The following is a 57,671-nucleotide window of genomic DNA, read 5'->3' on the forward strand; positions in this document are numbered from 1 at the left end:
CGCACGGCCCCGAACACGTTGGTGTCGAGGACCGTGCGGACGACGTCGAGGTCCAGCGTCGTCGGGTCCTGCGCACCCTCGTCGACCCGGCCCGCGATACCGGCGTTGTTGACGAGCACGTCGAGCCGCCCCGCCACCTGCTCGACGACCTTCGCCGCCGCGGCGACGCTCTCGTCGGAGGTGACGTCGAGCGCGACCCCGACCGCGTCGACGCCCTCGGCGCGCAGGCGCTCGACGGCCGCCTCCCTCCTGCCCTCGTCCCGCGCTCCCACCGCGACCGCGAAGCCGACCGCCCCGAGCCCGCGGGCGATGGCGAGACCGATTCCCTTGTTGGCGCCGGTGACCAGCGCGATCCTCTTGTCGTTCACCCGACCGATCGTCGGCTCGCCGGGCACGGGTGTCCAAGACTGATCGAGTGCGACGTGATACCCGGCGGGTATCAGCCACGCCCCGCCGTCGCCGAGGAGCCGACCTTCGGACGCGCGGCCGCGGTCACACCCGGCGGGGCGACCTGACCAGTCGGATCCACGCTCGTGCCGTGGTTTCCTTGTTCGCGACCTCTGCCTGCCGGTACGACCTGGAACAGCTGCCTTCGCTGTGCCGGACCACCTCCTCGAAGAACCAGGCCGAGCTGATGATCGCGAGGACCGCGGAGGACTCGGTCAGCGCGCTCTTGAGCACGTCGGCGTCGACGAGCCGGAACGTGTGGGTTATCGACGAGCCCGTCACACCGTGCTGGTCGTAGTTGACTTCCCCCGCGTGCAGGGCGAGCTTGAGGCGAATCCGCTCCGCGGGGGGATGGCTCTTGTTGTGCCGGGTCAACTCGTCGACGAGGACGATCGGCAGGTCGTCGACGAACAGGGCCTTGGACACCTCGGCGGAGGCGAGGACGAGCACGCCGTCTCCCCGGTCCTCCCGCCGGCAGGAGTGCCACGGGATGCCGACGGCCTCGAACGCCTGCTGCATCGCCCGGTACATGCCGTGCCGGATCCGCACCTGATTGGTGTTGTTCCGGCTGTGCCGACCGAATCCCTCGATGTCCGCGGCGATGATCGTGCGGTGCACCGTGGTCAGGGTGATGGCGTCCGGATCCGCGGCGTCGGTTCGACGCTTGCCGCGCTGCGCGGTGGCGGGCTTCGTGCTTTGCCCGTTCGTCGAACGTGAGGGCTGCGGTAATCCTTTTTGGTGAACTCTTCTGTTCGGGTCGCGCGGTTTCGGTACGGGATTGAGCCCCTTCCAGTTCGCGGTCGACACCATCGTTCCTCCCCGGTGGCATGCAGGTCTTGCCCTTGCCAGGCGGCGAGCCAGCAACCGGGTTCCAACGGACGGCGAACTGTGACGCGGGCTGCGGGGTTCGATTCAAGACCAGGTTTCAGAGCAGCACGCGTTCCGTTGACTGGCTAGTCACGTGTTAACCGAAGGGTACCCTGTACCACTACAGCTACGGTTCAACCGTTTGGTTACAGTAACCGTGCACGTGCAGGTTCTTGTGCTTTTCCGGGGTAGTGGCCGTGGAAGGGGAAGTCGTGGCGTTGCCGATGTCACCCGTGGTCGCGGCGTGGGAACTCGCTCTCCGGCTGCGCCAGCGGCGTGACCACATGGGCGTCGAGGTCAAGACCATCACGCAAGCGCTGGGCTTCTCCCGCAACTACTGGTCCGCGGTGGAGAACGAGCGCAAGATCCTGTCCGAGGAGAGCTTGATCAAGCTCCTGGAGTTGTTCGAGTTCGACCAGGAAGAGCGGAACGAACTCCTCGAACTCCGCAGGTTCGCCAAGGAGCACGGTTGGTGGACGCGCTACGCGGCGCTGCTCGACGGCGAACTCCAGCGCTTGATGGGTTTGGAGTACGGGGCGCAGAGCGTTCGCGACTACGAAAGCCTCCTGGTCCCCGGCCTGCTCCAAACGGCGGACTACGCCAGGGCGATCATGACCCCCGACGTCACCATGCGCCAGGTCGAGGTCGACCAGCGGGTCGAGGTCCGCCTGCGGAGGCAGAGCCGGCTCACCGATGACGATCCTCTGCAGATGACGGCCATCATCAGCGAAGCGGTGTTGCGGCAGGAACTCGGCGGCCCCGCCGTGCTGAAGCGGCAGCTGGCTCACATCGTGAACATGGTCGAGGAGCACCCGGACACCATCGAGGTGCGGGTGCTCCCGTTCACGGTCACGGCGTGCGGGCTGTTCGGCGCCGCGACCGTTCACCTGATCGATTTCGAGAGTCCCAGGCTGCCGACCGTCTTCTGGCAGGAAACGGTCACGACCTGGGGTGTTGTCGATGATCCCGTGCAGGTGCGGGACATCGTCATGACGTACCGGGAGGCGCTCGGGCGTGCTCTCAGTACCAGTGATTCCGTGAAGATGATCCACCGGCGCATCAAGGAGATTAGTTGACCAGCAAGGTAGTGCCACCGTCGCCGCGTGACCAGGGTGGGTGGTTCACGAGCAGCTACTCCAACGCCGGAGGGAGCTGCGTCGAAGTCAGGTTCTCCCAGCGCGCTGTGTCGGTGCGTGACAGCAAGGCTCGCGATGACCGTCACTCGGTCATCCAGGTCTCAGCGGCCGGGTGGAGTTCTTTCCTGAACTTCGTCGTCGACTGATCACCCCCCGGCTCGGCGCGGGTCGCGATCCGCGCCGAGCCGGGGGAGCGCGGGCCGTCAGGCGGCGAACACCTGCGAGTCGTCGGCGAAGGCCTTGAACTCCAGGGCGTTGCCCGCCGGGTCGAGCAGGAACATGGTCCACTGCTCGCCGGTCTGCCCCTCGAAGCGGACGTACGGCTCGATGACGAACCGGGTGCCCGCCGCGCGCAGCCGGTCGGCGAGCGCCTGGAACGCCGGGACCGTCAGGACCAGGCCGAAGTGCGGCACCGGGACGTCGTGGCCGTCGACCGGGTTGTGGAACTGCGGCGTGCGACCGGCCGCCAGGTGCGTGACGAACTGGTGGCCGTGCAGGTTCCAGTCCACCCAGGTGTCCGCGCTGCGGCCCTGTTCCAGACCGAGCACCTCGCCGTAGAAGCGGCGGGCGGCGGCCAGGTCGTCGACCGGCACGGCCAGGTGGAACCTCGGGATCGGCGAATCGAGAACGGTCATGGCTCGGACCCTCCTGGGTGGTCATCAGGCAATGTCAACATTCCTACAACAGAGGCAATGTTAACATGACGACAACCAGTGGAGGGTGGTGTCATGGACGACCGGGGCAGGGTGGCCCCCGCCCGTCGGCGGGGCTTGGCCGAGGAGGTCGCGGACCGCATCCGGGAGGCGGTCTTCAGCGGCGCCTACGCGCCGGGCGCGCAGCTGCGGGAGGTGGAGCTGTCCGAGGCGCTGGAGGTCAGCCGGGGTCCGGTGCGCGAAGCGCTGCTGCACCTGGAGCGCGAGGGCCTGGTCCGCAGCGCGTGGCACCGCGGCGCCACGGTCACGACGCTGTCACCCGAGGACGTCGCCGAACTCGTCAGCCTGCGCGGCGCGCTGGAAGGGCTTGCCGTGCGGGAGGTGGTCGCCCACGCCTCGGACGAGGACATCGCGGCCTTGGAGAAGGCGGCCGACCTGATGGAGCGCGCCACGGACGTGCACGAGATGGTGCGCTCCGACATCGACTTCCACGACGCCGTGTTCGCCGCCGCCCGCCACCGGCGCCTGTACGAGGCGTGGAGCGGCATCCGCCGCCAGGTGCACCTGTTCCTGCTGATCAGGATCGGCCGCAGCACGGAGGGCTACCTCACCCGCATCCCCAGCGAGCACCGCGAACTCGTCGCCGCCCTGCGGGCACGTGACGCCGAGACCGCTCTCGACCTGTTCGCCGCGCACCGCCGCCTCGCCGTCGACGTCATCGCGGGCACCCCCGACCCCGACTGACCCGCTGGAGCGCTGCCCGCCCGCGTGCGGGAGGTCGCCACCCCCACCACCGGTTCGCGGCACGCGGCGGCGCGTCCCCACCGCCCGCACCGGACTCGACGCGCGGTGGACGTGCCCCGCGTCCACCGCGTCAGCCCGCGCTCCCGACACCGCGGCCGGGGGCGCTCATGTCGCCCGTTCGCGGAGTGCCGTCGGCGAGCCCGTAGTGCAGGTGGACGGCGCCCTTCGGACCGGCCGTAGGCGGTGCGAGGAGCGTGAGGTTCGTGGGCACCTCGCCACCGTCGAACACCTTCTTGCCGACACCGAGGACGACCGGGTGCACCCAGAGGTCGAGGCGGTCGAAGAGCTTCTCGCGCAGGAGCGTCCGCACCAGGTCCAGGCTGCCGACGACCTTCACGTGCTCGTGCCGGTCGCGGATCCCGCGCACCGCGCCCGCCAGGTCGGGGCCGAGCGCGGTGGACCCGGCCCACGGCAGGTCGGGCGTGCCGCGGGTGGCGACGTACTTCGGGACGGCGTTGAAGAGCCTGGCGATCCCGTCGTCCTCGCCGCCCTCCTGGTGCGGCCAGTGGGCGGCGAAGATGTCGTACGTCCGCCTGCCGAGCAGCAGCGCGTCCGTGCCCTCGTAGGCGGCGGTGATCCGAGCCCCGGTGGCCTCGTCCAGCAGGGGCGCCTGCCAGCCGCCGAACGGGAACCCCGCCGGGTCCTCGTCGGGGCCGCCGGGCGCCTGCCCGACGAGGTCGAGGGTCGTGAACAGTGCGATGTGGATGAGGCCCATGTCCGAACTCCCGGATGAGGTGCGGTGTGCCGAACGGGGGGTAGACCCGCGGGAGCCCGTGAACTCATCGCGACCCCTAGTATCAGGTGACTGATGGTGGGGGAGGCGTCGTGCGGGTGGTCGTGGTGGGCGCGGGGATCGGCGGGCTCGCGTGTGCGCAGGGGTTGGTGCGCGGCGGGTTCGACGTGGTGGTGGTGGAGCGCGACTCCGACCTGGCGCGGACGGCCGGGTACAAGCTGCACCTGGGGCCGCCCGCGGTGGCGGCGCTGCGCGCCCTGCTGCCCGCCGACCTGGTCGAGGTGCTGCACGCCTCGGCGGTCGGGACGCGCGGGTTCAGCCTCGCCGTGCGCGACCACCGGGGCCGGGTGCTCGTGCGGGTGGTGGAACCGTCGGCCGAGCTGTCCCTCGACGTCGACCGGGTGACGCTGCGGGCCGTGCTGGCCGAAGGGCTCGGCGACCGCCTGCGGCTCGGCACGACCTGCGGCGGCTGGCGCCGCGAGGGCGACACCGTCGTGGCCGAGCTCGACGACGGGCGGGAGGAGGCGGGCGACCTCCTGGTCATCGCCGACGGGGCCGGTTCCGCACTGGCCGAGCGGCTGGCGGGCCTGCCGACCTCGGTGCCCTCGGGGTTGGTCGGCGTGGCCGGGCGCGTCCACTGGGACGCGGTGCCGGGCGCCGCCCGCGCGCTCCTGGCCGAGCCGCTGCTCGCCGTGGGACCCGGTGGCACCGGGCTGTTCGCGACCGCGCACGACCCGGCGGGCGGGGCGGCGGTGCGTTCGGAGCGGAGCCTGACGGCCACCGCGGGCGCGTCGGCGATCTGGGGCCTCGTCGCCGTCGAGGACGCCCTCCCGCCGCGCCCGCCCCCGGCGCACGAGGACCTGGTGGACCTGGTCGTCGGGCTGCTCGGCCGCGAGCGGTGGGCGACCCCGCTGGTGGACCTGGTCCGGGCGGACGGCCCGCGGACGGCCGCGGCCTTCCGGCTGCGCGCGTCCGACCCGGACCACCTCGCGCCGTGGCCGTCGAGCCGGGTCACGGCACTGGGTGACGCGGTCCACGCGATGCCGCCGACCGGGGGCAAGGGGGCCGCCACCGCGATCCTCGACGCCGAGGCGCTGGTGGACCGGCTGCGCGGCGCGCGGCGGGGAGAGGTCACCGCGGTCATGGCCGTCAGCGACTACGAGACCGCCCTGCGCCGCCACGCCGCTCCGGCCGTCCGGGAATCCCTCCAGCCGCTGAGCTGGATCCGGGCCACCGCGACCCCGCAGGGCGCGCTGCTCGCCCGAGGTGTCCTGCCGGTGGTCGCCGCGGGCTCCGCCGCCGTCCGCGCGCTGGCGGGGAGGCGCCGGTGAACCCGGCCACCGGTCCGGACGGGTCCCCGGAGGAGGACGCGCTCGTGCTGTGGGAGCTGGTCCAGACGGCCCACCTGGCCGACAGGGAGTTCCGCGCACTCTTCGCCACCGAGGGGCTCACGTCGACCCAGTTCGGCGTGCTGGCCTGCCTCGCCGACGGCGACGACTTCACGAAGGCCGAGCTGGCGCGAGCTCTTATGGTCCGGCCGCAGAGCATGGACCCCCTCATCGAGGCGCTGCTGGCCGCCGGGCTGGTCGAGCGGGACGGGCCGGCGCGCCGAGGTCGGGCCGCCGGGATCGGCATCACCGCCGCGGGCGTCGAGAAGCTCGCCCGCGTCCGCCCGGCCGTCGGCGAGCTCAACCGGCCGGACCGGCTCGGTGTCGAGCCGGACCAGGTGCCCCTGCTGGTCGCCCAGCTCCGCGCGATCCGCGCCAGGCTCGGAGGGTGACCGCCCGCTCGTCGGGGTCGCGCGCGCCGCACCGGGACGATCCGGTGCCGCCTGCTGGTTCGTCCGCGGCCAAGATCCTCCGCGGCACGGTCGGGCGTGCGTCGCACCGCCTCCTCCTCGTAGTGTTCACGTCGTGTGCGCGGTCGGTGCGGGACGAGGTTGGTAGATGAGCGACGCTCGGGGTTCGGGGCTGAGGCTTCGCGTGTTGGAGGCGGTCACGGACAGCACGCTGCGGGAACTCGACCTGGAGAAGCTGTTCGAGGCCCTGCTGCGGCGGGTGCACGAGTTGTTCGCCGTCGACACCGCCACCGTCCTGCTGGTCGACGCGAGCGGCAGGCAGTTGGTCGCCAAGGCGACCATCGGGCTGGAGGAGGAGGTCTTCCAGGGCGTCCGCATCCCCGTGGGCACCGGTTTCGCAGGCCGCGTGGCCCGCTTCCGGGAGCCGGTGCGGCTCGACCACGTGGACCGGTCGACGGTGGTCAACCCCCTGCTGTGGGAACGGGGCCTGAAGTCACTGGTCGGTGTGCCGATGGTGGCCCAGGGCGATCTGACCGGGGTGCTGCACGTCGGCACCACGACGGCCCGCCGGTTCACCGACGAGGAGGTCGACCTGCTCCGTTTCGTGGGCGACCGGCTCGCGACGGCGGCGCACGCGCACCGGTCGCGCTCCGCGCGGGCCGCCGCCGCCGTGCTCCAGGACAGCCTGCTGCCGGCGAGCCTGCCCACCAGCGACGACTGGGAACTCGCCGCCCGCTACGTCCCCGGCACCGACAGCGGTGTCGGCGGCGACTGGTACGACGTGTTCCACCTCCCCGGTGACCGGATCGGGCTCGTGATCGGCGACGTGGTCGGCAAGGGGCTGCCCGCCGCGATCGTCATGGGCCGACTGCGCAGCGCCCTGCGGGCCTACGCGCTGGAGTTCGCCGACCCCGCCGAGGTGCTGGGCAAGCTCGACCGCAAGGCCAGCCACTTCGAGAGCCAGACCATGGCCACGATCGCCTACGCGGTCGTCGACACCACGACCGGGGCCATGAGCGTCGCCCTGGCGGGGCACCTGCCGCCGGTGCTGGCCGTGCCGGGGCGGGAGACCGCGTTCGTCGACGCCCCGGTCGGCCCGCCCATCGGCTACCACCTCGCCGTCACCGGTCGGCGCGGCGCGCGGGTCGACCTGCCGCCCGGAACGCTGGTCGCCCTCTACACCGACGGACTCGTGGAGCGCCGCGACGAGGACCTGGACGGCAGGCTGGAGCTGCTGCGCCGGACCGTCCTCCCCGCGTCCGCCGAGAGCGCGTGCACCCGGATCATGGCCGCGCTGGTCGGCGACCGGCCCGCGACCGACGACATCGCCCTGCTCACCGTCCGGCACGGCCTGCGCGACCACTGACCGCGCCGGTCGTCAGGCCCGCCCGGCGAACACGTCGCGGACCCGGTCGCGGAGCCAGCGGTGGGGCCGGTCGCGGTCGTTGCGCGGGTGCCAGGCCATGCCGAGCGCCAGCGGCGGGAACGGGAACGGCAGGTCGAACGCCCGGAGGCCGAGCACGTCCAGCGTGCCGCGCCCGGTCGTGGCCGGGACGAGGCACACGACGTCGGTCTCCCGCGCGAGGAACAGCGAGGCCGCGTACGTCGGGACCACGGCGGTGACCCGCCGGTGCAGGCCGAGGTCGGCGAGCACCTCGTCGATCGGCCCGCGCGGACGTCCGCGGCGCGACACCGCGACGTGGTCGGCCGCGGCGAACGCGCGCGCGGTGACGGTGCGGGCGGACGCGAGGGGGTGCCCCGCCCGGACCACGCCGACGAGCGACTCGGTGAGCAGGGTCTCGCCGCGGATCTCGGGGTCGGCGCGGCCCAGGACGCCGACCTCCAGGTCGACCAGGCCCTCCCGCAGCGCGGGGGTGTCCTCCAGGGTGTCGGGGCGGAACCGCAGCGTGATCCCCGGAGCCTGCGCGCGCACGTCGTCGACCAGCCGCGCCATCACCGTCGTGGCGAACATGTCGGAGACCTGGAGGTCGAACGTCCGCACGATGGAGGCCGGGTCCGCGGCGGGTGCCGGGGCGAACAGCGCCCTGGCCCGTTCGGTGACGGCCCGCACCTCGCCGCGCAGCTCCAGCGCGCGCGGCGTCGGCACGAGGTCGCGGCCCGCCCGGACGAGCAGCGGGTCGTCGAGGATCCGCCGGAGCCTGGCCAGCGTCCGGCTCATCGTGGGGGCCGAGGTGTGCAGGCGTTCGGCGGCGGCCGTGACGCTGCTCTCGGTCAGCAGGGCGTCGAGCGCCACGACGAGGTTCATGTCCAGGGATTCCATTCCCCGATTATCACACGTGAAATAACATGATGTCGATATTGCACTGGTGATAGGCCACATTTTCTCCTAATGTCGAAATCAGATCCGACACCTCAGGAGGAAATTCCCATGCACAACTGCCGTTCTATTCACGGTGCCGATTTCCGCAGAGGGGGGAACCGCTGATGCGGGCGGTCGTGGTGGGCGCCGGGATCATCGGCCTGACCACCGGGCTGGCGCTGCGCGACGCCGGGTTCGAGGTCCTGGTCTGCGAGAGGGCGCCCGAGATCAGGGCCGCCGGGGCGTCGCTGGGCGTGTGGCGGAACGCGCTCGCGGTCTACGACCGCCTCGGGGTCGGTGACCGGATCGCCGCCATCGGCAAGCCGAGCGAGATGTGGTTCCACGACCCGACGGGTCGGCGCATCGAGACGCCCGGTTTCTCCGAGGCCGACCACCGCTACCTGCTGGTGCACCGCGCGAAGCTGAACGACCTGCTGGCCGACGCCGTGGGGCGCGACAACATCCGGTTGGGCGCGCGGTTCACCGGCTACGACGAGGGGCCGGACGGCGTCGTGGCGCACTTCGCCGACGGCAGCGCCGAACAGGCCGATCTCCTCGTCGGCGCCGACGGCACCTACTCGGTGGTGCGGTCGCAGCTCGTTCCCGGTGGCGAGGCCCGCGAGCACGTCGGCCACCACGCCTGGCGCGCGGTGGTCCCGGCGGGGGAGGCGCCGCTGGACTCGGACGTGCTGGTCGTCGGCCACCGCCGGGCACGGGGTGGCTACGCGCGCACCCACGACGGCGGCGCCTTCTGGCTGCTGGCGCAGTTCGACACTCCCGCGATGACCGGAACCGTGAAGGACCAGTGCCTGGAGGTCGCCCGGAACCTCGACGACGGCGGCTGGAACTCCACGCTGGCCCGGCTGATCGAGTCCACTCCGGACGACCGCATCCTGCACAACCAGGTCATGGTGGTGCCCCCGCCGCGGCGGTGGGTCTCGGCGCGGGTCGCGCTGGCGGGCGACGCCGCCCACGCCATGTCGCCGCACATCACCGCGGGCGCGACGCTCGGCGTCGAGGACGCCGCCGTCCTGGCCGGCCGCCTGACCGCCCACGGGGACGTGCCGACCGCGCTCGCCGACTACGAGGCCGAGCGCGTCCCGCACTACCGGGAGGTCGCACGCCTGTCCGCGGCCGTGGAGCACTCCGCGACACCGGACGAGTTCGCCGCGGCCTACGTCGGGTTCAGCCACTGGATGATGACGCGCGAGCGCTCCGCGTCCGGGGTGGGGGCTCGGCGGTGATCGTGACGATGGACGACGACGTGGCCGTGCCGATGCGCGACGGCGTGCGGCTCGCCACCACCGTCTGGCGGCCCGCGGGCACCGGCGCGTTCCCCGCGCTCCTGGTGCGGACGCCCTACGGCAAGGACGGCATCGGCCTGTACGGCAACTCCAAGGCGCCCGACGTGCTGGCGCTGCTCCGGGCCGGCTACGCGGTGGTGGCCCAGGACGTGCGCGGCACGTCCCGCTCGCCGGGCGTGCTCGTCCCGCACGCGGCGGAGGCGGACGACGGCGCCGACACGATCGCCTGGCTGGCGGCGCAACCGTGGTGCGACGGCAGGATCGGCACCTGGGGAGGCTCCTACCAGGGCATGGCCCAGTGGCACGCCGCCGCGGCGGCACCCCCGGCCCTGCTGGCGATGGCGCCGCTGATGGCGTCGGCCGACCCGTACCGGGCGCCGTGGTACTCGCCCGGCGGAGCCCTGTGCCTGGACACGTTCGTCACGTGGGCGAGCCGGGTCGCGCTCGCGGCGGTGCGCCGCGCCTCGCCCGCCGACGAGGGGACGGCCGCGAGGCTGACGAGCGCGCCGCTCGACCGGCTGCCCGTCGCCGACCGGCCCGACCTGCGCGACCACCTGCCGTGGGCCGCCGACGTGCTCGACCACCCGTCGCGCGACGAGTGGTGGCGGGCCGGGACGCCGGCCGAGCACTTCGGCGCGATCACCGCGCCCGCGCTCAACGTCGGCGGCTGGTACGACCCGTTCCTGGCCGGGACGATCGACTCCTACGTCGGGATGCGGCTCCACGGCGGCAGCCCTGACGCCCGTGACGGCCAGCGGCTGGTCATCGGGCCGTGGGGGCACGCCGACGGCGCGGACCTCGGCGAGTTCCCCGACCGGTCGTTCGGCCGCGAGGGCGGCGTCCAGGCCGCGGACCTGACCGAGGCGCACCTGCGGTTCTTCGACCGGTGGGTGCGAGGCAGGCGCGACGCCCTCGACGACGCCGCACCCGTGCGGATCTTCGTGATGGGGATCGACCGCTGGCGGGACGAGGCCGACTGGCCGCTGCCGGGCACGCGCCACGTCGACTACTTCCTGACGAGCGGCGGGCGGGCGGGCACCACCGGCACGGACGGCGCGCTGCTCACCACCGTGCCGGAGGACGACGGCCGCGACTCGGTCGTGCACGACCCGCTCGACCCCGTGCCGACCCTCGGCGGTCCGGTGATCCCCGGACCCGGCGCCTGGGCGGGCCCGGCCGACCAGCGCCCCGTGCGCGACCGGCCCGACGTGCTCTGCTTCACCACACCCGCGCTCGACGCGGCCGTCGAGGTCACCGGTCACGTTCGGCTCGTGCTGCACGTGTCGTCGTCGGCCGTGGACACCGACCTCACCGGCAAGCTGGTCGACGTCCACCCCGACGGGCGGGCGATCCTGCTGTGCGAGGGGATCTCGCGGGCGCGGTACCGGTCCGGCCTGGACGAACCCGCGCCGCTGCGGCCGGACGAACTCGTCGAGCTGGTGGTCGACCTGAGCGCCACGTCGAACGTGTTCCTGCCCGGCCACCGGATCGGGCTGGAGGTGGCGAGCAGCAACTTCCCCCGCTACGACCGCAACACCGGCACCGGCCGCGCCGTCGCGTTCGACGGGGAGGACGACGTGGTGGTGGCGGTGAACACCGTCCACCACGGACCGTCGAGGCCGAGCCGCCTCGTGCTCCCGGTGGTGGACCGGTGAGCCCGGTCGAGGACCGGGTGGCCGTGGCGGACGTCGTCGCCCGCCTGGCCCACGCGCAGGACGACCGGGACTGGGCCGCGCTGCGGGAGCTGTTCGCCGACCGGGTGCGCCTGGACCTGTCCGGGCAGTCCGGTGCCGCACCGGTCGACCTCACGGCCGGGGAACTGGTCGCCGAGGCCCGCTCGGTGCTGGAGGGCTTCGACTGCGTGCACCACGCGCCCTCCGTCCCGCTCGTCGAGGTCGACGGGGAGCGGGCCACCTGCCGGGTGCACGTCGTGGCCTACCACCACGTTCCGACCGACGGCGTCGACTTCTGCACCATGCGCGGCCGGTGGGAGCTGGGACTGCGTCGCGACCGCGACCGCTGGCTCGTGCACCGGTGGGCCGTCGTGCGCACCGCCCCCTGGGAGGGCTCACCCGACGTGTACCGCGTCGCCGCCGCCCGCAGGACCACGTGAGGAGCCCGCTGTGCACTACGAGATGAGGCGCGAGCAGGCGAGGCCGGGGTGCCTCGACGACCTGGTCGCCCGCATGGACGAGCTGGTGGTCCCGCTGCACCGGGAGAAGGGCATGACCGTCGTGGGCACGTTCGTGGACGCCGAGGACGGCTTCGTGTGGCTGCGCCGGTTCGCCGACGACGCGGAGCGCGAGGCCGTGGTCGACGCCGTGCACCGCGACCCGCGCTGGCGGGACGGCGTCGGACCCGCGATCCGGGAGCTGCTCGCGGGCTCCACCACGACGACCCTGCTGCCCACCACCCGTTCCGACCTGCGCTGAACCCGAACCACCTACCCCTGAGGAGATCCCCCGTGACGACCCACCCGCGGCCCACGACGGCGGGCGGCGGCCCGTGATCGACTGGCTGGACCTCGCCGAATCGGTCATCACCTCCCCGTGGCTGTACGCGGTGCTCATCGCCGTGTCCCTCCTCGACTCCTTCCTCCCGCTGATCCCGAGCGAACCCGTCGTGATCATCGCGGGCGTCCACGCCGCCACCGGCCAGACGAACATCGTGCTGGTCGTCGCCGCCACCACGCTCGGCGCCTTCCTCGGCGACCTCGTCCCGTACACCGCGGGGCGACTGCTGGGCCCGCGGGCGCTGAAGCGGCTGCCACCCGGCGGCAAGCGGCGGGCGGCGCACGACTGGTTCACCCGCGAACTCGACTCCCGAGGCGGCTTCATCCTCGTGACCACGCGGTTCATCCCGGTGGGGCGCTACCTGGCCACCCTGTCCACCGGGATCGTCGGCTACCCGCTCGGCCGGTACCTGCTGTTCATCGCGTTCGCCACCAGCACCTGGAGCGCCTACACCGCGCTCACCGGGTACCTCGGCGGCGTCGTGTTCCAGGGGAACGCGCTGCTCGGGATCTCCGTCGGCGTCGGGCTCGCGCTCGTCGTGACCGCCGCCCTCGAAGGGGCGCGCCACCTCCGGGCGCGCCGGAGGGCCGAGAGCGCGTGAGCCCGAAGCGCCGGCTCGTGATCCGCACCGCCCGGCCCGTGATCGCTGCCAGACTCGGGCGCTGGTCGAGACCTTCACGAGCAGAGGAGAACCCCCGTGCCACACCGGAAGATGAGACGCCTGCTCACCGCCTTCGTGCTCGGCACGGCGCTGGTGGTGCCCCAGGCGGGTCAGGCCGCCGCGGCGGCCTGCACGTGGCAGAAGACCGTGTGGGACCTGCCGGAGGGGGCCGCGGTCGGGCAGGTCGCGGGCTACGACGGCGGCCGGTACGCGGTGGGCGTCACCGGACGGAGCCCGGTCTCGGGCGGGGGGATCGTCAGCCCCAGGGGAACGCTGTGGGACGGCGGCAAGGTCGTGCTGCGGGTCGCGGGCGAGGTACCCCACTTGCGCGACGTGAACGCCGCGGGCCTGGTGGTCGGTGACACGGTCGTCGACGACCGGTTCGTGGCGGTCACCGTCGGCCACGACGGCCGGACCACCGCACTGCCCGCGAACCCCGCGTGGACCGGCTACTCGGCCTGGGAGGTCAACAACGCCGGGGACGTCGTCGGGTGGGCCTCCGTCGGCACGAGGACGATCCTCGTGGTGTGGCCAGGCAACGCGCCGGGCACGTACCGCGAGCTGCCCACCCCGTCGTTCTCGGCGAACTTCCTCACCGACGTCGACGAGCAGGGGCGGATCATCGTCCAGACCAGTCCGGGCGGCGGCTACGTGGTCAGCCCCTCCGGCCAGTGGAACGTGCTGGCCGCGCCCGGTGCGGGCGCTTCCGGAACGCCGTGGGACATCCGTGACGGCCGCGTCGTCGGCGGCATCAGCGGCAACGGCTACGCGGCGGCCGAGTGGGACGCGCAGGGCAGGCTCGCGCGCACCACCGGCGGCGGTGCCGTCGAAGGGCGGTCGATCGGTGGCAGCGGCACGGTCGCGGGCTACGCGTTCGCGGGTTCGGTGCAGCGCGTGGTGCTGTGGCGCGACGGGGTGGTCGTGGACACACCCATCCCGTCCCAGTTCGCACTGGCCGGGTTCAGCGACGACGAGCGCACGATCGTCGGTGTCGAACTGAGACGACCCGCGCACTACCGCTGCTCCTGACCGCCTTCCGCGCCCGCTGCTCCCCCTTCTGCCCGGTTCTGCTGATCGCGGTGCCTCACCGGCGGTGGCGACCACCGTCGGTGAGGTCGGGCGCGCCCGTCCCACCTGAGTGGGCCTGACAGGTCTCCTGTCCACTGAGGACAGTCGATGGCCTGCGGGGCGGCCCCCGGCCGCGCGGAGGGGAAGGCGGCGACCGGGGACTGGTTCACGAGGTCGGTGCGGCGGTCGCCTCTCGGCGAGTGGCTCGACGCGGCTCCAGCCGAACGGTGTTCCGCGAAGGCTCGTGGGTGAGGCCCGGGGGACACGGACCGCACCGACCGTCCTCTGCGACGGCACGGGCTGCCCCGGTGTTCCCGGCGGGAAGTGGTCTCGCCCTCATCGCGGCCCGGTGGGGAGAGGCCCTCCGCCACCTGCGTGGATGAGCTTCTCGCCAGGCGCGCGGTCGAGGCCGACGTGGCGGCCACTCGGATCCGACGGCGCGACACGGCAAACCCTACAGGCTATTCATCCGCGGTCCTCGGAACAATGACACCGCGAGTATTCTAGGTGTAAAATCATGCTGTCACGGACAATGCCCTTGACGCCCTCGGCAGGCTCTACCCAGGCTTTGCAGCCAGTTGAACTGGGGATGACCTTCCGGAACGTCGAAGATGAACAACCTTCGTTCCGGGCTGCCAGGGGGAATCATGGAGCATGATCTTTCACCTGATGCTTTCAACGCGTCACGAATCCCGCTTTCCGGTGCCTTGGGCGACTTTCTCGGCGCCGGTTCCACCGCGCCGGAAGACGCACGCCGCGAATTGATGGCGCTGGTCGACGAACACGTCGACGCCGGTTCCGGGGTGCTCGTCGGGTTCTCGCGGCTGCTGGGCGAGATGTTGCCGCAGGACAACGAGGGTACGCAGGTCAGAGTGGTGCGCGACCGGGGCACGGCCATCGGCGAGGGCGCGCGGGCCCGGTACTCCGACTCGCGGTTCGGCGGCAACCTGCACACCGACGGCGCGGAAGCGCCGTTGCCCGCGCCGGAGCTGTTCACCCTGCTGTGCACCCGCCAAGCCGACGTGGGCGGGGCGTTGGAACTCATCCACCTCAGGGACATCGTCGCCGCGCTTTCCGACCAACCGGACGTGCTCGACACCCTGCGCGCGCACTTCCACTTCGACCGCCGCGGAGATCAACCGGAAGGCGAATCGCCGACCGTGCGGAAGCCCGTGATCTTCGAACAGGGTGGGCGGGCGGCCATCACCCATCTCCGCAGCTACATCGAAAAGGGACATGCACACCCTCCGGTCCCCGACCTGTCGGCTGCGCAACTGCACGCGCTGGACACCCTGGACGCCGTGATCGCCTCTGACGAACACCCGAGGACGGGAAAATTGCGCCCCGGCGAACTCGCTCTGTTCGACAACCTGTCCCTGCTGCACGGCCGCACCGAATTCCAGGACGAACCGGACCGCTCACGGCTGCTGCTGCTGCTGCGCACGTGGATCCGCCGGAGCGGCTGAGCCGTGGTGATGCCCGCACCCGCGCCCGCGCCCGTCGCGGTGGCCCGGAACCCTGGACGTGCTGGCCGCAGGCGTCGGCGGGCGCTTCCGGCAGTTCGCCGCCACCGATGCGGTCGGCAGGCGACGTCCGACCTCGTGGCTCGCGCTGGACGACACGACCGCGGCTGTGGAGACCGCCGCGGTCGCGGGCGGGCTGGTGCTGTTCCGCGCCTACCTCCAGGCCGAGACCCCCGACGAGTACGCGGGGCGGGTGCTGGCGACCTCGCAACTGGCCGTGTCGGCCCTGTGGCTGGTCGTCTCGGCGGGGTGGGCGCCCTGACCCTGGTGGTGGCGGTCCGCACGGTGATCTTCTGCTGGGGGGCGGTGATCGTGTTGTCGGCGCTGGCCTGCCAGGTGGTGCTGCGCCGTGCCGATCAGCAGCGTCCCCAGTTCGCCCGCGGAGAGGCGTGAACCTGTGCCGGAAGAGCAGGTCGGCCCGCTTCGGTACGTGTTTCGGCAAATCTGCGGATTGTTCGTCCTTCTGCCGTTCACCTGGTCAACCGAAGCCCGAGAAATGCGGCTGGCCGCACCGGTGGATTGATCGTCACCTGTTAGGCGGCGTGTGCGGATTCGTCTCGTTGCGGACTTGTGGTGACAACAGCGGCCTCTAAAGTCGTGTTCGACGATCCGATTGTGGTGAGAAGCAGGGTGTGCCCGTCGTGCCTGTTGCCGGCCTCGGGGGTTCGCATTCGACTTATCCGCAGCAGACCGGCAGGAGGGCGCGTCCCTTCAGGGTTCGACGCCCTGTGCTTCTCATTCTCCTGGTTGAGGAGGAACGTGTGGCGCAGATCGAAGCGGGCCGAATCCACCGGCTCAGGAACAGGGCGCTCGGGCGCTATCTGAACCTGGACCCGTGGCAGGACACGGCCGAACTCAAGTGGTTCGTGCTGTCACCGGTCAACACCCGTAACCCCGGGGTGCAGCAGTGGCACGTCTTCCCCGTGGACGGGCAGGGCTACCTGCTGGTCAACGCCCAGCGAGGGTGGGCGGCCGCCAACATGGAGGACGACCACAACACTCCGATCCTGGTGGCCCGGCCGCACCGCCACGACGGCCGTGACCTGGCCGAGCACCTGGTCTGGACGCTGACCACCGCCGAGCAAGGACTGACGCGCATCCAGCACCGCGGCTGCGGGGCCTTTCTCGAAGGTCTGATGACGCCTCAGCCCAACAGCACCGCGGTGGCGGCCGAATACCCCCGCAAAGAGGACGACAGCCAGGTGTGGACGCTGGAACAGGTGCGGGAGGATCCGCGGGTGACGGGCCTGTCGGTGATCGACCGGCAGGCCGACGACATCGGTGAGGTGACGCACCTGACCGGGTTCGAGCGGCCACCGACGGAGACGGCGCCGGTGCTGATCGGCCAGATCGCGGTCCCGTTCCCGCTGGTCGTGTCGCCGCTGACCAACGCCGAGGCCTCGGCGCGCTCACCGTACTTCCTGCTCAAGCGGTACGGGTTCTGGGAGCAGACCGACTTCCACGATGATCTGGGAGACACCGCGCGGACCCGTCAGGTGCAGACCGCGGTAGGACTGGTCAGCCCTGATCCCGCGCAGGTGCTCGACCGCGCCGGGTGGAGCGTCACCGCCGACGGCGAAGCGGTCTTCGGGCAGGCAGGCGTCCTGGCCGAGGGCATCTGCCAGGCGCTCAAGCTGACCCGCGCCCCCGACGGCACCCAGCCGGGCAGCAAGCCGGCGACCGTGCGTGAGATCTCCTACCCCGGCGACCAGCGCCGCCGTGCGGACGTGGTGTGGTCGCGCGCCGACCGGTACGTCCTGGAGTACCTGGACGGCACCCCCTTCTACGAATGGACCACCCGCGGCCCCGAGCACGTCCACGAGCAGTACGTCGAGCCGCTGCTGCCCGAGCACGTGTGGATCACCGCCAGGCACTCCGGCAAGCGGTTGCAGGTCGAGGCGGGCAAAACCGACAACGGCACCGCGATCGTCCAGCAGCCGTCCACCGACGACGACGCGCAGAAGTTCACCCTGACCTGGGCCGGTGGCGGCTCCTACCGCATCACTCCCAAGGTCTCGGGCAAGGCGCTGGACGTCAAGGACGGCAAGACCGAGAACGGCCAGCAGGTCATCCAGTGGGACTGGGCTGGCGGCCCCAACCAGCGCTACCGGATCGAGCCGTTCGGCGAGGGCGACCACGTCTTCACCGCCGCGCACTCGGGCCAGGTCCTCGACATCCGCGACGGCAGGACCGACGACGGCCAGCCGCTCATCCAATGGCCCCTGCACGGCGGCCCCAACCAGCGCTTCGGCATCGACCCGATCAGCGACGCCGACTGGTGACCGACGTGTCCCCGCCAGGGCGCGGCCCTTCTGCGTCGAGGAGCGCCGCGCCCCCGTCACCCGTTCTCACGGCCGAACACGACCTGCGCCAGGCTCGACCGGTGCCACCACGTTGATCATTTCGTGAGGGCCGGTCAGTGCTTCCGGTAGACCAGGCGGATGTTCTGCGGGCCCGCCGAGGTGCGGCGGCGTTCGAAGAGTTCGTCCAGCAGGGCGATGACCGGACGGCGGCGGTGGCGGGTGAACACCGGGCGCCAGAGGAACAGGACGAGTTCTCCGCCTGGTCGGAGCACCCGGTGCGCCTCGCGGATGGCCGTCAGCGGATCCGGCATCTCCTCGAGGCTGTAACCGTAGAACAGGGTGTCGGCGTGGTCGTCCGCCAACGGCAGCTTGCAGCCGTCTCCGGCCACGTAGGACATTCGGGCGCCGGGCCTGCCGTCCAGCTGGTGCTTCAGCGAGTGCATGGCCGACGGTGACGGGTCGAGCGCGATCAGGTCGTTCTCGCTGCCCAGGTGGGTCTTGAGCGCCGCGGTGTAGAAGCCGCCCCCGCTCCCGACCTCCAGGCTGACGCTGCCCGTGCGGCGGCTGATCACGCGCAGGTCGCGCCGGGGGAGATCCCACCCGAGGATCATGCGCAGCAGCGGACTGCTGATCAGCCGGTACAGGCGGTCGGGTGTGCGCCAGCCGCCGCGGACACCCGGCGGGGCCGGGTGCGTCGTGCTGGTCTTGAGGTCAAGGTCGGTCATCGTCGTGTGATTCCTTTGTTTTGGGCAGCGCGCGTGCGGCGGCGATCACGGCGAGGGCGAACAGGACGGCGCCGACCACCAGCGCGCCCCGCAGGCCGGTCACGAAGGCGGCGCGAGCCGCTTCGAGCAACCGGGAGCCTGCTTCGGGTGGGAGTTCGGCGGCGGCGATCGTCGCCTCGGTGAGGCCGTCTCGGGCCTGTGTCGCCGCACCGGGAAGGCTGGTCGTGTAGATCAGGGTGGCGATGCTGCCCAGCACCGTGACGCCGAGTCCGGCGCCGAGTTCGTAGGCGGTCTCCTCGACGGCGGCAGCCGCGCCCGCCTGTTCGGCCGGGGCCGCGGCGAGCAGGGCGTCGGAGGCGGCGGTGAGCGAGATCGAGACGCCGAACCCGGTCGCGGTCAGGACCGGCCCGAGCAGCCACAGGTTCTCGGTCGCCGTCAGACCCGCGGCGCAGATCGCCAGGGCCACCGCGCTGACCGCGAAACCGGCGACGGTCGTCAGGCGGTTCCCGAACCGCTGCAACAACGGCCCGGCGATGACGCTGCCGATGACCGCCGAGGCCATGACGAACAGCAGTCGCAACGCGGCAGGCATCGGCTCCAGCGCGAGCACCAGTTGGAGGTACTGGGCGAACAGCAGACCCAGGCCGACCAAGGACGTCAGGACCAGCAGGACACTGCTGACCGCGACGCTGAACGCCCGGTCGTGGAACAGCGTGACGTCCAGCAGCGGGACGGGAAGCCTTCGTTGCCGTCGGACGAAGGCGACGAGCAACAGGCATCCGAGCAGTCCGGCGACCGGGCCGAGGAGGAACATCGTGCCGCCGTGCGGGGTCTGCTTGATCGCGAAGGCGATGCCGATGACGCCCGAAGCGGCCAGTAGTGCGCTGAGCACGTCCCACGGTCCGTCCGGCGGGTCTGCGGACTCCGGGATCAGCCAGTAGGTCAACGGGATGGCCACGACCATCACCGGCACGTTGATCAGGAACGCGGCGTGCCACGAGAAGGTCTCCACCAGGAAACCGCCGAGCAACGGCCCGAGCACCGCGCCCGAGCCCGCCACCCCGCTCCAGATGCCGATGGCCTTCTGGCGTTCGGCGCGATCGGGAAACGCCTGGCGCAACAGCGACAGCGTGGCAGGCATGATCATCGCGCCGCCGACGCCGAGCGCGGCCCGCGCGGCGAGCAGCACCGCGACGTTGGGTGCCCACGCGCAGGCGAGGGAGGCCAGTCCGAACACGACGTACCCGAGCACCAGGATCCGGCGCCGACCATAACGATCGCCCAGCGTGCCGAACGCGAGCAGCAGGGGCGCCGCGACCAGCGAGTAGATCGCGATGATCCACAGCTGACCACCCGCGGTGGGCCGCAAGTCCTCCGCCAACGCGGGCAACGCCATGTGGAGCACGGTCGCGTCCACGGACACCAGCAGCAGACTGGCGCACAAGATCGCCAGCACGAGCCAGCGCCTGCTCACCAGCACCCTGGGAGGGGGGATCGTCACAACGGGTTGGCCTCACGTAAGCGCGGATGCGGACATCCATTGTGGCTGATCTCGGTCTGCGGCACCTCATACTTCGGGTGTTCGCGGATCATCCTGTGGTCGTAGGGTTCATGACCACCTGGCTGAACCGTGTCGGGCCAGGGGGCTGGAGTCGGTTGTCGACGGTGTCGCTCGACCAGCGGTCGTCGCCGGGACCACACCGCACATCGAGGCGCCGGACGCCCACCGGCACGGGCAACGATCACGACGCTCGTGGTGCGGCTTGCGAGAGAACTCCCGGTGTGGACACCACCGTACCCGCGGCGAACCGGCCAGGCTCGCCACCGCGCCGCCCCTTCGACGGTCCGGCAGCCAGGTCGGGCCACCGCGGCGTGGTGCCGGGTCGATGCCCGCGACGCGCGGGATCTGCAAGACCAGTGGCTGAAAAATTTCGCGATCTTCCCATTCCTGGCGTAGCTCGGCCGCCAATTCTCCTGTCGAGATCAGGTGCACGGTCGACGGCAACACGCTCTTGAGGAGGCGTTCCGCTCCTGCTCCGAGGTGCTTGACCGGGTGGCCCGCGATGTGGATCCCCGAGCTGCTCGAACCATCCTGGACAGGAGCGGGTGAGTTCACGGCGAGACCGTCACGGCGTCCTGCCGTCCTGCACCTGACGGCGGATGTCCAGGAGGTGGTGGCGCACCTCGTGCACGGTGTGCACCGCGACCCACCGCAAGGACCGTTCGACCGGTTCGGGGAAGGGGTACACGAGCACGCGCGACCAGCCGGGGGGATCGACCTGGTCGAGCACGTTGGTGAACAGCCGCGCGGCGTCGGTGAGCTGGCGAGCGACGTCGACGGGGTCCTGCTTCGCGTAGCCGTCGTGCTCGACCCGCTCGTCCCTGCCCATCGGCGCGCAGACGGGCCGATCGGCCCACCGCGCGGTCAGGACCCGCTCGCGCTGCACGAGCAGCACGTCGCGCAGGTGGCAGGCGTACTCCAGGGGTGACCACGTGTCCGGTCGCCGCCGCTTCGCGAGGTCGTCAGGAGCGTGGCCGCGCAGGATCTCGTCGACGGCGGCGGCCCCCTGCGTGATCGCCGGACCGGCCGCGGGGGCGTCATCGGGGTCGTAGGTGAAACCGCACTCCAAGCACTGGTCCATCGCTCGACGATAACGCGGTGCCCCGGCGGCGTTCAGGTGGTGTGCGCGCCGAGTGTCGCGGTGCTGTCGACGTCGTCGGGCACGCGATGGCGGAACACCCGGACGCAGCGCCTCGTCCGGGTCCCGGCTCAGCCCATCACCGTGCCCGAGTTCGCGCCGTTCCGGTTGCGCCTGCGGGAGAACGCGCCGAGGTCGATCTCCACACCGGTGCGCGGGGCCCGGAACCGGACGGGCGACGCGTCGTGGTCGGCGCCGCTCTCCACCCGGTTGATCAGTTCCGCCATCAGCTGCCCCACGACCGGCGCGTTCTTGAACTGGTTGCCGCTCGTTCCGATCGCGAGGTAGTAGCCGTCGAGCTCGCTGCGGTCGTAGATCGGAGTCCAATCGTCGGCGACGTCGTAGACACCCACCACACCGCGCGCCCGGTTGGGCACCGCCAGGTCGGGCAACCGCCGCGCGGCCCGCGTGACCTGAGCGTCGAAGACCGCGGCCGTCGGACGGATGTCGACGGCGTCCGGGTCGTCGGTCCACTGCATCGGATCACACTCCGGTTCGGTTCCGCCGATGAGCAGACCGCCTCCCACGTCACCGCGGAAGTAGGTGCCCAGGTCCATGTCCGCCACCACGGGCCCCACGTAGCCCGCCGGGACCGGCACGTGCGCCACTTCCTGCCTCATCGGGCGCACGCCGACCGTGAAGTCGGACCCCACGCCGGCCAACCGGTTCACCGCGCCCGACCACGGACCGGCCGCGTTGACCACGACGGCGCAGGGAATCCGGGTGCCGTCCGACAGCCGCACCGACCTCACGCGCCCCCCGGCCCTCTCCACCGCTGTCACCGTGCTGCGGAAGCGGAACTCCGCCCCGCGCGCCGAGGCCGCGGCGGCGAGGTTCACGGCGGCGAGGCTCGGGTCTGGGACGTAACCGGCGTCCGGGGTGTACACGCCGCCGAGCGAGTGCCTCGCATCCTCCCAGAACCGCTCGTCGTCGAGCCGCTTCGGCGGCCAGTAGCGGCCGGTGTCGATGCCGGGAACGCGCTCGGCCACCGTCCCGCTGTCCCACTCCTCGTAGGGAACGCCGATCTCGTCGAACAGCGGGAGCCACGACGTGCGCGGAGCCGCCTCGACGTCCAGCATGACCAGCCCGCTCCTGCGGAACACCGCGAGGTCGCCGACGTCGTGCCCGAGGTGGTCCGCCCAGTCGAGCCAGCCGGAATGTGCTTCCCACGCCGTCGCCACCCCCGCGGTGGTGGAGAAGTTGAACCGGACGATCGCACTCGATGCCGAGGTCGACCCCTGTCCGGCCCCTGGGGCCCGATCGAGCACGACCACCCGGTGCCCCGCCCGCGCGAGCTCGAGGGCGATCGACGAGCCGATCACCCCCGCCCCGACCACGACCACATCGGTGCCCACACGTCGCCCTCTGCTCTCAGAGGGCACGGCAGGTCCTGAGGTAGCTGAGGAACGAGGCCTGCAGGCCGGTCAGGTGCGTCTCGCGCAACACCTCGCTGGTGACGTTCGCGCCGGAGGCGGTGAGGCGGTGCAGGACGGTGGCCGCGTTCTTCGCGAGGTTCTGGTAGACGGGCAGGTCTCCGAGCAGCTCTCGGTCGTTGACGGTCAGGTGGATCTGGGCGGAGGGCAGGCTGTCGCCCATCTTGTCCAGCTGGGCGAAAACCTGGCTGTCCTCACCGACGACGCCGGGGCTGCCCGCTCCGACGCTCTCGAAGAGCGCGGTGCCGGTGAGCCAGGCGTAGAGGCTGAAGAGTCCGCCGTAGGAGTAGCCGAAGAGGCCGTGGCCGCTCGTGGCCGTGCCGTGGTCGCGGTGGATCCGGGGGTGCAGTTCCGAGGTGAGGAAGCTCAGGAAAGCGTCACCCCGGGTGTCTCGCAGCTCGGCGGTGTAGGCGTCGGCTTGCTCACGGGTCGTCACGCCCGCCTGGACACCCGTCTCCACGGCGTCGAGGAACTCCTGGGCGACGGGCTCGCCGGGTGGCACGAGGTCCCTGTTGCGCAGCCTGGTCCAGTGCTCCGCCTCCTCGCCCGCGTAGCCCACGCTGACCTGGATGTACGGCTTGATCTTCTGCATGGGGTCCTGCTGGGTGACGATGAGCGGGGCCGTCAGGCCCACCGTCCAGTTGCCGTCGAGCACGTACACGACGGGTGCCGGCGCTGTGGTGGGGTCGTAGCCCGGCGGCGTGGTGACCCAGACGCCGTAGTCGCGCCCACCGCTGGAACGCAGCTCGAAGTAGTCGGTGTCGGCGAGGCAGCCGTGCCACATGGTGCTCATCGGAGGTCCTTCACAACACGTCCGTTCTGGACGACGAGTACGGCGTTGGCGGGGTCGGCGAAGATGTCCGGGTCGTCGAGCGGGTTGCCGTTCCAGAGCACGAGGTCCGCCTGCTTGCCGGGAGCGATGACGCCCACCTCGGCCAGACCGATGATCTCGGCGTTGGTCTTCGTGGCCGCCACGAGAGCGTCCATCGGCGTCTCGAGCCGTGCGCGCAACCGGAGTTCCTCGCCGCGGCGGTCCTGGGCGGGGCCGATGAGGTCGGAACCCAGCCCGATCCGCACCCCGGCCTCCTTGGCGACGGCGAGCGCTCCGGCCATCCTCTCCCGCGCCCCCGCGAGGCGATCGCGGACCGAGTCGTCCAGGCCGGCCGCGGCAGGATCGTGCAGCAGCCGCTCGACGACGGCGAACGTGGGCACCAGGGCAACCCCGTGGGCCGCCATCAGCGCGGCCGTGGGTTCGTCGAGGTCCGTGCCGTGCTCGACGCAGCGCGCCCCGGCCTCGACCGCGTTCCGGATGCCCTCGTTGTTGTGGGCGTGCACCGTCACGTAGGTGCCCCGCGCCGCGGCTTCCTGCACGGCGACGGCGATCTCCTCGACGGTGAACTGGGTGTCGGTCAGCCGGTCCTTGCCGCCCACCACCCCGCCGGTCACGCAGAGCTTCAGGAACGACGCCCCGCGCCGGAACGCCTCGCGCACGTTGCGCCGCAGCTCGTCCGCGTTGCCCGCCATCATGGACAGGGCGCACAGGCCGGGAACGTGGTGGCTGCTCCACAACTCGGTGGGCTCCCACTCGGCCCCGTAGTAGCCGTGGCCACCGGTCTGGCACTGAACAGGCCCGCACGACACCACGCGCGGCCCCCTGACCCTGCCCTTCGCGATCGCGGTGACGACACCCCCGTCGATCCCGCCGGTGTCCCGGACGGTCGTGAAGCCGGCGTCGAGCGTCGCGCCCGCCGCGGCGAAGATGTCCGCCGCGATCTCGGCGGCACTGATCTGGAACGAGAACTGCGGCTGGACCAGGCTCGACAGCCCGAGGTGCACGTGGGCGTCGATCAGGCCGGGCGTCATGGTCAGCCCACCGGCGTCGAGCCGCTCACCGTTCGCGCTGGAGCCACCGAGCTCGGAGAAGCGCCCGTCCTCGACCGTGACGGCGACATCGCACGGATCGCGACCCGACCCGTCCACGACCGTCGCGCCCACCACCTGGAAACGTCCCACGGACCCTCCGATCGGTTTTCCAATGGATAAATCTCTTCCAATGGATAAACTACGGACATGGCCCTGTCAAGCACGGCACGCACCGGCGACGCACGCGAGCGCCTCCTGGCGCGTCTCCTCGAGGTCTTCGACGACGGTCTTCCGCCGCCGGAGACCTCACTCCGCGAGATCGCGGCCCGGACCCGGACCAGCCACGCGCTCCTGCGGTACCACTTCGGGTCGCTCGCGGGGGTCCTGGCGGCCATGCTCGGGGCACAGCGGGCCCTCGACAACGAGGCGCTGTTCCGGGACGCCGGGCAGGGCACCTTCGACGACCTCGTCCTGGCGATCTGGCGGACCTACACCCGCCCGGAGCAGCTGTCGCGCGTCCGCGGGTTCTTCCACGTCGTGGGGCTGGCCGTGTACAGCCCGGACGACTTCCGCGAGTTCGTCTCCTCGCTGGACGACCTCACCAGGAGGCTCGCCACGTTGGCGGAGCGCGAAGGGCTCGACGCAGGCAAAGCCCTGACCAGGGCCACCGTCGCCGTCGCCGCGATCCGTGGCCTGCTGCTGCAGGAGGTTCTGACGCCGGGGGCGTGTTCGCGCGACGCGGTCGCGCTGATCCTGGGCATGAGCGAGGAGCGGTCCGGTCCACGGACACGCTCAGAGGAGTGAACTCGCACGCGCCCGGCCGGGAAGTCCAGGGCGCGGAGGTGACACGTCCGCACCAGCAGCCGACACCTCGGCAGGCACGGCGGTGCCGCCCTGCGAACCGTGCGGCACGACCGGGAACAGCGCGTCGCGGACGAGACGCCGCCCCCGGTCGGCCACCTCGCCGCCGTGACGACCGGCTAGGCCGGGGCGGTGTTGAAGACCAGGCCCTCGCTCTTGAGCGAGGTGCTGCCGGTCGTGTCGCGTGTCACGACCTTCACCCGGTACTGGCCGTCGGGGACGAGCCCGGTCAGGGTCACCTGTTTGTCCACTGGTGTGGCCACCACGGTGTCGTTGATGTAGACCTGGTAGTAGGCGGTCGGGAACCACCAGCTGTTGGCCTGCCACGTCAGCGTCGCCGTGGTCGCCGTGGCCGCGGTGACCGTCAGGTCGGTGGGCCGCAGCGGTCGGTCGGCGATCAGTCCGAACGACTGGATGGACCCCAGCAACACCGAGTCACCCGTGTTCGGGGTGCACTGGGCGTCGACCCTGGGCAGCGGCGAGCCGTCGGAGGCCTTGGGGCGCAACGACATCGACACGGTGCCGAGGCGGATCTGGTAGGTGCCGGTGGTGTTGAGGTACAGCGGGGCCAGCCCGCCTGCCGCGTGCAGCCACGGCGTGTCCTGCGTGGCCGCGAACCTCAGGTTGCCCTGGACCTGCTTCGTGGTCGGGCCGACGGCCGAGGCCTGGACCACCGCGGTGCTGTCGCCGTCGACCCGCCCGCTCACCAGGCTGGTGATGTCGAGGTCCAGGTCGACGTAGGAGTACTGCGAGTAGGACACGCCGTTGGTGCCGACGTCGTCGGGCAGGCCTCCGCCGAAGTGAACGCCGACCGGCACGCTCAGCCCGGTCGAGGTGACGCAGGTGTAGGAGCTGACCACGTCGACACCCGCGGCGGTCGCGGTACCCGCGGCGGCGCCGGACAGCGCCAACGTGGCGGCCACGATCAAAGCAGGACGAGCAGGAATCATCATCTGTTTCCCCTCCGGTTTCCCTTGCCGCGCTCCAGTGTGGCCGCGCCGGGTGGGGACGGGACACCGTCAACCGGCGTAAGGGTTCCCGAGGGCGCGGGTCGCGACGTGCACCGCGATCATCGCGGTGCTGGACGTGGCGAGCGGGTTCAAGGCCGGGAACGACGGGCCGTGCGGCCGAACCATCACGACCGTCGGGCCCATCGTCGAACTCGCGCGGCGGCTCATCACCGGTGGGTGACGTCCGGTCGGGCGGTGACTAGCGTGTGGTGGGTGGCTCGATCGGCGGCGTTCGAGGAGTTCCTGGCGGCGGTGAACGCGTCCGTCGAGCTGACGGGCGACTCGCTCGACGAGATCCCCGGCATCGGGGCGTTGTACGACCTGGTCGGCGAGGAACGGGTCGAGGCGGAGGACGTCCTCATCGCGAAGCTCGCCACGAACGACGGGCGGGTGGCCGCCGCGCTCGCCGACGCCGACTGCGTTCGAGCCATTCCGGCGCTCGTCGAGGCGACTTCCGAGAGGGCGGCGCCGACGATGCGGGTGTTCGCCGCGCGGGCGCTGCTCAGGTTGGGCGACCACTCGGGGTTGCCCGCCCTGGTTCGGCTGCTGCGCCGGCACGAGGGCAGTGGTTTCGACCGGGGCGCCGCGGCGCGGTCGCTGACCGAGTTCCCCGAGCCGGATCGGGAACTCCTGCTCGACGTGGCGTCCACCGACCCGGATGGGACGGCGCGGTCCGAGGCGGTCCAGGCGTTGCTGACCGCGGTCGGGCTGGACGACGACGAGGTGCTGTGGGGAGAGGTGCTGCTGAGCGTGAGCGGGCGGCTGCTGTCGTCGTTGTCGACCGTGAGGGCCGAGGCGCTGGCCGAGCTGCGGGAGATCCTGGCCAGGTGGGACGCGGGGGAGTCGGTCGAGGACCTGGGGCTGACCTGGCGGGCCGACCGGGAGGCCACGCCGTTGCGGCGGTTCGTCGAGAGCGTCGACAGCGACAGGGCGGACTTCTCCGTCGACGGGCTGGAGGCGTTGACCGGTCGTGAACGGACGCTCGTGGAGAACCTCGTCCTGTTGCGCCTGCACGCGGATCGTCGTGCGGTCCGGGCGGCGGGCAGGCTGGGGGTGAGCCGGGCGGTCGAGCCGCTGCGGGAACTGCGCGGGTCGGCGGAAGGGCACGCGCTGGCGGAGATCGAGTCCGTGGTGGAGGGCCTGACCTAGGCGAACGCCGTGGTGACGTCGTGGTGACGTCCCGGCCGCGCACCCGCTGACATCCTGGGGCGTCCGTACCTGGTCGGTGAAGGTGCTGAATGCCGGTGCCCGTGAAAGCCCGTGCTCCGCGGCCACCCGCGGTGGTGTCGCCCGTGGTGCTCCCGCGCGGTGGGGATGCCCGCGGTGCGGTGGACCCCGGACCCGCGGACCTGGTTCGTGCCCAGGCGCTGGTGGGCAACGCGGCCGTCTCCGCGGCCATGGGTGGCCTGCCGCGCGGGACCGAGCCGAAGCGGGAGTCGTGGACCGCGCGGATGTTGTTGGCCGGCCAGCGGATGGTCGGCAACCAGGCCGTCGCGATGGGAGCCCCGGCGGTGGCGCCGCGGGTGCCGCCGGTCGGTCGGCGGGCGACGCCCGCGCGGCCCGTCGAGTCGAAGGCGAAGCCACCCGCGGCCGACGTTCCCGACCGGAAGGACGCGCGGGACTCGTCCACTGCGGTGCGTACGGACAAGGTGCCGCCCAAGGAGAAGACCGGACCACGAACACCTGGCGCGGATCCGAAGTTCCAGGCGCTGACGAAGGACGTCACCACCAAGAAGAGGACCATCGGTTCGAGCCACCCGCCCGCGACGGCCGAGGCCGGTGCGGCGCAGGCGGCCGCGGTGGCGCCGTCCGACGACCAGGAGGCACGGGGCAAGGCGGCCCACGCCGAGGACATGGACGCCGCGCAGCCCAAGGAGTTCGACAAGAAGGCGTTCGTCGACGCGGTGAGGAAGGCGGTCGCCGACAGGGCCCCCAAGAACCTCGACGAGGCCGACAAGTTCGGTGGGTCAGGCAAGGCCGACGAGATCAAGACGGAGGTCCAGGGCGAGGTCGGGGCGGGCAAGGACGCGTCGGCCAAGGAGATCGCCGACACCACCGCCGCACCGCCGCGACCCGCGCCGGACGCCAAGCGGGTCGTGCCCCTGGCGTCGGACAAGGTGCCCGCCAAACCCGGAACCCCGAACCCGAACCTGGCCGCCCCCGACACGCTGCCGCCGTCCGCCACCGACATGTCGGAGGGCCCGCGGCAGGTCGACGAGCAGATGGCCGCGGCGAACGTCACCGAGAAGCAGCTGTCGTTCAAGAACTCCCGCGAGCCGGGGTTCGACAAGGCGGTGCGGGACAAGAAGACCGTGGAGGCGCACTCGTCGGCGGCACCGAAGAGGCTCCGCGCCGACGAGTCCCGCAGGATCGGCGAGGTGAAGGCCGGTGCGGCCGCTCGTGGTTCCGCGGCCATGGGCGGTCTCCACGCCACCCGCGTCGCCACCGGCCAGCAGGTCGGCACCGGCAAGGGCAGGACCAAGAAGACCGACGAGGACAAGCGGACGGAGGTCACCACCCTCCTTCAGGAGGTCTTCGACCAGACCAAGTGCGACGTCGAGAAGATCCTCACCGACCTGGACGGGAAGGTCGACGACGAGTTCACCACCAAGGAGAAGCGCGCACGGGACCGGTTCACCACCGAGCACGAAGACGGGATGCGCCGCTACAAGGACGAGCGGTACGGCGGCTGGGACGGCTGGATCAAGTGGGGCCGGGACCTGTTCGCGGGCCTGCCGGAGGAGGCCAACCGCATCTACGAGCGGGCGAAGGACCACTACCTGGCGGAGATGGACCGGATCATCTCCGACATCGCGGACCTGGTCGATCGGGAGCTGCGCCGCGCCAAGGACCGCATCGCCACCGGCCGCGGTGAACTCCAGGCCGCCGTGGACAAGCTGCCCGCGGACCTCAAGGCGATCGGTCGCGAGGCGGCCACGGAGTTCGCAGGCAGGTTCGACGAGCTGAAGGACACCGTCAACGACAAGGGCACCGAGCTCGTCGACACCCTCGCCACGAAGTACACCGACGCCGTCAAGGCGGTCGACGACGAGATCGCGGCGGAGAAGGAGAAGAACAAGGGCCTCGTCGCCAAGGCGGCCGAGGCGATCGGTGGCGCCATCAAGGCCGTCATCGAGCTGGGCCGCATGCTGATGGGGGTCCTCCGCAAGGCCGTCACCGCGATCGGCGCGATCCTGGAGGACCCGATCGGCTTCCTGGGAAACCTGGTCACGGGCGTCGGCGGCGGGCTGAAGCTGTTCATCCGCAACGCGGGCCGCCACCTGGAGCAGGGCGTCCTGGCCTGGCTGCTCGGCACCGCGGCCACGGCCGGTCTCCAGATCCCGACCACGTTCGACGTCGTCGGCATCCTGCTGATGATCGCCGGGCTGCTCGGCATCTCCTGGCTGAACATCCGGTCCCGCCTGGTCCGCAAGGTGCCGGAGAAGGCCGTCCTCGCGGCGGAGACCGCGGTGCCGGTGGTCGCCCAGGTCAAGCGGCAGGGCGTCCGCGGCATGGTCGACGACGTCGCACCCCGTGTCGGGGACCTGAAGAAGACCCTCGTCGAGGACCTCAAGTCCTACCTGCTGCCGACGATCGTCATCGCGGGCATCACCTGGATCCTGTCGCTGTTCAACCCGGCGTCGGCGTTCATCCGCGCCTGCAAGATGATCATCGACATCATCCGCTTCATCGTCACCAACGCCCGGCAGATCATCGACTTCGTCAACGCCGTGCTCGACGCGGTCATCGCGATCGCCCGCGGCGGCACGGGCGGTGTGCCCGCCCTGGTCGAACGCGCGCTGGCCCGCGCCATCCCCGTGCTCATCGGCGCCCTCGCGGCTCTGCTGGGCGTCGGTGGCATCGCGGGCAAGGTCCGCCAGATCTTCCAGAAGCTGTCCCGACCGGTCAACCGCGCCATCGACCTGGTGATCGACAAGATCGCCGGACTGGTCAAGAAGCTCTGGGCGAGGATCAAGCCGAAGCCGCCGCGCAGGAGGCCTGCGCGCCGTCCGGACGGCCGCGCACCGGTCGGGCCGCGCAGGACACGACCCGTCGACCGCCGCCGGCGCGACCCGCGCCGCCCGAAGGACGACGCCCGGCAGCGCCGGAAGCTCATGGCAGCGCTGCGCGAGGCAGGCAGGCTGGCCGACCGCGTCTCCGGCGACCAGGACGCCGTGCGGCGCGGGCTGCCCGCGATCAAGTCCCGCTACCGCTTGACGCTGTTGACCGCGGTCACGCGCCAGGGGACCGGTGACGCGGTGCTGTTCATCTTCGACGGGGCGATCAACCCGCGTGCCACGGTCGAGCACCTGGCGCACGACACCTACTTCGACGAGGCGAAGCGGGCCTACAAGAGGCCGGATCCCGCCGACAGCCTCGACTTCGCGATCGACGACATGCCGGGCCGGATGGGCGCCACCGTGCCGGGGCTGAAGAAGGTCATCCGGCTCGGCGAGACCCAGGCGCGCAGGTACGCCGAGAAGTGGGTCGCGGAAGGCAGGCTGACCAGGACGGTCACGGCTCGCGGCCGGGTCGTCTACAGCTTCGTGCACCTGACGGCCGACAGCCTCCGAGTGCCCTACGACCACCCCGAGCGCGACAGGTGGATGGCGGGCGCGGCGAGGATCCACCTGTCGTCCACGACGGCGGCCCGCCTCTGGTACCAGCTCATCGCGGGCATGCGCGACGGCAAGCCGGACAACTTCGAGATAGTCGCGGACACGCTGATGCGCGGGATGCGGGTCTCGCCGGGCAAGGGCGCGCTCTGGTCGAAGGGCGTCGACCTCAGCGACTACGCGGCGAGCCTCGGGTTCGTCACGCTGGAGAGGCAGGAGTTCTACAACGTCACCGAAGGCCTCGTGCTGCTCGACAACTGGTCCATCGTCCGTCCGGTGTGGCAGGCGTTCTCCGAGCGCTACGCGCGTCAGCTCCGCAGGGAGATCCACATCTTCGTGCGGCAGCTCGTGTCCGGCTCGGTGCTGGTCGACATCGAACTGCCCGCCGTGCGCAGGACCGTGCGGGCCCTGGGCAGGCCCATCGGGCTGAGGTTCCACGGCATGGACTGGGGCGACGACCCGACGAAGGTGCTGCGGGAACCGGTGCCGAGGTACTGGCGCGAACTGCTGGCCGACGGCACGCCGCTCGACCAGGGGCAGCAGCAGGTTCTCGACGAGAAGGGCGCCGGCTCCGCGACCGCGCAGGCGCGCAACCGGTTCCGGACGAGCCAGGCGTCGAAGCGGGCGGCGGGGACCAGGACGCCGTCGGGGGACGTCGAGCCGAACGCGTTGCGACGGTTGATGGAGTCGCTCCCGGTGGTGCCGCACGTGGAACCCGCGATGCGGCGGTTCGCCCGGATGTCCGTCAACGCGCCGGGGGACGTCCGGCTGGTGCCGGTCGGGGGCGGGTTCTCCGGCGCGCCGGTGCTGCGGATCGTCGACGCGACCACCAGGCTGCTCGGCGTGCTGAAGATCTTCCCGAGCCAGGAGCAGTTCGCGATGGAGCTGTCGGCACTGGCCCGGCTGGGACGCGTGAAGATCGTCGGCGGGCGGGCGGTGGCCGCTCTGGGCGTCGCGCGGACGTCCCGACGGCCGGGGGCGGCGGGCATGGTGGTCTCGACCGCGGCCCGCGGCAGCGACGTCGAGGGGATGATGAGGGACACCGGCGCCACGCCGACCGGTCCGGCCCGCGCGCGGATGTTCGGGCAGCTGAGCGCGGCCGTCGCGGGGATCGGGCGCACGCTCGCCCAGCTGCACACCACACCGAGGGGCTCGGGCGGCCCGGTCGCGTCCGCGTTCCTGCGACGGCACGTCGACGACATGGTCGACCGCCGGGACAGGCTGACCGGCTTCCGCGACGAGCTGGCCATCGCCGGCATCGACGTGACCGAGTTGCAGTCGCGGATCGACCGGCTGGTGGCCCGGTTCCGCGCCAACCCCGGCGGATCGGCCCTGGTGCACGGGGACTCGCACCCCGGCAACTACTTCTTCGACGCCGCCGCCGGGGTCACGATCATCGACACCACCACGCTGCACTTCTCGATCGACGCGCGCGGAACGCCCATCGGCGCGCCGTCCCGGGACGTGGCCAACTTCGCGCAGCAGCTGGCCCACTACAGCGTCACCCTGAAGCTGACCCGCGCCGAGGTGGCTACGCTCCAGTCCGTGTTCCGCGCCGCGTACGCCTCCGCCGGTGGCACCGGCACCACACCCGAGGCGGACGCGTTCTTCCGCGCCAGGGCGTCGCTCGGCTGGTTGATGCGGGCGATGAGCACCCTGCGCGCGACCGCACGTCCCGGCGTGCCGCCCGCGATCGACCCCGTGCAGCGGCGTCACATCAGGTTGGCGAAGGAGGCTTTCGGTCTGTGACATCACCATTCCCCTTGTCGGCCGGGGGACGCGTGCGGTGGCGGACCGCTCTGCCCGACCGCCACGTCATCGGGGTGTCGGTCGCCGCGGACGGGATGTGCTTCGTGGCGACGGGTAGCGGCGTGCTCGCGCTGGACGGACCCGAGCCGCGGTGGTCCGCCGACACCGCCGCGCACTGGGGCTGCCTGCTGTTCGGCGACGGCCTGCTGGTCACGGGCGGGGCCGACGGGTTCGTGGTGCGCGAGCAGCGGACGGGGGCGGTCGTCGGCGCGGTCGAGGCGACGCCCACGTCCGGGCCGGTGTCGCTGGGCGAGCTCCTGGTGTTCCTGGCGGGGCAGGCGCTCCGCGCGACCACGGTGACCGGGGAGGTGCGGTGGGAGGTCGACGTTCCCGCGCTGTACCCGCCGCTCGTGCGGCGCGACACCGTGGTCGTCGCCGAGGACACGGCGGTGCGCGCCCTCCGCGCGGACGGCGGTCCGCTGTGGAGGGTCGAGCTGTCGGGGGAGGTGGACGGATCGCTCGTCGGCCTGCCCGGCGGTCACGTGCTGGTGCCGGTCCGGGGCGACGACCACATCGGGTTCGTCGTGGTCGATCCGCACGGCGGGGTCCGCCCGGTGCCCGCACACCTGCCGCCCGGTGACCTGGTGGTGCCGGTTCCCGGGACCGGCCTGCTCGTGCTGCCCGGCTGGCCGGAGCCGGACGACCTCGGCGAGCCGCATGCGGTGGTGACCGTCGTCGACAGCGGCACGGGAGTCGTCGTGCGGCGACACCGCGTGCCCGCCGAGGCCCACGGCGCGGTGGCGGGCGCCAACGGACTGGTCGCCGTGGCCGGCAGTCCGGCCTGGGACTACTGGGCGAAGTACCACGGGTGGCCCGGCTACGACCTGGAGGACGACTGCTACGTGCTGTTCCTCGACGCGCACGGCGCGCGTGGCGAGTGGCTGGCGAACACGCCCATCACCGGCCCGCTCGCCGTCGCCGCGAACGGCGACCTGCTGGTACCCGTGTCGGGAGAACTCGTCAGCCTGGGCTGAGTTCCAGACCAGCGGCGGGGAGGCGCGGTGGACGGCCGCGGCGGTCTGGACGAACGAGCGGACCAGGGGGTTGGTGGTACTCGTTGGGGATACCGCCCAACCGTTGTCGTCGGCGGATGACCAAGTCGATGATCCGGACTCGGCCGGTGATCGGTGGTGGCAGCGCCTGCGACGGTCGTGCGTTGGCGATGCCTTGGCGGGGGCGATGCGAGTGGTAGAACTGCCCGTGCTCCCGCAGGGCGGGCGGCAGGTGCCGCTGGTTCCGGAGCAGGGTGCGGTTGAGGAGTTCGAGGTCCACGACGAGGTTCTTCGCGGCTTGGGTGACCCGGGCTGCGGTCGGGTGTGCCGCGGCGCCCAGGATCCTGATCCGGCGGCTGGTGCGTTCGACGACCGTGAACACGTACAGGCGGTGCCGTCGAACGGGGTGGGGATCAGTCAGCTCCAAACAGCGCCGATCATGGTGTTGTCCGACCAGTGCGGTGTTCCTGGTCGTCCGGGTTCCCCATTTTCCGGCTGTCGTAGCGAATGACCGTGATGACGGCGACAAGCACCAGCACACTGCCGGCGAGAGCGACCGGTGGTAGGCGCTCGCCGAGCAGCAGCCAGCCCAGGAGCAGGGCGATCACCGGGTTGACGTAGGCGTAGGTGGAGGCGATGGACATCGGGGCGTTCCTGAGCAGCCAGACCAGACACGCGAACGGCACCACCCCGCCCGGGATGGCGAGGTACAGCACCGCGAGCGAGGAGGCGGAGGAGGCGTCGCTGATGACACCGGTGTGAACCTCGCCGGTCACGAAGGACAGGACGAGCAGGGCCGTTCCGGCGGTGGACATCTGAATGGTCACCGTGACGAGCGGGTCGCTGGGCATTGCCAGTCGCGCGGTTCCGAACGTGCCTCCGGCCTCGCAGAGCGCAGCCGTCAACAGCGCGGCGATGCCGACCGCGGACACCCCAGCGGTGTCCAGGCCGGAGGACAGGCACAGGAGCGCGATGCCGACGAAACCGACCGCGACGCCGAGCAGCACCACTGGGCGAGCCCGGTCACCGCTGAGCGCCCGGTACAGGACTATCCACAGTGGAACAGTCGCTACGATCAGTGCGGCCAGGCCGGAACTGGTGAACTGCTGTCCGTAGGTCACCAACCCGCGCGCGGCGGCCAACGTGAACAGTCCGGCGACCGCGGCACTTCCCAGCCACGTCGACGGCATGCGGAATCGTTTCCACCCATGACCGGGTAGCAGGAATGCGCACAGGACGACTCCGGCGACCAAGAACCGCGAAGAGGTACCCAGCAGCGGTGGGATGGTTTCGAGCATGATCTCGTTCGCGGCGTAGGTGGAGCCCCAGAGCAGGTAGACCAGCAGTAAGGCCACCACCACCCGGCCGAGCTGAGGCTTCGTACGGCTGACCATGGCTCGGTACACTACATTTCGTCCCGCGTCGCCAGCCCTGACCGCCATACGGCGAACTCGGAGAAGCCGTGCAGAAGTGGAGCCTCGGCCTGCCGTTCCTGTTCCGCGATCCACACCACCTCGCCGATGAGGACCGTGGGGTCGCGCACCGTCATTGAGCTGTGCAGCACGCATTCCGCAGTACCGCGCACGTGGTCAGCGGGGCATTGGCAGGTGGTGACCATGGCTCGGGTGCCACGGCACGCCGTCGAACGGCCGGTCGTAGCCGGCGGCGAAGGTGCGAGCCAGGTGAGAGCCGTCCACCAATTCCGGTAGAGCAGTCCGCCTGGGCTTGGCGTGTCGAGATGCTCGCGCTGATCGCGGATGGCGACCGGCTCTTCCTTGCACACGTTGACACGGTAGTGCTCAGCAGTCGGTGATCTGAGACGATTTCCGCTGGTCAAGTGCTTGGGCGTAGTGGGAAAACCCAGGCCGAGTTGGAGGTTGTTCGTGGTGCGATCACGGATGGCGTTCAGGAACTCACCGGATCGGCGGTGACGAGCTCGGTGACGGGGTCGTGGGCCAGTCCGGTCGTGCCCGCCACGACGATCGTCGCGTTCCTCCAGGGCTGTTCGCGGAGCATGAACGGTAGTTCCTCGGCCAGCCAGGCCGTGACGTGCCGCCGTTGGGCGGCGGAATCACCGTCGCGCGCCACCAGGCGGCGCCCCTGCTCGTCGAGGTCGCCCTGGACCCAGATCGACGCGTCGGTCCACGGAGCGAGTTCCTCGCGAATGCTCCCGGTGCCCTCGACCCACACGACCTCCGCCCCGGCGGGCACCTCGATCACACCGGGCCGCTGGTGCTCCACCCAGGCCGACGGCCGGAACGCCACGGCCTCACCCCGGTGCAGGGGCCGCAGGACGTGCTCGATGATCAGCGCCGCCCAGTCGAAGCACGCGTGGTTCCAGGCGACGTCGTCGGTGTGCACGATGCCGGACGCGGGCACGACGCGCCGCAGCCGCTCGACGAGCGTCGACTTCCCAGCACCACCACGCCCGTCGACCGCGATGACCAGCGGACGTCCGGTCACGTCAGGCGCCGACTCACGCAGCCGCCGCACAACGTCGACCAACGCCTCAACCCGCCACCCCGTGCCGAGAACCTCACCCGGATGCAGGCGCATCCACGACCTCCTCGCATCCACGACCGCTCCGGTCACGGTGAAGCGGCGGTTGGGTGAGCGACCCTACCGGCACTACCCGGCCACCCCCGCTGCTTCCCCACGAGACCTACCCCTCCACTCGCCCGGCCGCCGGCGACCGCACCTCACCCGCACCCCGCCAACCCGCTGATCACCTCCCGCGACCCCGCCACGTCGAGCGCCACGGCCGAGATCCCCTCCAGCGCCGCCCGGTACCCGGCGACGTGTTCGGGGTTCTCCAGGAACACGTCGGCCACCATGCTCTCCAGGTGCACCACCGATCGCCCGCCAGCCGCGTCGAGCAGCGCGAACGGCCCCGGCACCCCCGCGTGCCCACCCGCGCCGGTCGGCACGACCCGCACCACGGCGGGCACCAGCAGCAGGTGCATCAGCTGGTCGTGCATCACCGCGGGCCCGCCGACAGGTCTGCGCAGAGCCTGCTCCTCCAGGTAGAACACGGCTCCCGCCCGACCAGGCACCTCGCCGCACCGGAGCGCCCGCGCGTAGTCCGGTGTCCGAAGTGGACCGGGGATCACCGTGCACGCGTAGCACGTGATCGCCGTCGCCCGCTCGTGCTCGGCCACCGCGGTCCGCCCGTCGCCCCCGAACGGGCGGACCCACGTGTCCTTCCCGGACTCACGGCACAGCTCCACCAGCCGCGCGAACTCGGCGCCCTTCACCTTGCACAGCGCCAAGTACGCCGCCACGTCGGTCGCCGACGCGCCGCGCACACCCGCCTCCAGCTTCGACACCTTGCCGAGGCTCCAGCCGAGCGCGGCGGCGAGCACACCGCTGCTCCACCCGGCCGCGAGCCGCTTCTGCCGCAACTCGCCGCCGAGCCCGCGACTGCGCGTCGTCGACTCCCGCCTCGGATCCTGTTCGGACATACCGCCCCCCTTCTCGTGCCGCTCGGGAGGACTGTATCGGCGACCACCGACAAGAACCGGGGTCAGCCGCCGACGTAGGCCGACAGGTGCTTGCCCGTGAGGGTGGAGTGGGTGGCGACGAGGTCGGCGGGGGTGCCCTCGAAGACGATCCGGCCGCCGTCGTTGCCCGCGCCGGGACCGAGGTCGATGATCCAGTCGGCGTGCGCCATGACCGCCTGGTGGTGCTCGACGACGATGACCGACTTGCCGGAGTCGACGAGCCGGTCGAGCAGACCGAGCAGGTGTTCGACGTCGGCGAGGTGCAGACCCGCGGTCGGCTCGTCGAGGACGTAGACGCCGCCCTTCTCGGCCATGTGGGTCGCCAGCTTCAGCCGCTGCCGCTCACCGCCGGACAGCGTCGTGAGCGGCTGCCCCAGGCTCAGGTAGCCCAGCCCGACGTCGGCGAGCCGGGTGAGCACGGCGTGCGCGGCGGGGGTGCGGGCCTCGCCGTCGCCGAAGAACGCCTCGGCCTCGGTCACCGACATCGCGAGCACCTCGCTGATGTCACGGCCGCCGAAGCGGTACTCCAGGACGGACGAGTCGAACCGCTTCCCCTCGCACTCCTCGCACGTCGTGGCGACGCCCGCCATCATGGCCAGGTCGGTGAAGATCACGCCCGCGCCGTTGCACGCCGGGCACGCCCCCTCGGAGTTGGCGCTGAACAGGGCGGGCTTCACCCCGTTGGCCTTGGCGAAGGCCTTGCGGATCGGTTCGAGCAGGCCCGTGTAGGTCGCCGGGTTGCTCCGCCGCGAGCCGCGGATCGCGCCCTGGTCGATCGACACCACGTCCTGCCCGGCGGGGATCGACCCGTGCACGAGCGAACTCTTGCCGGACCCCGCGACACCCGTGACGACGACGAGCACGCCGAGCGGGACGTCCACGTCGACGTTCCGCAGGTTGTGCGTCGACGCGCCGCGGATCTCCAGCGCGCCCGTGGGCGTCCGCACGGACTTCTTCAGCGCCGCCCGGTCGTCGAAGTGGCGCCCGGTGATCGTGCCGCTGGACCGGAGCCCCTCGACGGTGCCCTCGAAGCAGACGGTGCCGCCCGCGGTGCCCGCGCCGGGACCGAGGTCGACCACGTGGTCGGCGATCACGATCGTCTCCGGCTTGTGCTCCACCACCAGCACGGTGTTGCCCTTGTTCCGCAATCGCAGCAGCAGGGTGTTCATCCGCTGGATGTCGTGGGGGTGCAGACCGATCGTGGGCTCGTCGAACACGTAGGTGGTGTCGGTGAGCGAGGAACCGAGGTGGCGGATCATCTTGACGCGCTGCGACTCGCCACCCGACAGCGTGCCCGCGGGCCGGTCGAGCGAGAGGTAGCCCAAGCCGATCTCCACGAACGAGTCGAGGGTGTGCGCCAGCTTCTCCAGCAGCGGCGCGACGGACGGCTCGCTGAGCCCCCGCACCCACTCGGCCAGGTCGCTGATCTGCATCGAGCACGCGTCGGCGATGTTGAGCTTCTCGATCCTGGACGACCGCGCCGCCTCGCTGAGCCGGGTGCCGTCGCACTCGGGGCAGGTGGTGAAGGTGACCGCCCGGTCCACGAACGCCCGGATGTGCGGCTGGAGCGCCTCCTTGTCCTTGGACAGGAACGACTTCTGGATCTTCGGGATCAGCCCCTCGTAGGTGAGGTTCACCCCCTCGACCTTCACCTTGACCGGCTCGCGGTAGAGGAAGTCGTTCATCTCCTTCTTGGTGAACTTCCGGATCGGCTTGTGCGGGTCGAGGAAGCCGGACTCGGCGTAGGTCCGCACCGTCCAGAAGCTGTCGGACTTCCAGCCGGGGATGGTGAACGCGCCCTCGGCGATCGACCTGGAGTCGTCGTAGAGCTGCGTGAGGTCGATGTCGGACACCGCGCCCCTGCCCTCGCAGCGAGGGCACATGCCGCCGGTGATGCTGAACTCGCGCCGCTCCTTCACGGTCCGGCCCGCGCGTTCCACGACGACGGCGCCCGCCCCGCTGATCGACGCGACGTTGAACGAGAACGCCTGGGGCGACCCGATGTGCGGCTCGCCGAGCCTGCTGAAGAGGATGCGCAGCATCGCGTTGGCGTCGGTCGCGGTGCCGACCGTGGAGCGCGGGTCGGCGCCCATCCGCTGCTGGTCGACGATGATCGCCGTCGTCAGCCCCTCGAGCACGTCGACCTCGGGCCGCGCCAGCGTCGGCATGAAGCCCTGCACGAAGGCGCTGTACGTCTCGTTGATCATCCGCTGGGACTCCGCGGCGATCGTGCCGAACACCAGCGAGCTCTTGCCCGACCCGGAGACGCCGGTGAACACCGTCAGCCTGCGCTTGGGGATCTCGACGCTGACGTCCTTGAGGTTGTTCACCCGCGCGCCGTGCACGCGGATCAGGTCGTGCGTGTCGGCTTCGTGCGGCGCAGGCGACTGCGTGTCCGTCCTCTTGCTCATCGTTTCTCCCTCTGTCGGGCGGGGCCGCTCCCGCGGCCCGTCGTCGCCTGGCTCGTGCTGGTCGGCGCCGGTCCGGTGTCTACCCGATCGGGCGGGCCGCGGCCACGCGGCGCGCCCGACCGGATCCGGTCGTCAGCGCAGTTCCTGGATGCGGATGAGGTTGCCCGCGGGGTCGCGGAACGCGGAGTCGCGAACGCCGTACGGCTGGTCGGTCGGCTCCTGGACCACGTCGGCGCCGCTCGCCTGGAGCTTCGCGAACGTGGCGTCGAGGTCCTTGGTGGCCAGGTTGATGCCGCCGTAGGTGCCCTTGGCCATCATCTCGACGATGGTGCGGCGCTCGTCCTCGGTGATGCCGGGGTCGACGGCGGGCGGGTGCAGGACGATGGACGTGCCGGGCTGGTCGACGGGGCCGACCGTGATCCAGCGCATCCCGTTGTGGCCGACGTCGCCGCGGACCTCGAAACCGAGGGTGTCGCGGTAGAAGGCCAGGGCGGCGTCCGGGTCGTCGTGGGGGAGGAAGCTCGAGTGAATCACGATGTCCATGCCGGTGAGACTAGGTCCGGCTGGGGGACCGCGCTTCTCGATTCCTGACCGGTCTGGTCACCTGTTTCGTCACGCACGGCGGCATCTCCGGAGCGGCCGGGGCCATCTGTGCGCGGTAGGCGCTGGGCGACACCCCGACCAGTTCGCTGAAGCGGGTGCTGAAGGTCCCGAGCGACGAGCAGCCGACCGCGAAGCAGACCTCGGTGACGCTCGTGCCGCCGCGGCGCAGCATCGCCATCGCGCGCTCGATGCGCCGGGTCATCAGGTAGGAGTAGGGCGATTCGCCGTAGGCGCGCCGGAACTCGCGGCTGAGGTGCCCGGCGGACATGTTGACGCCGCGGGCGAGAGCCTCGACGTCCAGCGGCTGGGCGTGCTCCCGGTCGATCCGGTCGCGGACGCGCCGCAGCCGCGCGAGGTCGCCCAGGCGCTGGGACTCGGCCGATCTGCTGCTCACCCCGAGATCGTGCCACACGCCCGACGTGCTCTCACGCCGTCGGCTCCGAGGGCGTTGTCGCTGCTAGATCGCTCGATGGGAGGACATATGGCAATTGTGTGACCACCGGGATTGGGATGTCATGAACACGTGAGCATGGAATCGTTGGCGGCGCTGGTGAACCGCGGCTTCTTCTTCCAGGCGTTGTCGGACGAACGGGGGGAGATCGAGGTCGTCGTCGGCTCGTACGGCTGGCACGGGTACTTCGACCGGATCCACGTGTGGGGCGAGGACGAGGCCGTCGCCGCACGGGAGCGGAGCGATCACCGACCGTTCAGCGGGAACGTGGTGTGGAGCTACGAGGGCAGCGCGGTCGACACGGCCCTGGCTCTGCTCGAACTGCCGAAACCGGGCGAGCCGGGTGCGCCGACGCTGGCGAGGGCGAGCCCGTCGAGCCTGTGGCTGCCGCTGTCGTCGCGCCGGAGGCGACAATGATCGGGTGCTGCCCCAGGAACGCCTCATCACCAGGGTCGTCGCGCTGTGTCGCGCCGACGAGCGGTTCGACGCGGTGCTGCGCTACGGCTCGTTCGCCCAGGGAAGCGGCGACGAGCACAGCGACGTCGAGTTCTGGCTCTTCTCCGAGGTGGAGATCGACGCCGAGGCGTGGTGCGCCCGGATCGCGCCGATCACCCACCACGTGCGCAACGAGTTCGGCGCCGACGTCGTGTTCTTCGAGGGGTTGGTGCGCGGCGAGTTCCACTTCGCCCACGACGTTGCGGTGGTCGCGGAGTGGCCCGCTCGCGGCGCCTCCGTGGACGCGATGGTCGTCGTCGACCGCCGCGGTGCGCTGCGGGCCGCGCTGGAACGGGTGCCGCTGCGGCCCGTGCTGCCCGAGGCGGGTGAGCTGTGCGGTCGATTCGTGAACTGGCTGGTGCTCGCCCACCACGTCCAGGCCAGGGGAGAGGTGCTGCGCGCGGCCGACGCGATGGCGCACGTCCGCCGCCACCTGCTGTGGATGGGGCGGCTGGCCGAGGGGTCGATCGAGCACTGGCTCACACCGTCCAGGCTCGCCGAGGCCGAGCTGTCACCCGACCTGCTGGCGCGCCTGGACGTCACGAGCCCGGCGGCGGCCTGGCGGGTCGGGCGGGAGCTGTGGCTCGCCCTCGGCTGTCCCGTCCCGGTCGGACTCTTCACGGAGCTGGACGCGGCGCTGTCCTAGAGTCGCGCCCTCGGTCAGGGGCGAGGTTCGCGCCTGCCACGAGGCTCAGGTGCCTGCGCACCGTCGCGCGCAGGTCGTCGGCCGAGAACCGGTCGGGGTAGCTGGTCGCCTGGAGGGTCAGTCCGTCGATGACCACGTGCAGGTGCTCGGCCCACTGTTCGAGGTGGACGTCGGGCAGTTCACCTCCGACCGTCTCCGGCGCGGCGACGTCGCGGACCAGACCGACCGCGAGGCGGCAGACGTGCCGGGTGCCGGTCCACGCCTGGCTCCGCAGGTCTCGCAGCGTGTCGTCGACGTGGGACCGGACGAGGAAGGCCAGCCACACGTCCGCCTCGCCCCGGCGTTCGTCGTCCAGCGGCAGCATCGCTTCCAGGAGCAGCGAAGCGCGGTCCGCGGCGTCGGCCGTGGAGTGGAGCTGTGCCTCGACGCGGGCGCTGACGTTGGTGCCGATGGCGAGGGCGGCGAAGTGCAGGAGGCCGTGCTGGCTCTCGAAGTAGTGCCGGAGACCGCCCATGGAGATGCCCGCGTGCTCGGCGACCCGCCGCACCGTGGCGCCCTCGATGCCGTGTCGTCCGATGACGTCCCACACGGCGCGGACGATCTCGGCGCGACGCTTGTCGTGGTCGACCACCTTGGGCACACCACCGTTATAGCACGCTTGTGCGGTCCTGTTACCGTACAAGCGTGCGGAATAAACTGTCGTTCCTCGTCACCGTCGGCGGGTTGGCCACGATCGCCGTGTCCGCACTGGCGCTCACGCTGACCGGCACCGGGGAGGTGCGGTACTCGGCCGACCACACCGACACCATCCCGTTCTGGCACCGGTGGGTCCCGGCCCTCGTCGGCATCGCCCTCGTCCGGCTGGTGCCTCCGCGAACCAGCCGTCGGGCCGTCACCGAGCCCGCCGGCACCGTGCGCGGTGAGGCGCTGGTCCTCGCGGCCACGGCCGTGCTGTTCGCGGTGGGGTTGTGGCTCGCCGGTGGCGGCGAACCAGCCCACACGGCGCTCAAGCTGCCGCTGCTGCTCGCGGTCCCGCTGGTCGTGTTCCGCGTGACGCGGCGGCGCGGCGGAGCCGCCCCGATCGGCGTCCCCGACGTCACCGGGGCGTGGCGCCGCTGGGGGCCGACCGTGCCCGTGGCGGCGTGGCTGGTGCTGGCGCACGCCAGTCCGGTCGCCGTTCCCACCAGGGGTGCGGTCGGCGGTGACGACGCCCTGACCCTGGTGCTCACCGTCGTCATCGTCTTCGCCGTCAACAGCCTGCTGGAGGAGGTCTTCTACCGCCGCTGGCTCCAGACCCGCTGGGAAGTCCTCCTGGGAGCGTGGCCGGGCATCGTCGTGGCCTCCCTGCTGTGGGCGGTGTGGCACGTCGGCATCCAGGGCAGCGGCGCCCTGCCCGCCGATCTCGCCTCGGCCGTGGTCAACCAGGGCGTTCAGGGGCTCTTCCTCGGCTACCTGTGGAGCCGGTACCGCACTCTGTGGCCGATCCTGACCGTCCACGGCGCGATGAACGTCGCACCGACCCTGCTCGCACTGCTGTAGCTAGGAGCTGTTTGGGGTTTAGATCATGTGGTCGAGGTCAGGGCCTTCAACCACATGACCGCAGCTCGTAGAGGTAACCCGGCCTCGTAGCTTTCCGCTGACTTGTCGTAGCGAGTGGCCAAGCCACGCCATGTCGTGATCTTCTGAAAGCAGCGTTCGACGGTGTTGCGCTGCCTGTAGCGCACGGGATCGAACGAGACCGGGCGTCCGCCGGCCGAACCTCTCCTCTTCCGGTTGGCCTGCTGGTCGGTCTTCTCCGGGATTACCGCCGTGATCCGACGACGACGCAGACAAGCCCGATTAGTCTTGGAGGAGTAGGCCTTGTCCGCGGCCACCGCGCCCGGACGGGTACGGGGCCGACCGACCTCGCCCGGGACCCGGATCTTGTTCAGCACGGCCTGAAACCGCGGTGAGTCCCCAGCTTGACCAGGCGTGAGCGCGAACGCCAACGGCATTGCGCCCGCGTCGACCACGGCGTGGATCCTGCTGCTCAGCCCGCCTCGGGACCGGCCGAGCAGGCAACGGAGCCCTCTCTTCCTCGGCCAGCGCCTGTTCCAGCGCATCGAGGGTCTCACCGGCAACCGCGAGCCCGGCCGATCCGTGGTGGGCCCGCACGATCGTGGAGTCCAGGCTGACCAGTTCCCACCCGACCTGCCCACGAGACGCGGCTCCGGCGATCAGCTCGCCCACCAACACCTGGAACACCCCGGCCTGACCCAGGCGTTGAACCGGGAGCAGACGGTGGACCAAGGCCCATACCGTTCAGGGACATCACGCCAACCCGATCCGGTACGGAACCGCCACAAAATCCCGTTGAACTGGTCCCGCACCCGCCGCGGCAACGGCCCCGTGGCCGCCACCGGCACATGCGGCTCGATCAGTGCCCACTCGGCATCGGTCAGATCACAACGCGCCACATCCGGGTTCTACCAGCCCTAGCGGCTTCTACCTAGATCCGAACTCCACACAGCTCCTAGTGGAGCGTCTTGTGCGACGGGTACCACGTGTCACCGGCGGGTTCACCCGCGAGGTTCCAACTCCAGGACACGGTGGGCGTGATGCGCAGGTAGGTGCCCGGCCCGACCAGACCGACCCGTTCGAACGGCTGCTCGGCGGTGCCGTACACGCGGATGCCCCGAGCGACGAACGGTTCGAGCGACACGAGGTCGTCGACCACCAGCGCGACCTTGTGGTGTCCTGACGCGACGTTGCGGAACTTCCGGGTACCGCGCACGGTCGCACCGCCGCCGATCCACAGGTGCGTCCCGTCGAACTCGACGGCCACGGGGACGACGTCGGGCTGCCCGCCGCCGCCCAGGGTCGCCAGCCGACCGAGGTGCTGTGCCCGCAGGTACGCGATCTCCTCATCGGTGAAGGCCATGCAGGCACGTTATCGGCCGACTCCGCGGTGGCGGGAGAGTTCGCGCTCCAGCGGGGTGCGGAACCGCGGCCGCACCCGCACCGCCCCCAGCCACCCGGCCACCGTCGCCGCCTCGCGGGCGATCAGCGCCTCGGCCTCCGTGCCCACGTCCTCCAGGAGGCTCCAGACGATCTCGCCGTCCGCCCGCTGCGCCCACGCGCCGACCACCCGCCCGTCGCACCAGACCGTCGGCCCGGCGTTGCCCGTGGTGTCGAACAACGACGGCACGTGCGCGGGGGAGAGGTACCAGTCCCGGTCGCGCCACCCCATCGTCGTCGAGTCCAGCCCCGGCAGCAGCGCCACCCAGGGCTCGGGCTCGGCGACCGGGCCCGCGTCGCCGGGCACGACGTACCCCGTGCCCTCGTCGATCACGACCTCCTCCATGCCCGCCAGCGCTTTCCGGGTCGCGGTGAGCGACCAGCCTGTCCACCACCTCAGGTCCGCCACCGTCGCCGGGCCGTGGGAGGCGAGCCACCGGCGGGCCAACTCGGCCTGGGCGTCGGCGAGGGGCACCTCCTGCCACGGGGTCGCGGTGGTCCAGCGGAACTGGCTGCTGATCCAGGAACCGCGCGGTCGGGCGCGGCGGATGTGGCCGTCGCAGGCGAGCGTGCGGATGATCCGGCTGGACACGTTCTGCTTGGTCTCGTAGGGCTTGCCCGCGGCGACGACGACCTGCTCGCGCAGCGCGGGCACGTCCTGGCCGAGCTGCGCCGCGGTCGCCTCGCCCCTGGCGCGCAGGGCGGCCAGGACGGCCTGCTGGACCTCGGCGAGCCGCCGCGCGTCCCAGCCGACGCCCTCGCTGAGGTAGGTGAGCAGCTTCGCGCGTTCCCGCGCCGAGATCGTGACTCCGGTGGAGCCGTGCACCAGGGGAGCGAGGTCGGCGGGCACGACGAACATGGTGCGGCGCATGGCGAGCAGGCGGTGCAGCGTCACGTCGTCGTACAGCGCGCGTTCGACGGGCTCGTGACCCGGCGTCCGCAGCCTGGCCGCGATGGACAGGAACACGGTGGCCGGGTCGGTGGCGTGCACGGCGACGAGGGCGTCCGCGACCTCCTCGACACGGTCCACGTGCGCCGACGGTGCGAGGAGGTGCCGCGTGCCCAGCCGGGCCCGGCGCTGGCGCACGTCGATCCGGGGAGGTGCCACCGGGTCATCCAACCAGCCGCGCGGAGTGGGCGTCGGGCCACCGCGCCGGGTGGATCTACGCTGGCGCCCGACAGGCACGGTGCGAACGGGTGGGACTTCGATGTCGGCGACGCGGCTCTTGGTGCTCGGCGTGGTGCGCGGCTACGGCAGCGCGCACGGTTACCTGGTGGGCACCGACCTCGTGTCGTGGGGCGCGGACGAGTGGGCGAACGTCAAGTGGGGGTCGATCTACCACGCGCTCAAGCAGTTGACCAAGGAGGGCTGCCTGTCCGAGTCGCTCGTGCCGCCCGCCAGGACGGACTACCGGCTGACCGACAAGGGCGAGGTCGAGTACCTGAGGCTGCTGCGGGACGCGCTGAGGCTGCCCGACGTGCGGCCGGACACGCTCGGGGCCGGACTCGCCCTGCTGCCCTCGCTGACGCGCGCGGAGGCGATCGGGCTGCTGCGGCAGCGGCTGGAGGCGCTGGAGGGCAAGCGCGATTCGGCGCGCGGGCTGCGCGAGTCCTGGGGCCGCCCGACGCACGTGAAGGAGCTGTTCGGGCTGTGGGAGCACACCGCCGCCGGTGACGCCGCGTGGACGCGCGGGCTGGTCGAACGCCTGGAGTCGGGCGAGTACCCCATGATGGGGGAGCCCGGCTCGCCCGGACCCGCGGGGAGCTGGCACGACCCGTCCCTGGGCCGCCACCCGTAGTTGTCCTCTTGTCGTTGACCTGATCGTCCCCCTGTGCCTTACTCAAGTTTGAATAGTGTGGCCGTTTCGGGCACACTCGTGGGGCCGCGAGGGGAGCGGCCCGGACGTTTCACCCGTTGGAGGTGGAGGCGGGGCCTCCACCTGGGACGGTGCGACTCACCTGTCTCCCGGTCGGGTGACATCAGGGGTGCGCTCGGCGTCGGTTCCGGCCGTTCGAGGGGCAGAACTGTCGGACCTGTTCGGGATGGTGCTCGCCGTGGTGGGGCTGATGGTCGGCACCGTCCGAATCGCGTGGGAGGGGCTTGTCGTGGGACTGGAACGGTGTGCGGCGGTGTTCGAGGCGGCTGACCCGCCGAGGACGTCGACCGTGGCGTTCTACGGGGCCGACCTGCCGGAGGGGGAGTACGGCGAGGTCACGATCGCGGACGCGGACGGCTGGGTGCGGACGGTGCCCGCGGTGCGCGTACCGGTCGCCGAGGCGGTGCCGGTGTTGAGCCGGGCGCGCCGCGCGGGCGACGCGCACCCGGCGGCCTCGTTCTGGGGGGCGGCCGTCGTGGTGGCGATGCAACTGGTGGCACGGGGTCGGTTGCTGCCGTCGGTGACGGAGGGCGAGTTCGACGCGTGGCGCGTCGGGCCGCTGGAGACGATGGACGTCGAGGTCGTGCGCGCGTTGGCCGCCGCGATGCCGCCGCAGGCCAGGGCGGTGCCGCTGCCGGGGCGCGAGCCCGCCGAGCTGGCCGACGCCGAGGCGCTGGTGCGGGGGTTCATCGACGCGGTGGCGGACGGGATGCCGCGGGGCGCGGCGGCCGTGCACGCCGCGGGTGCGCCGGTGTTCGCGGCCGCCGCGCCGCAGAGGGTGCCGCACCTGAGGTCGTGGGCCGACCAGGGCGTGCGGATCTCGCTGCGGATCGAGGGCGACTTCGTGACCGGCCGGTTCCGGGCGGTGGTGCAGGTGCACAGCCTGGCCGACCCGTCGCTGGTGGTGGACGCCGACCGGCTGTGGGCCGACCGGGCGGCTGGCCGGGCGCGGTTGGACGCCGCGGTGGCGGTGCGGCGGGCGGCGCGGGCGTGGGCGCCGCTGGAGCAGCTGCTGGACGCGTCGGTGCCCGCGGAGGTCGAGCTGGGCGACGAGGACGTGGCCGACCTGCTGGTGCGGGGTGCGATCAGGCTCGCGGGCGTCGGTGTCGACCTGCACTGGCCGAAGGACCTCGTGCGCGACCTGACGTCGAGGGCGGTCGTGGAGGGGCAGGGCCCGCCGTCGGACGTGCCGTCGTTCTTCGGCGGTGGGCGGCTGCTGGGCTTCGACTGGCAGTTGGCGCTGGGCGGCGACCCGCTGAGCGAGGCCGAGATGGACCAGCTGGCGGAGGCGCACCGGCCGGTGGTGCGGCTGCGCGACCAGTGGCTGCTGGTCGACCCGGAGCTGGCGCGGCGGGCTCGGGAGCGGTCGATCAAGCCGTTGACGGCGATCGACGCGCTGGGCGCGGTGCTGACGGGCACGGCCGAGGTCGACGGCGAGCTGGTGCCGGTGGCGACGAGCGGCTGGCTGGAAGCCTTGCGCGAGCGGATCGAGACGCCGGACGAGGGCGTGGAGGCCGTGGAGCAGCCGCCCGCGCTGCGGGCGGTGTTGCGCGACTACCAGCTGCGCGGGCTGCGGTGGCTGGCGCGGATGACGTCGCTCGGGCTGGGCGGCTGCCTGGCCGACGACATGGGGTTGGGCAAGACGATCACGTTGATCGCCCTGCACCTGCACCGGGCGAGCGGTCCGACGCTGGTGGTGTGCCCGGCGTCGCTGCTGGGAAACTGGGAGCGCGAGATCACGCGGTTCGCACCCGGCGTCCCGGTGCGGCGGTTCCACGGAGGCGCGCGGACCGTCGAGGGCGTGGAGTCGGGGTTCGTGCTGACGACCTACGGCACGATGCGGCTGGACGCGGCCCGGCTGGGCGAGGTCGACTGGGGGCTGCTGGTCGCAGACGAGGCGCAGCACGTGAAGAACCCGAGGTCGGGGACGGCCAAGGCGCTGCGGAAGATCCAGGCTCGGGCGCGGGTGGCGTTGACGGGCACGCCGGTGGAGAACAACCTGTCCGAGCTGTGGGCGATCCTCGACTGGACCACGCCGGGGCTGCTGGGCTCGCTGGCGTCGTTCCGGTCGCGGTGGGCGAAGCCCATCGAGGGTGGTTCGGACAGCGAGGCCGCCGACCGGCTCGGCCGGTTGGTGCGCCCGTTCCTGCTGCGCCGGAAGAAGTCCGATCCCGGTATCGCGCCGGAGCTGCCGCCGAAGACGGAGACGGACCAGCCGGTCGCGCTGACCCGTGAGCAGGCGGCGTTGTACGAGGCGACGGTGCGGGAGCTGATGGCCGAGATCGCGGGCAGCAGCGGCAGCGACATGGCCCGGCGCGGGCTGATCGTGAAGCTGCTGACCGGGCTCAAGCAGATCTGCAACCACCCGGCGCAGTACCTGAAGGAGAGCGGTCCGCGGCTGGTCGGTCGGTCCGGGAAGCTGGAGCTGCTCGACGAGCTGCTGGACACGATCCTGGCCGAGGGCGGCGCGGTGCTGGTGTTCACCCAGTACGTGACGATGGCGCGGCTGATCGAACGCCACCTCGCCGATCGGGGCGTGGCGACGCAGTTCCTGCACGGCGGCACGCCCGTGGCGAAGCGGGAGGACCTGGTGCGGCGGTTCCAGGACGGGGAGGTGCCGGTGTTCCTGCTGTCGCTGAAGGCGGCGGGCACGGGGCTCAACCTGACGCGCGCGGACCACGTCGTGCACTACGACCGCTGGTGGAACCCGGCGGTGGAGGACCAGGCGACCGACCGCGCCTACCGGATCGGGCAGACGAGGCCGGTGCAGGTGCACCGGCTGATCGCCGAGGGCACCGTCGAGGACCGGATCGCGGAGATGCTGGCGGCGAAGCGGCAGCTGGCCGACGCGGTCCTCGCGGGTGGCGAGGCCGCGCTGACCGAGCTGTCCGACGCCGAACTGGCCGACCTGGTCGAGCTGAGGAGTGGGCGATGACCGATCGGGTGAGGGGTTATCCGGCGTTCCCGAAGGGGCCGCGGCGGGCCCGCACGTGGTGGGGGAAGGCGTGGTTGCAGGCGGTCGAGGACACCTCCCTCGACCAGGGGCAGATGCGGCTGGGGCGGAAGTTCTCGGTCGCGGGCGTCGTCGGCACCATCACCGTGAGCCCCGGAAGGCTGGCGGCGGCGGTCTACGACGCCGAGGACACCTACCAGACGTCGGTGTCGCTCACACCGCTGTCGGACGCCGAGTGGGGGAGGTTCCTGGCTCAGGTGGCGGCCAAGGCGGGGCACATCGCCGCGCTCATCGACGGGGACGTGCCGCACGACCTGGTCGCGGCCGCCGACGACGCGGGCGTGCAGCTGCTGCCGGGCATCGGCGACCTGGACCCGGAGTGCACCTGCCCCGGCTGGGAGCTGCCGTGCAGGCACGCGGCGGCGCTGTGCACGCAGGCGTCGTGGCTGCTCGACGCCGACCCGTGGGTGCTGCTGCTCCTGCGCGGCCGTGAGCAGGCCGAGGTCCTGGCGGAGCTGCGGCTCAGCGACGCCGAGGAGAGCCCGACGGTCGGGCACCTGGCGACGGAGGTGTTCGCCGCGCCCCCGGTGCCGCTGCCCGAGCCTCCACCGCTCGTCGAGCTGGGGCCGCTGCCGGTGTTCGACCCCGTGCCGGGCGTCGACGTGGAGGCGCTGCGGTGGCTGGTGGCCGACGCGGCGGCGCGGGCCAGGGAGCTGCTGGTGACCGGTGAGCTGCCGGTGTTGGACGAGTGGCACGACCGGGTGCGGATGGCGTGCACCGTCGCCGATCCCCGCCTGACCGCCAGACTCGCCGCCGTCGGTCCCGGACTGCCGCGGGCGATGTGCGCGTGGAGCTACGGCGGGTCGGCTGCGTTGGCCGTGCTCGACACCCCGTGGTCGCCGTCGAAGGCCGAGACGGCCAGGGCCAGACGGGCGTGGGAGGGCGAGGAACTGCCGGTCGCGACCGTGTGGCGGAACCGCTGGACCGTGGAGGCCGAGGGGTTGCAGCTCCGCTTCGGCCGTGACGGCCGCTGGTACCCCTACCGCGAGGAAGGGGGTGATTGGTGGCCCGCAGGTCCACCGGACCGCGACCCGGCCGCGGCGTTGTCCGAGCTGATGGGCTGATCCACCACGCCCGTGGTACCACACGTGTGGTGGATCGGAGGCCGATCGTCCGGCGGTCGTGGGCTTGGTCGGGCTTGGGGTGGGCAGCTCCGGACGTACCTGGCCGGGTCCGGACGGGGTGTCGTCAGGTGTGGCGGACGCCCGTCCAGGCGGGGAGAGCGGGGAACGGCCCTCGCGGTGGCTCGGACCGGGCCCGTCGTCGAGTTCGCTGGTCTGCTTGATCCGCCGGCGGATCTTGGCCTGTCGCATCCCGCAGCCGGATGCCGGCGTGCCCGGTCGAGAGCCGGTAGGCGGTGGGGTCAGTCGTGCCGGACGGCCATCCGACTGGCAGCCGGCGGTCGGACAGGCTCCGGTCGGCGGCCCGAACGAGGGTTCGGTCAGCTTCCCGCAGGCTCGTGGTCGGAGTGCCTGGGACTTCCGGGTCGTGTGCAGCCAGAGCACGAACGGCCAGCCGAGCGTCCGGCGGTGCTGGCCCGTGCCTGGAGATCGGTCGGCTTGTCGGGACAGCGCGGTCCGGGCCGTGGTGGTCGGCACCGCGTGGGCGGGGTGGTCGGGCTGACGGCCTGCGCGGAGGTCGGACCGCGTTCGGTCAGCCCTGGACGAGTGATGCGTAAGTCGAGGCGGTAGCCGGAGACGGACGAAGGGTGTCCGAGATCAGTGTGTGACGACCGACCTGAACACCCTTCCCACCGCACTCCACGTCAGATCGACGACCACCTGGCGGGCAGGAGCCGCATCGGCAGACCGTCCCAACTCACCGACGCGGAGCCGGCCACCCCCGCCGTGGCCCGAGCACTGCTCGGGGTCACCTCCGAGGCCCGTCTGGCTGCGATTCCTGCCCGTCCGGGTGCCCGGCGCCTTCCCGCACCTGCCCGGCCGGTCCGGCTACAACCGCCGCCCGCGCGCCGCGCGACCCCTGGTCAAACAGGTCGTGAGACTGGTGGCCACCGACACCGACCTGTGGACCGACACCACCTGGATCGTCGACTCCACCCCGGTGGAATGCGGCCGATCCCGGTCCACCGTCAAACGGTCGGAGCTGGCCTGCTGGGCGAAATACGGTTGCTGCCGCTCGCACTCCCGCTGGTTCTGGGGCTTGCGCCCGTACCCCGGCCGGACTGCCGGTCACCTGGGCCCTGGCGGACCCGAAGATCGACGAGCGGCAGGTGCTCATGGCCCTGCGCGGCCACGGATCCCGACTGCTCGCCGACCGCCCCGGTCTGCTGATCATCGCCGACAAGGGGATACGTCTCCCGCGAACTGGACCCCTACCTCACCCAACGCGGCGTCCGGTTGATCGGACCGTCCTCCCGCAACCGGACCCCGCACCCCGGTGAGCCGCTGCTCAAGTCGGTCCGCCCGCTCATCGATCGGTCAACGACACCCTCGAAGGCCAGTGGAACCTCGAACAACACGCTGCACGCACCATCGAGGGAGTCGGAGTCCGCATCGCCCAACGACTCCTGGCCCTCACCGCGGCCATCTGGCACAACCGGGCCACCGGCCGGCCCGTCACCGGTCCCTGACCGCCTACGACCACTGACCGAGTTAGGAACTACTCGTCTAGCCGGAAGTCGGTGACCTTGCAGTAGCCGGTGGCGGCCACCGGTCGCTGCCGCTCTCGGTACCTGATGTCGCTGCTCGATGTCGCTGCGCCCGGATGTCGGCCGCCGCCGTGTCGTCGACGGTCTTGGCGCCGTCCTGGGATTGCGGCAGGAGCGGTCGCCGGTCGGGCGCGGCCGAGGCTCAGCTGGTCGCGCTCCATGGCGGTCCGGCGGCACGTCGTGGTGGGCGCGTGGGTGGGGCGCTCAGGTCGGGCTACCTGAGCGTGGGTGGCCTCGGGAGGCTAGATGCTCAGACCTGGCACGGTTGCCGCCGTGCGGCGGCGGCGCAGCCAGATCTTGCGGGTTCCGTCGCCGTAGAGGAGGACGCGGGAGAGTTCCCAGCCCGCGAACTCGGCGAGGGTGCCTAGTTGGGTCGTTGCGGTGCGACGGGAGACGCCGGGAGGCAGCCGCAACGGCCTGTACTCCCAGTCCCCGTCGGTCACTCCTTCGTTCACGGCGAGATCACCTGTATCCCTTGGCCGTTCGCGGATGCGATGAACACCCGACCACCAGCTGGATCGACCGCCACCGAATCGGGCTGGCGGACGGTGGGGAACCGGAACTTCTCGACCGGTTCGCCGCCTGCGACGTGGTAGGCGACCACTTCGTTCTTCTCGGTGAGCGTCACCCACGCCAGATCGGTGCGCGGGTCGTAGGCGAGCCCGTAGGGGCCGCCCGGCACGGGGTAGCGCTGACGCATGATCAGCGGGTCCGCGGAGAAGGCGAGGAGTTCGCCGCCGCGGGTGTCGGTCACCAGGACGCGGCCGAAGCGGTCGGTGACGGCGCTGGTGGCGCCGTCGCCCGCGCGCAGGCCCGCGCCGAGGGTGTCGGTGGTCGGGTCCACGTCGAAGACGGCGCTGCGGAGCCTGTCGAGGACGACGATGTGGCCGTCGGTGACGAGGACCTGGTCGGGACTGGTGATGGGGCCCACCCGGTGGTCGCCGACGCTGACGGAGCGGGCGTCGCGCCGGGCGACGAGGGTCTTGTCGCCGAGGGTGGCGACGTCGACCGGGCCGCCGTCGACCGCGGTGCTGGTGGTCGTGGCGTCGGCCGGGGAGATGCTGACGATGACGCCGCTGGTCGGGACCGGCGCCTCGACGCGGTCACCGGCGACGACGAGCCGGGCGGCGGGGCCGGGGAGGGCGACGGTCTTGGGTGTCGGGTCGGGCAGCGCGTAGAGCAGCACGGACGGCGGGTCCTGCACGGCGACGGCCAGCGTGCCCGCCGCGAAGGCCACGGCGGTGGCCCTGCCCGTCAGGGGGAGCACGGTGCCCGCGGGGGTGGCCGACTGGTCCGGCGAGGGCGGGGGAGTCGCCGCCACGAGGGTGGCCGCGACCTGGAGCGGGTCGTTGGGCTCCTCGCTCGTGGCGCAGCCACCGACCATCACCGCCCCGGCGAGCAGTGCAGCGGCCAGTCGACGCAACGTGGAACCTCCCAAGCGGCCGGGTGACCCCGGTACCCCATTCGCGAAACGCCCCTCCAGCATCCACGACGAAACCGCCGTGGTCACGCCGGGGGGCGGGTGTACCCGTTGGTCCTTGAAGGTGATAGTCGGGCCGTCCGCCGCACCGCCGGAGGCCGGAGCGCGACCATCGACGTGGGTGAGACGAGGTGCGCTATGACGGTCGGGGCGTTGCGGGAGAGGCACGTCGAGTTGCTCCGGCAGCACCGGGTCGCCGACGGGTTGGTGCGCGGACGGCGCAAGCTCGACCGCGGCGACCGCTACTACACGTGGTCGCAGGTGGCCGCGGAGCCCTCACCTGCGAGGTTGCACCGGTTGAGCGCCCTGCGGCTGCGTCCTGACGCGTACTCGGTCGCGGAGCTGTGCGCGTCGCAGGAGCTGCTCGACGCGCAGTCGGCCGAGCTGGTGGACTTCGCCGAGTTGGCGGGGCGGGCGGTGCGCACGCCGTTCTTCGCGGGGGTGTTCCCGACCGGGTCGATGAACGCGCTGTGCCGTCCGATGCCGGGCGCGGGGGTGCTGGTGCTCGTGGACACCGGGCTGCTGCACCTGGTGCCGGACGTGTTGAAGATCATGATCGTGTCGCGGTCGGCGTTCGGGCAGGAGCCGCTGCTGGAGCCGTCGGTGGCCGCGCCCGCCCTGGCGGAGGTGTTCAACGCCCACCTGTTCGGCAACGGCGCGGCGGGCGCGCGGGTGCTGCCGGAGCTGGCGGGGCAGCGGCGCGACCTGCTGAGGCTGATGAGCAGGCGGGCGGTGCAGTTCGTCGTCGCGCACGAGATGGCGCACGTGCACGCGGGCCACCTGCTCGCGTCGTGGCGGCAGACCGACCCGAACACCCCGGTCGGCGCGCTGGACACGCAGGCGGTCGGGTGGCCGCGCGAGTACGAGGCCGACCAGGTGGCGGCGGGGATCATGCTGGCGAGCCTGGCCGAGGTGAGCCCGTGGGAGCGCGACACGATCGAGCCCTACCTGGTCGGGTCGGTCCTGCTGGTGCTGGCCCTGCACGAGGTGGTGGCGGTGCTGGCCGAGGCGACCGGCCGGAGCCTGCCGTTCGCGGGCAGCCACCCGCCGCCGCTGCTGCGCATCCAGTCGCTGGTGGGGCACCTCGCCGCGCACCTCCGGACGTCGGAGTCCATCGCCGTCGCCGCCGACGTCGCGACCTGGCTGGACGACCGGGTGCCGGGGGTGCTCGAGTGGTTCCGCATGGTCGACGTCGAAGCGTGAACGGGGCCCGCTCGGCTGGGCGGCGAACGGCCCGGCGCTCGGCCACCGGGCCCGTCGCGCTCTACCCCATCGGGCGCTCGGGGTAGGCCAGTTCGACCGCGCTCACGTCGTCCAGCGCGGAGCGGATGGCGGGCGGCAGCGTGAGGCTCTCGGCCACCAGCGCGCCCAGCAGCTGGTTCGTGTCGCGCGCGCCGACGACGGGGGACACGACGCCGGGTCGGTCGCGGACCCACGCGAGGGCGACGCACAGCGGTGAGGTGCCGAGGCCGTCGGCCGCCGTCACGACCGCCTGGACGATGCGGGAGGCGCGATCGGTGCGGTGCTGCTCGACGTAGCCCGCCATGTGGGCCGAGGCGCCGCGGGAGTCCGGCGGGGTGCCGTTGCGGTACTTGCCGGTCAGCACGCCGCGGCCGAGCGGGGCCCAGGGGAGCAGGCCGAGGCCGTGGTGTGCGGCCGCGGGCACGACCTCGCGTTCGACGCCGCGTTCCAGCAGCGAGTACTCGACCTGGGTGGAGATGAGCGGGGTGCGGCCGGGGAGGGCGCGCTGGAGGGCGGCGGCGGTGCCGAGCTGCCAGCCGGAGTAGTTGGAGACGCCGACGTAGCGGACCTTGCCGCTGGTGACGGCCGAGTCGAGCGCGCCGAGGGTCTCCTCGAGGGGGACCGAGTTGTCCCACGCGTGGAGCTGCCACAGGTCGACGTGGTCGACGCCGAGGCGGCGCAGGGAGCCGTCGAGGGCTCCGAGGAGCGCGCCGCGGGAGGCGCCGCCGCCGAACGGGCCGTCGTTGCGGCGGGCCACGGCCTTGGTGGTGATGACGAGGTCGTCGCGGGGGACCACTTCGCCGAGCAGCCCGCCGAGGATGCGTTCGCTCTCGCCCTCGACGTAGACGTCCGCGGTGTCCACGAGCGTGCCGCCCGCCTCGGTGAAGGCCATGAGCTGGGTGGCGGCCTCGTCGGCGTCGGTGTCGCGGCCCCAGGTCATCGTGCCCAGCGCCATCCGGGAGACGCGCAGGCCGCTGCGGCCGAGCTGTCGGTGTTCCACCGGTCGAGACTAAGGGCAACGACGGCGCTGAGCTGGGAACGTCGTGGATCTTGGCCGGTCGCGCCGGGTGTGACCGGCGTCACGGGTGCCCGCTGCGCCGAATGTTGTTACTGATCGGTACGGTCAGCGCGTGCGATTGGGACTGAACCTCGGATACTGGGGCGCCGGCAACGACGCCGACAACCTCGAACTCGCCAAGGAGGCCGACCGGCTCGGCTTCTCGGTGGCGTGGGCGGCCGAAGCCTACGGCTCGGACGCGCCCACGGTGCTGTCGTGGGTCGCCGCGCACACCGAGCGCATCGACGTCGGCAGCGCCATCCTCCAGATCCCCGCGCGGACGCCCGCGATGGCCGCGATGACCGCCGCGACGCTGGACACCCTGTCCGGCGGCCGCTTCCGGATGGGGCTCGGCGTGTCCGGGCCGCAGGTGTCCGAGGGCTGGCACGGCGTGCGCTTCGACAAGCCGCTGGCCCGCACGCGGGAGTACGTGGACATCGTCAGGACGGCGCTGCGCCGCGAGAAGCTGCGCTACGACGGTCGGCACTACACGCTGCCGCTGCCCGACGGCCCCGGCAAGGCGCTCACGCTGACCGTGCACCCCGTCCGCGAGGAGATCCCGATCTACCTCGCCGCCGTCGGCCCGAAGAACCTCGAACTCGCGGGTGAGATCGCCGACGGCTGGCTCGCGATCTTCTTCTCCCCCGAGCACTCGACCGAGTCCCTCGCGGCGGTCAAGGCCGGGCGCGAGAAGGCGGGCAAGACCATGGACGGCTTCGACGTCGTGCCGACCGTGCCGCTGTTCGTCGGCGAGGACTGGCGCACGCTGGCCGACCAGGTGCGCCCGTACGCGGCGCTCTACGTCGGCGGCATGGGCAGCCGCAAGCAGAACTTCTACAAGGACCTCGCCGGCCGGATGGGCTTCGAGAAGGAGGCCCAGGAGGTCCAGGACAAGTACCTGGACCGCGACTACGCGGGCGCGATGGCCGCGCTCCCGGTCGAGTTCCTCGACGCCACGTCGCTGCTCGGCACCAAGGAGCGGATCGCCGAGAAGATGCAGGTCCTGGCGCAAGCCGGGGTCACCACGTTGACCATCACGCCGATGCTGCAAGATCTGGAGCAGGGAGTCGCGGCGCTGCGCACCGCGGTGGAA

The 57,671-nt window shown here is 71.8% G+C and carries 54 protein-coding genes and 2 pseudogenes (2 of these 56 running past the window's edge); 29 read left to right on the forward strand and 27 right to left on the reverse strand.

The window, feature by feature from the left end:
* A protein-coding gene (locus tag AC156L_RS13260; protein ID WP_330879706.1) for an SDR family oxidoreductase crosses the window boundary here: on the reverse strand, positions 1-368 show its 5' portion. It extends 349 nt beyond the left edge of the window; the window shows 368 of its 717 coding nt (coding positions 1-368); it begins with the start codon at positions 366-368; its stop codon lies off the left edge, out of view.
* Positions 369-492: 124 nt separating this feature from the next.
* The gene (locus tag AC156L_RS13265; RefSeq protein ID WP_330879705.1) at positions 493-1,311 is read right to left on the reverse strand and encodes a nucleotidyl cyclase domain-containing protein; all 819 of its coding nucleotides are present in this window, start codon (positions 1,309-1,311) and stop codon (positions 493-495) included.
* A gap of 194 nt (positions 1,312-1,505) precedes the next feature.
* On the opposite strand from AC156L_RS13265, the gene AC156L_RS13270 reads away from it, so the two are divergent.
* The gene (locus AC156L_RS13270; RefSeq protein WP_330879704.1) at positions 1,506-2,390 is read left to right on the forward strand and encodes a Scr1 family TA system antitoxin-like transcriptional regulator; all 885 of its coding nucleotides are present in this window, start codon (positions 1,506-1,508) and stop codon (positions 2,388-2,390) included.
* Between the two features lie 11 nt (positions 2,391-2,401).
* The gene (locus tag AC156L_RS13275; protein WP_330879756.1) at positions 2,402-2,596 is read left to right on the forward strand and encodes a DUF397 domain-containing protein; all 195 of its coding nucleotides are present in this window, start codon (positions 2,402-2,404) and stop codon (positions 2,594-2,596) included.
* A 57-nt stretch (positions 2,597-2,653) separates the two neighbouring features.
* Here AC156L_RS13275 and AC156L_RS13280 read toward each other — a convergent pair whose 3' ends face one another.
* Entirely contained in the window at positions 2,654-3,085 is a 432-nt protein-coding gene (locus tag AC156L_RS13280; protein ID WP_330879703.1) for a VOC family protein, read from the reverse strand.
* 93 nt (positions 3,086-3,178) lie between these two features.
* On the opposite strand from AC156L_RS13280, the gene AC156L_RS13285 reads away from it, so the two are divergent.
* Positions 3,179-3,847: a GntR family transcriptional regulator gene (locus AC156L_RS13285; protein ID WP_330879702.1), complete on the forward strand. Its 669-nt coding sequence runs from the start codon at positions 3,179-3,181 to the stop codon at positions 3,845-3,847.
* Positions 3,848-3,977: 130 nt separating this feature from the next.
* On the opposite strand, the gene AC156L_RS13290 is transcribed toward AC156L_RS13285, so the two are convergent.
* The gene (locus tag AC156L_RS13290; RefSeq protein ID WP_330879701.1) at positions 3,978-4,622 is read right to left on the reverse strand and encodes a dihydrofolate reductase family protein; all 645 of its coding nucleotides are present in this window, start codon (positions 4,620-4,622) and stop codon (positions 3,978-3,980) included.
* A gap of 110 nt (positions 4,623-4,732) precedes the next feature.
* Between AC156L_RS13290 and AC156L_RS13295 the strand changes: the two genes are divergently transcribed.
* From AC156L_RS13295 to AC156L_RS13305, 3 genes are all read left to right on the forward strand, one after another.
* A complete protein-coding gene (locus AC156L_RS13295) occupies positions 4,733-5,971 on the forward strand; it encodes an FAD-dependent oxidoreductase (protein WP_330879700.1) in 1,239 nt (412 codons plus the stop codon).
* Complete coding sequence (locus AC156L_RS13300) at positions 5,968-6,420, forward strand: MarR family winged helix-turn-helix transcriptional regulator (protein ID WP_330879699.1); 453 nt, start codon at positions 5,968-5,970, stop codon at positions 6,418-6,420. The genes AC156L_RS13295 and AC156L_RS13300 overlap by 4 nt, the downstream gene beginning before the upstream one ends.
* 166 nt (positions 6,421-6,586) lie before the next feature.
* On the forward strand, positions 6,587-7,804 hold the full coding sequence (locus tag AC156L_RS13305; protein WP_330879698.1) for a PP2C family protein-serine/threonine phosphatase: 1,218 nt from the start codon (positions 6,587-6,589) through the stop codon (positions 7,802-7,804).
* A 12-nt stretch (positions 7,805-7,816) separates the two neighbouring features.
* Here AC156L_RS13305 and AC156L_RS13310 read toward each other — a convergent pair whose 3' ends face one another.
* Positions 7,817-8,719, reverse strand: coding sequence for a LysR family transcriptional regulator (locus AC156L_RS13310; RefSeq protein WP_330879697.1), 903 nt, complete (start codon positions 8,717-8,719; stop codon positions 7,817-7,819).
* A 164-nt stretch (positions 8,720-8,883) separates the two neighbouring features.
* Between AC156L_RS13310 and AC156L_RS13315 the strand changes: the two genes are divergently transcribed.
* From AC156L_RS13315 to AC156L_RS13360, 10 genes are all read left to right on the forward strand, one after another.
* Entirely contained in the window at positions 8,884-10,002 is a 1,119-nt protein-coding gene (locus AC156L_RS13315) for an FAD-dependent oxidoreductase (protein WP_330879696.1), read from the forward strand.
* Entirely contained in the window at positions 9,999-11,717 is a 1,719-nt protein-coding gene (locus AC156L_RS13320) for a CocE/NonD family hydrolase (RefSeq protein ID WP_330879695.1), read from the forward strand. Before AC156L_RS13315 ends, AC156L_RS13320 begins: the two co-directional genes overlap by 4 nt.
* Positions 11,714-12,175, forward strand: coding sequence for a nuclear transport factor 2 family protein (locus tag AC156L_RS13325; protein WP_330879694.1), 462 nt, complete (start codon positions 11,714-11,716; stop codon positions 12,173-12,175). Before AC156L_RS13320 ends, AC156L_RS13325 begins: the two co-directional genes overlap by 4 nt.
* A 10-nt stretch (positions 12,176-12,185) precedes the next feature.
* Positions 12,186-12,494 carry an NIPSNAP family protein gene (locus AC156L_RS13330; RefSeq protein ID WP_330879693.1) on the forward strand — a complete coding sequence of 103 codons (309 nt, stop codon included), beginning with the start codon at positions 12,186-12,188 and terminating at the stop codon, positions 12,492-12,494.
* A gap of 73 nt (positions 12,495-12,567) precedes the next feature.
* Positions 12,568-13,176: a DedA family protein gene (locus AC156L_RS13335; RefSeq protein WP_330879692.1), complete on the forward strand. Its 609-nt coding sequence runs from the start codon at positions 12,568-12,570 to the stop codon at positions 13,174-13,176.
* Positions 13,177-13,272: 96 nt separating this feature from the next.
* A complete protein-coding gene (locus AC156L_RS13340) occupies positions 13,273-14,265 on the forward strand; it encodes a hypothetical protein (RefSeq protein ID WP_330879691.1) in 993 nt (330 codons plus the stop codon).
* A gap of 650 nt (positions 14,266-14,915) precedes the next feature.
* Positions 14,916-15,770: a TauD/TfdA family dioxygenase gene (locus AC156L_RS13345; protein WP_330879690.1), complete on the forward strand. Its 855-nt coding sequence runs from the start codon at positions 14,916-14,918 to the stop codon at positions 15,768-15,770.
* A 58-nt stretch (positions 15,771-15,828) separates the two neighbouring features.
* Positions 15,829-16,089: a hypothetical protein gene (locus tag AC156L_RS13350; protein ID WP_330879689.1), complete on the forward strand. Its 261-nt coding sequence runs from the start codon at positions 15,829-15,831 to the stop codon at positions 16,087-16,089.
* On the forward strand, positions 16,077-16,220 hold the full coding sequence (locus AC156L_RS13355; RefSeq protein ID WP_330879688.1) for a hypothetical protein: 144 nt from the start codon (positions 16,077-16,079) through the stop codon (positions 16,218-16,220). The genes AC156L_RS13350 and AC156L_RS13355 overlap by 13 nt, the downstream gene beginning before the upstream one ends.
* Positions 16,221-16,588: 368 nt before the next feature.
* Positions 16,589-18,109 carry an RICIN domain-containing protein gene (locus AC156L_RS13360; RefSeq protein ID WP_330879687.1) on the forward strand — a complete coding sequence of 507 codons (1,521 nt, stop codon included), beginning with the start codon at positions 16,589-16,591 and terminating at the stop codon, positions 18,107-18,109.
* Between the two features lie 134 nt (positions 18,110-18,243).
* Here the strand turns inward: AC156L_RS13360 and AC156L_RS13365 are convergent, their stop codons facing one another.
* From AC156L_RS13365 to AC156L_RS13390, 6 genes are all read right to left on the reverse strand, one after another.
* Positions 18,244-18,855 (reverse strand): class I SAM-dependent methyltransferase, encoded by a 612-nt coding sequence (locus tag AC156L_RS13365; RefSeq protein ID WP_330879686.1) that lies wholly within the window; start codon positions 18,853-18,855, stop codon positions 18,244-18,246.
* On the reverse strand, positions 18,842-20,329 hold the full coding sequence (locus AC156L_RS13370) for an MFS transporter (RefSeq protein WP_330879685.1): 1,488 nt from the start codon (positions 20,327-20,329) through the stop codon (positions 18,842-18,844). The genes AC156L_RS13365 and AC156L_RS13370 overlap by 14 nt, the downstream gene beginning before the upstream one ends.
* A 652-nt stretch (positions 20,330-20,981) precedes the next feature.
* Positions 20,982-21,497 (reverse strand): DinB family protein, encoded by a 516-nt coding sequence (locus AC156L_RS13375; protein ID WP_330879684.1) that lies wholly within the window; start codon positions 21,495-21,497, stop codon positions 20,982-20,984.
* 128 nt (positions 21,498-21,625) lie between these two features.
* Complete coding sequence (locus AC156L_RS13380; RefSeq protein ID WP_330879683.1) at positions 21,626-22,909, reverse strand: NAD(P)/FAD-dependent oxidoreductase; 1,284 nt, start codon at positions 22,907-22,909, stop codon at positions 21,626-21,628.
* Between the two features lie 16 nt (positions 22,910-22,925).
* On the reverse strand, positions 22,926-23,780 hold the full coding sequence (locus AC156L_RS13385) for an alpha/beta hydrolase (RefSeq protein ID WP_330879682.1): 855 nt from the start codon (positions 23,778-23,780) through the stop codon (positions 22,926-22,928).
* A complete protein-coding gene (locus AC156L_RS13390) occupies positions 23,777-25,000 on the reverse strand; it encodes a metal-dependent hydrolase family protein (protein ID WP_330879681.1) in 1,224 nt (407 codons plus the stop codon). The genes AC156L_RS13385 and AC156L_RS13390 overlap by 4 nt, the downstream gene beginning before the upstream one ends.
* Before the next feature lie 57 nt (positions 25,001-25,057).
* Between AC156L_RS13390 and AC156L_RS13395 the strand changes: the two genes are divergently transcribed.
* The gene (locus AC156L_RS13395) at positions 25,058-25,654 is read left to right on the forward strand and encodes a TetR/AcrR family transcriptional regulator (RefSeq protein ID WP_330879680.1); all 597 of its coding nucleotides are present in this window, start codon (positions 25,058-25,060) and stop codon (positions 25,652-25,654) included.
* A 176-nt stretch (positions 25,655-25,830) separates the two neighbouring features.
* Here AC156L_RS13395 and AC156L_RS13400 read toward each other — a convergent pair whose 3' ends face one another.
* Entirely contained in the window at positions 25,831-26,634 is an 804-nt protein-coding gene (locus AC156L_RS13400; protein ID WP_330879679.1) for a fibronectin type III domain-containing protein, read from the reverse strand.
* Between the two features lie 300 nt (positions 26,635-26,934).
* Here AC156L_RS13400 and AC156L_RS13405 point away from each other — a divergent pair, with 300 nt between their 5' ends.
* The 3 genes from AC156L_RS13405 to AC156L_RS13415 all read left to right on the forward strand — a co-directional run bounded on the left by AC156L_RS13405 (position 26,935) and on the right by AC156L_RS13415 (position 34,120).
* Positions 26,935-27,870, forward strand: coding sequence for a HEAT repeat domain-containing protein (locus AC156L_RS13405; RefSeq protein ID WP_330879678.1), 936 nt, complete (start codon positions 26,935-26,937; stop codon positions 27,868-27,870).
* Positions 27,871-28,013: 143 nt separating this feature from the next.
* Entirely contained in the window at positions 28,014-33,086 is a 5,073-nt protein-coding gene (locus tag AC156L_RS13410) for a phosphotransferase (RefSeq protein WP_330879677.1), read from the forward strand.
* 32 nt (positions 33,087-33,118) lie between these two features.
* Complete coding sequence (locus tag AC156L_RS13415) at positions 33,119-34,120, forward strand: outer membrane protein assembly factor BamB family protein (protein WP_330879676.1); 1,002 nt, start codon at positions 33,119-33,121, stop codon at positions 34,118-34,120.
* On the opposite strand, the gene AC156L_RS13420 is transcribed toward AC156L_RS13415, so the two are convergent.
* The 8 genes from AC156L_RS13420 to AC156L_RS13455 form a co-directional block, all read right to left on the reverse strand.
* Positions 34,107-34,520 (reverse strand): hypothetical protein, encoded by a 414-nt coding sequence (locus AC156L_RS13420; protein ID WP_330879675.1) that lies wholly within the window; start codon positions 34,518-34,520, stop codon positions 34,107-34,109. The two genes, AC156L_RS13415 and AC156L_RS13420, sit on opposite strands and share 14 nt — an antisense overlap.
* A 55-nt stretch (positions 34,521-34,575) precedes the next feature.
* Positions 34,576-35,532 (reverse strand): EamA family transporter, encoded by a 957-nt coding sequence (locus tag AC156L_RS13425; protein ID WP_330879674.1) that lies wholly within the window; start codon positions 35,530-35,532, stop codon positions 34,576-34,578.
* Between the two features lie 11 nt (positions 35,533-35,543).
* Positions 35,544-35,921, reverse strand: coding sequence for a hypothetical protein (locus tag AC156L_RS13430; protein ID WP_330879673.1), 378 nt, complete (start codon positions 35,919-35,921; stop codon positions 35,544-35,546).
* 122 nt (positions 35,922-36,043) lie between these two features.
* Entirely contained in the window at positions 36,044-36,601 is a 558-nt protein-coding gene (locus AC156L_RS13435) for a uridine kinase family protein (protein WP_330879672.1), read from the reverse strand.
* 236 nt (positions 36,602-36,837) lie between these two features.
* Positions 36,838-37,599, reverse strand: coding sequence for a helix-turn-helix domain-containing protein (locus AC156L_RS13440; RefSeq protein WP_330879671.1), 762 nt, complete (start codon positions 37,597-37,599; stop codon positions 36,838-36,840).
* A gap of 62 nt (positions 37,600-37,661) precedes the next feature.
* Positions 37,662-40,049: an excinuclease ABC subunit UvrA gene (locus tag AC156L_RS13445; protein WP_330879670.1), complete on the reverse strand. Its 2,388-nt coding sequence runs from the start codon at positions 40,047-40,049 to the stop codon at positions 37,662-37,664.
* A gap of 132 nt (positions 40,050-40,181) precedes the next feature.
* Positions 40,182-40,592 carry a VOC family protein gene (locus AC156L_RS13450; protein WP_330879669.1) on the reverse strand — a complete coding sequence of 137 codons (411 nt, stop codon included), beginning with the start codon at positions 40,590-40,592 and terminating at the stop codon, positions 40,182-40,184.
* Positions 40,593-40,602: 10 nt separating this feature from the next.
* Positions 40,603-41,046, reverse strand: a complete 444-nt coding sequence (locus AC156L_RS13455) for a helix-turn-helix transcriptional regulator (RefSeq protein ID WP_330879668.1) — start codon at positions 41,044-41,046, stop codon at positions 40,603-40,605.
* Positions 41,047-41,175: 129 nt separating this feature from the next.
* On the opposite strand from AC156L_RS13455, the gene AC156L_RS13460 reads away from it, so the two are divergent.
* Positions 41,176-41,520: a hypothetical protein gene (locus AC156L_RS13460; protein ID WP_330879667.1), complete on the forward strand. Its 345-nt coding sequence runs from the start codon at positions 41,176-41,178 to the stop codon at positions 41,518-41,520.
* Between the two features lie 4 nt (positions 41,521-41,524).
* Positions 41,525-42,244, forward strand: coding sequence for a hypothetical protein (locus tag AC156L_RS13465; protein WP_330879666.1), 720 nt, complete (start codon positions 41,525-41,527; stop codon positions 42,242-42,244).
* Here AC156L_RS13465 and AC156L_RS13470 read toward each other — a convergent pair.
* Positions 42,216-42,884, reverse strand: a complete 669-nt coding sequence (locus AC156L_RS13470) for a TetR/AcrR family transcriptional regulator (protein ID WP_330879665.1) — start codon at positions 42,882-42,884, stop codon at positions 42,216-42,218. The genes AC156L_RS13465 and AC156L_RS13470 overlap by 29 nt on opposite strands.
* Positions 42,885-42,928: 44 nt before the next feature.
* Between AC156L_RS13470 and AC156L_RS13475 the strand changes: the two genes are divergently transcribed.
* Complete coding sequence (locus tag AC156L_RS13475) at positions 42,929-43,783, forward strand: CPBP family intramembrane glutamic endopeptidase (protein ID WP_330879664.1); 855 nt, start codon at positions 42,929-42,931, stop codon at positions 43,781-43,783.
* Positions 43,784-43,806: 23 nt separating this feature from the next.
* Here the strand turns inward: AC156L_RS13475 and AC156L_RS13480 are convergent.
* The 3 genes and pseudogenes from AC156L_RS13480 to AC156L_RS13490 form a co-directional block, all read right to left on the reverse strand.
* Positions 43,807-44,700 (reverse strand): annotated as a pseudogene (locus tag AC156L_RS13480) (IS5 family transposase).
* A 56-nt stretch (positions 44,701-44,756) separates the two neighbouring features.
* Positions 44,757-45,164 carry a PPOX class F420-dependent oxidoreductase gene (locus AC156L_RS13485; protein WP_330879663.1) on the reverse strand — a complete coding sequence of 136 codons (408 nt, stop codon included), beginning with the start codon at positions 45,162-45,164 and terminating at the stop codon, positions 44,757-44,759.
* 9 nt (positions 45,165-45,173) lie between these two features.
* Complete coding sequence (locus AC156L_RS13490; protein ID WP_330879662.1) at positions 45,174-46,349, reverse strand: winged helix DNA-binding domain-containing protein; 1,176 nt, start codon at positions 46,347-46,349, stop codon at positions 45,174-45,176.
* A gap of 100 nt (positions 46,350-46,449) precedes the next feature.
* Here AC156L_RS13490 and AC156L_RS13495 point away from each other — a divergent pair, with 100 nt between their 5' ends.
* The 4 genes and pseudogenes from AC156L_RS13495 to AC156L_RS13510 all read left to right on the forward strand — a co-directional run bounded on the left by AC156L_RS13495 (position 46,450) and on the right by AC156L_RS13510 (position 52,738).
* The gene (locus tag AC156L_RS13495) at positions 46,450-47,040 is read left to right on the forward strand and encodes a PadR family transcriptional regulator (RefSeq protein ID WP_330879661.1); all 591 of its coding nucleotides are present in this window, start codon (positions 46,450-46,452) and stop codon (positions 47,038-47,040) included.
* Between the two features lie 268 nt (positions 47,041-47,308).
* Entirely contained in the window at positions 47,309-50,053 is a 2,745-nt protein-coding gene (locus tag AC156L_RS13500; RefSeq protein ID WP_330879755.1) for a DEAD/DEAH box helicase, read from the forward strand.
* Positions 50,050-51,195 carry an SWIM zinc finger family protein gene (locus tag AC156L_RS13505; protein WP_330879660.1) on the forward strand — a complete coding sequence of 382 codons (1,146 nt, stop codon included), beginning with the start codon at positions 50,050-50,052 and terminating at the stop codon, positions 51,193-51,195. The genes AC156L_RS13500 and AC156L_RS13505 overlap by 4 nt, the downstream gene beginning before the upstream one ends.
* A 661-nt stretch (positions 51,196-51,856) precedes the next feature.
* Positions 51,857-52,738, forward strand: a pseudogene (locus tag AC156L_RS13510) (transposase family protein).
* Positions 52,739-53,041: 303 nt separating this feature from the next.
* Here the strand turns inward: AC156L_RS13510 and AC156L_RS13515 are convergent.
* A complete protein-coding gene (locus AC156L_RS13515) occupies positions 53,042-53,254 on the reverse strand; it encodes a DUF5703 family protein (RefSeq protein ID WP_330879659.1) in 213 nt (70 codons plus the stop codon).
* Positions 53,251-54,222, reverse strand: coding sequence for a YncE family protein (locus AC156L_RS13520; RefSeq protein ID WP_330879658.1), 972 nt, complete (start codon positions 54,220-54,222; stop codon positions 53,251-53,253). The genes AC156L_RS13515 and AC156L_RS13520 overlap by 4 nt, the downstream gene beginning before the upstream one ends.
* Before the next feature lie 195 nt (positions 54,223-54,417).
* Between AC156L_RS13520 and AC156L_RS13525 the strand changes: the two genes are divergently transcribed.
* Positions 54,418-55,482 (forward strand): M48 family metalloprotease, encoded by a 1,065-nt coding sequence (locus AC156L_RS13525; protein WP_330879657.1) that lies wholly within the window; start codon positions 54,418-54,420, stop codon positions 55,480-55,482.
* 61 nt (positions 55,483-55,543) lie between these two features.
* On the opposite strand, the gene AC156L_RS13530 is transcribed toward AC156L_RS13525, so the two are convergent.
* Positions 55,544-56,521: an aldo/keto reductase gene (locus tag AC156L_RS13530; RefSeq protein ID WP_330879656.1), complete on the reverse strand. Its 978-nt coding sequence runs from the start codon at positions 56,519-56,521 to the stop codon at positions 55,544-55,546.
* A gap of 130 nt (positions 56,522-56,651) precedes the next feature.
* Here AC156L_RS13530 and AC156L_RS13535 point away from each other — a divergent pair, with 130 nt between their 5' ends.
* A protein-coding gene (locus AC156L_RS13535) for an LLM class F420-dependent oxidoreductase (RefSeq protein WP_330879655.1) crosses the window boundary here: on the forward strand, positions 56,652-57,671 show its 5' portion. It continues 30 nt past the right edge of the window; only the first 1,020 of its 1,050 coding nucleotides appear in the window; it begins with the start codon at positions 56,652-56,654; its stop codon lies beyond the right edge, outside the window.

Source organism: Umezawaea sp., assembly GCF_057122925.1.

Excerpts from the sequence above, each read along its gene's own strand:
- AC156L_RS13280 (WP_330879703.1), bottom strand. The coding sequence starts at position 3,085 with ATGACCGTTCTCGATTCGCCGATCCCGAGGTTCCACCTGGCCGTGCCG.
- AC156L_RS13385 (WP_330879682.1), bottom strand. The coding sequence starts at position 23,780 with ATGAGCACCATGTGGCACGGCTGCCTCGCCGACACCGACTACTTCGAG.
- AC156L_RS13505 (WP_330879660.1), top strand. The coding sequence starts at position 50,050 with ATGACCGATCGGGTGAGGGGTTATCCGGCGTTCCCGAAGGGGCCGCGG.
- AC156L_RS13310 (WP_330879697.1), bottom strand. The coding sequence starts at position 8,719 with ATGGAATCCCTGGACATGAACCTCGTCGTGGCGCTCGACGCCCTGCTG.
- AC156L_RS13425 (WP_330879674.1), bottom strand. The coding sequence starts at position 35,532 with ATGGTCAGCCGTACGAAGCCTCAGCTCGGCCGGGTGGTGGTGGCCTTA.
- AC156L_RS13495 (WP_330879661.1), top strand. The coding sequence starts at position 46,450 with ATGTCGGCGACGCGGCTCTTGGTGCTCGGCGTGGTGCGCGGCTACGGC.
- AC156L_RS13290 (WP_330879701.1), bottom strand. The coding sequence starts at position 4,622 with ATGGGCCTCATCCACATCGCACTGTTCACGACCCTCGACCTCGTCGGG.
- AC156L_RS13305 (WP_330879698.1), top strand. The coding sequence starts at position 6,587 with ATGAGCGACGCTCGGGGTTCGGGGCTGAGGCTTCGCGTGTTGGAGGCG.
- AC156L_RS13445 (WP_330879670.1), bottom strand. The coding sequence starts at position 40,049 with ATGAGCAAGAGGACGGACACGCAGTCGCCTGCGCCGCACGAAGCCGAC.
- AC156L_RS13365 (WP_330879686.1), bottom strand. The coding sequence starts at position 18,855 with ATGACCGACCTTGACCTCAAGACCAGCACGACGCACCCGGCCCCGCCG.
- AC156L_RS13395 (WP_330879680.1), top strand. The coding sequence starts at position 25,058 with ATGGCCCTGTCAAGCACGGCACGCACCGGCGACGCACGCGAGCGCCTC.
- AC156L_RS13285 (WP_330879702.1), top strand. The coding sequence starts at position 3,179 with ATGGACGACCGGGGCAGGGTGGCCCCCGCCCGTCGGCGGGGCTTGGCC.
- AC156L_RS13440 (WP_330879671.1), bottom strand. The coding sequence starts at position 37,599 with ATGTCCGAACAGGATCCGAGGCGGGAGTCGACGACGCGCAGTCGCGGG.
- AC156L_RS13500 (WP_330879755.1), top strand. The coding sequence starts at position 47,309 with ATGGTCGGCACCGTCCGAATCGCGTGGGAGGGGCTTGTCGTGGGACTG.
- AC156L_RS13375 (WP_330879684.1), bottom strand. The coding sequence starts at position 21,497 with ATGGACCAGTGCTTGGAGTGCGGTTTCACCTACGACCCCGATGACGCC.
- AC156L_RS13450 (WP_330879669.1), bottom strand. The coding sequence starts at position 40,592 with ATGGACATCGTGATTCACTCGAGCTTCCTCCCCCACGACGACCCGGAC.
- AC156L_RS13525 (WP_330879657.1), top strand. The coding sequence starts at position 54,418 with ATGACGGTCGGGGCGTTGCGGGAGAGGCACGTCGAGTTGCTCCGGCAG.
- AC156L_RS13345 (WP_330879690.1), top strand. The coding sequence starts at position 14,916 with ATGAACAACCTTCGTTCCGGGCTGCCAGGGGGAATCATGGAGCATGAT.
- AC156L_RS13315 (WP_330879696.1), top strand. The coding sequence starts at position 8,884 with ATGCGGGCGGTCGTGGTGGGCGCCGGGATCATCGGCCTGACCACCGGG.
- AC156L_RS13485 (WP_330879663.1), bottom strand. The coding sequence starts at position 45,164 with ATGGCCTTCACCGATGAGGAGATCGCGTACCTGCGGGCACAGCACCTC.